Origin of the sequence: Pseudoalteromonas sp. SA25, assembly GCF_011378705.1 — a bacterium.
GTDB classification, from domain to species: Bacteria; Pseudomonadota; Gammaproteobacteria; order Enterobacterales; family Alteromonadaceae; genus Pseudoalteromonas; species Pseudoalteromonas arctica.
In genome coordinates, this window is the sequence record NZ_WTKV01000016.1 from 57,672 (window position 1) to 115,342 (window position 57,671).

At 40.5% G+C, this 57,671-nt stretch carries 43 protein-coding genes (2 of these 43 cut by a window edge); 22 read left to right on the top strand and 21 right to left on the bottom strand.

Annotation, left to right across the window (positions count from 1 at the left end; all coding sequences use genetic code 11):
- The 4 genes from GQR45_RS13885 to GQR45_RS13900 form a co-directional block, all read left to right on the top strand.
- Nucleotides 1-604, top strand: the 3' portion of a protein-coding gene (locus GQR45_RS13885; protein WP_165726249.1) for a spondin domain-containing protein. 98 nt of this gene lie to the left of the window's left edge; the window shows 604 of its 702 coding nt (coding positions 99-702); its start codon lies off the left edge, out of view; its stop codon occupies nt 602-604.
- 10 nt (nt 605-614) lie between these two features.
- Complete coding sequence (locus GQR45_RS13890) at nt 615-1,349, top strand: spondin domain-containing protein (protein ID WP_024607274.1); 735 nt, start codon at nt 615-617, stop codon at nt 1,347-1,349.
- 62 nt (nt 1,350-1,411) lie between these two features.
- A complete protein-coding gene (locus GQR45_RS13895; RefSeq protein WP_007580488.1) occupies nt 1,412-2,137 on the top strand; it encodes a response regulator transcription factor in 726 nt (241 codons plus the stop codon).
- Between the two features lie 10 nt (nt 2,138-2,147).
- On the top strand, nt 2,148-3,635 hold the full coding sequence (locus tag GQR45_RS13900) for a HAMP domain-containing sensor histidine kinase (RefSeq protein WP_010554544.1): 1,488 nt from the start codon (nt 2,148-2,150) through the stop codon (nt 3,633-3,635).
- A 37-nt stretch (nt 3,636-3,672) separates the two neighbouring features.
- Here the strand turns inward: GQR45_RS13900 and GQR45_RS13905 are convergent, their stop codons facing one another.
- Nucleotides 3,673-5,847: a S9 family peptidase gene (locus GQR45_RS13905; RefSeq protein WP_165726250.1), complete on the bottom strand. Its 2,175-nt coding sequence runs from the start codon at nt 5,845-5,847 to the stop codon at nt 3,673-3,675.
- Between the two features lie 192 nt (nt 5,848-6,039).
- Here GQR45_RS13905 and GQR45_RS13910 point away from each other — a divergent pair, with 192 nt between their 5' ends.
- Nucleotides 6,040-6,510 (top strand): DUF2721 domain-containing protein, encoded by a 471-nt coding sequence (locus GQR45_RS13910; RefSeq protein WP_165726251.1) that lies wholly within the window; start codon nt 6,040-6,042, stop codon nt 6,508-6,510.
- A gap of 73 nt (nt 6,511-6,583) precedes the next feature.
- Here the strand turns inward: GQR45_RS13910 and GQR45_RS13915 are convergent, their stop codons facing one another.
- Both GQR45_RS13915 and GQR45_RS13920 read right to left on the bottom strand, forming a co-directional pair.
- A complete protein-coding gene (locus GQR45_RS13915) occupies nt 6,584-7,117 on the bottom strand; it encodes a hypothetical protein (protein ID WP_165726252.1) in 534 nt (177 codons plus the stop codon).
- 11 nt (nt 7,118-7,128) lie between these two features.
- Nucleotides 7,129-9,462: a S8 family serine peptidase gene (locus GQR45_RS13920; protein WP_165726253.1), complete on the bottom strand. Its 2,334-nt coding sequence runs from the start codon at nt 9,460-9,462 to the stop codon at nt 7,129-7,131.
- 225 nt (nt 9,463-9,687) lie between these two features.
- On the opposite strand from GQR45_RS13920, the gene GQR45_RS13925 reads away from it, so the two are divergent.
- Nucleotides 9,688-10,140, top strand: coding sequence for a cytochrome c (locus GQR45_RS13925; RefSeq protein ID WP_007580483.1), 453 nt, complete (start codon nt 9,688-9,690; stop codon nt 10,138-10,140).
- Between the two features lie 88 nt (nt 10,141-10,228).
- On the opposite strand, the gene GQR45_RS13930 is transcribed toward GQR45_RS13925, so the two are convergent.
- Both GQR45_RS13930 and GQR45_RS13935 read right to left on the bottom strand, forming a co-directional pair.
- Nucleotides 10,229-13,351, bottom strand: coding sequence for an efflux RND transporter permease subunit (locus GQR45_RS13930; RefSeq protein ID WP_024592632.1), 3,123 nt, complete (start codon nt 13,349-13,351; stop codon nt 10,229-10,231).
- Between the two features lie 12 nt (nt 13,352-13,363).
- Nucleotides 13,364-14,542 carry an efflux RND transporter periplasmic adaptor subunit gene (locus GQR45_RS13935; RefSeq protein WP_007580481.1) on the bottom strand — a complete coding sequence of 393 codons (1,179 nt, stop codon included), beginning with the start codon at nt 14,540-14,542 and terminating at the stop codon, nt 13,364-13,366.
- A 287-nt stretch (nt 14,543-14,829) separates the two neighbouring features.
- Here GQR45_RS13935 and GQR45_RS13940 point away from each other — a divergent pair, with 287 nt between their 5' ends.
- Nucleotides 14,830-17,337 carry a zinc-dependent metalloprotease gene (locus GQR45_RS13940; RefSeq protein ID WP_165726254.1) on the top strand — a complete coding sequence of 836 codons (2,508 nt, stop codon included), beginning with the start codon at nt 14,830-14,832 and terminating at the stop codon, nt 17,335-17,337.
- A gap of 69 nt (nt 17,338-17,406) precedes the next feature.
- Here the strand turns inward: GQR45_RS13940 and GQR45_RS13945 are convergent, their stop codons facing one another.
- Together GQR45_RS13945 and GQR45_RS13950 are read right to left on the bottom strand one after the other, a co-directional pair.
- A complete protein-coding gene (locus GQR45_RS13945; RefSeq protein ID WP_165726255.1) occupies nt 17,407-18,195 on the bottom strand; it encodes a PhzF family phenazine biosynthesis protein in 789 nt (262 codons plus the stop codon).
- A 72-nt stretch (nt 18,196-18,267) separates the two neighbouring features.
- Nucleotides 18,268-18,882: a PQ-loop repeat-containing protein gene (locus GQR45_RS13950; RefSeq protein ID WP_033012533.1), complete on the bottom strand. Its 615-nt coding sequence runs from the start codon at nt 18,880-18,882 to the stop codon at nt 18,268-18,270.
- A 290-nt stretch (nt 18,883-19,172) separates the two neighbouring features.
- Here GQR45_RS13950 and GQR45_RS13955 point away from each other — a divergent pair, with 290 nt between their 5' ends.
- Nucleotides 19,173-20,306: a PepSY-associated TM helix domain-containing protein gene (locus GQR45_RS13955; protein WP_165726256.1), complete on the top strand. Its 1,134-nt coding sequence runs from the start codon at nt 19,173-19,175 to the stop codon at nt 20,304-20,306.
- Between the two features lie 220 nt (nt 20,307-20,526).
- On the opposite strand, the gene GQR45_RS13960 is transcribed toward GQR45_RS13955, so the two are convergent.
- Nucleotides 20,527-21,246 (bottom strand): DUF6445 family protein, encoded by a 720-nt coding sequence (locus tag GQR45_RS13960; protein WP_007580474.1) that lies wholly within the window; start codon nt 21,244-21,246, stop codon nt 20,527-20,529.
- Between the two features lie 316 nt (nt 21,247-21,562).
- On the opposite strand from GQR45_RS13960, the gene GQR45_RS13965 reads away from it, so the two are divergent.
- Nucleotides 21,563-22,723, top strand: a complete 1,161-nt coding sequence (locus GQR45_RS13965) for a tetratricopeptide repeat protein (protein ID WP_165726257.1) — start codon at nt 21,563-21,565, stop codon at nt 22,721-22,723.
- Nucleotides 22,724-22,739: 16 nt separating this feature from the next.
- Here the strand turns inward: GQR45_RS13965 and GQR45_RS13970 are convergent, their stop codons facing one another.
- The 4 genes from GQR45_RS13970 to GQR45_RS13985 form a co-directional block, all read right to left on the bottom strand.
- Nucleotides 22,740-25,556, bottom strand: coding sequence for a PD40 domain-containing protein (locus tag GQR45_RS13970; protein WP_165726258.1), 2,817 nt, complete (start codon nt 25,554-25,556; stop codon nt 22,740-22,742).
- A 131-nt stretch (nt 25,557-25,687) separates the two neighbouring features.
- Nucleotides 25,688-27,235, bottom strand: a complete 1,548-nt coding sequence (locus tag GQR45_RS13975; RefSeq protein ID WP_165726259.1) for a PH domain-containing protein — start codon at nt 27,233-27,235, stop codon at nt 25,688-25,690.
- Entirely contained in the window at nt 27,228-27,761 is a 534-nt protein-coding gene (locus GQR45_RS13980) for a PH domain-containing protein (protein ID WP_007580462.1), read from the bottom strand. The genes GQR45_RS13975 and GQR45_RS13980 overlap by 8 nt, the downstream gene beginning before the upstream one ends.
- A gap of 36 nt (nt 27,762-27,797) precedes the next feature.
- Nucleotides 27,798-28,646: a D-hexose-6-phosphate mutarotase gene (locus GQR45_RS13985; protein WP_165726260.1), complete on the bottom strand. Its 849-nt coding sequence runs from the start codon at nt 28,644-28,646 to the stop codon at nt 27,798-27,800.
- Nucleotides 28,647-29,073: 427 nt separating this feature from the next.
- Here GQR45_RS13985 and GQR45_RS13990 point away from each other — a divergent pair, with 427 nt between their 5' ends.
- From GQR45_RS13990 to GQR45_RS14030, 9 genes are all read left to right on the top strand, one after another.
- A complete protein-coding gene (locus GQR45_RS13990) occupies nt 29,074-29,556 on the top strand; it encodes a MarR family transcriptional regulator (RefSeq protein ID WP_007580457.1) in 483 nt (160 codons plus the stop codon).
- Nucleotides 29,557-29,655: 99 nt separating this feature from the next.
- Entirely contained in the window at nt 29,656-30,981 is a 1,326-nt protein-coding gene (locus tag GQR45_RS13995) for a hypothetical protein (protein ID WP_007580455.1), read from the top strand.
- A 127-nt stretch (nt 30,982-31,108) separates the two neighbouring features.
- Nucleotides 31,109-31,504: a YbaN family protein gene (locus tag GQR45_RS14000; protein WP_007580453.1), complete on the top strand. Its 396-nt coding sequence runs from the start codon at nt 31,109-31,111 to the stop codon at nt 31,502-31,504.
- Between the two features lie 124 nt (nt 31,505-31,628).
- Nucleotides 31,629-32,261, top strand: coding sequence for a PepSY-associated TM helix domain-containing protein (locus tag GQR45_RS14005; RefSeq protein WP_007580451.1), 633 nt, complete (start codon nt 31,629-31,631; stop codon nt 32,259-32,261).
- Nucleotides 32,261-32,770: a DUF2271 domain-containing protein gene (locus GQR45_RS14010; protein ID WP_007580449.1), complete on the top strand. Its 510-nt coding sequence runs from the start codon at nt 32,261-32,263 to the stop codon at nt 32,768-32,770. The genes GQR45_RS14005 and GQR45_RS14010 overlap by 1 nt, the downstream gene beginning before the upstream one ends.
- A gap of 38 nt (nt 32,771-32,808) precedes the next feature.
- Nucleotides 32,809-33,654: a DUF4198 domain-containing protein gene (locus GQR45_RS14015; RefSeq protein ID WP_165726261.1), complete on the top strand. Its 846-nt coding sequence runs from the start codon at nt 32,809-32,811 to the stop codon at nt 33,652-33,654.
- A 268-nt stretch (nt 33,655-33,922) separates the two neighbouring features.
- The gene (locus GQR45_RS14020) at nt 33,923-36,454 is read left to right on the top strand and encodes a TonB-dependent receptor (RefSeq protein ID WP_165726262.1); all 2,532 of its coding nucleotides are present in this window, start codon (nt 33,923-33,925) and stop codon (nt 36,452-36,454) included.
- A 206-nt stretch (nt 36,455-36,660) separates the two neighbouring features.
- Entirely contained in the window at nt 36,661-37,554 is an 894-nt protein-coding gene (locus GQR45_RS14025) for a DUF4097 domain-containing protein (RefSeq protein ID WP_165726263.1), read from the top strand.
- Between the two features lie 435 nt (nt 37,555-37,989).
- Nucleotides 37,990-39,879, top strand: a complete 1,890-nt coding sequence (locus GQR45_RS14030; RefSeq protein ID WP_165726264.1) for a monovalent cation:proton antiporter-2 (CPA2) family protein — start codon at nt 37,990-37,992, stop codon at nt 39,877-39,879.
- 127 nt (nt 39,880-40,006) lie between these two features.
- On the opposite strand, the gene GQR45_RS14035 is transcribed toward GQR45_RS14030, so the two are convergent.
- The 9 genes from GQR45_RS14035 to GQR45_RS14075 all read right to left on the bottom strand — a co-directional run bounded on the left by GQR45_RS14035 (nt 40,007) and on the right by GQR45_RS14075 (nt 53,812).
- Entirely contained in the window at nt 40,007-40,501 is a 495-nt protein-coding gene (locus GQR45_RS14035; RefSeq protein ID WP_165726265.1) for a hypothetical protein, read from the bottom strand.
- Nucleotides 40,502-40,681: 180 nt separating this feature from the next.
- Nucleotides 40,682-41,623: an SEC-C metal-binding domain-containing protein gene (locus tag GQR45_RS21580; protein ID WP_206008651.1), complete on the bottom strand. Its 942-nt coding sequence runs from the start codon at nt 41,621-41,623 to the stop codon at nt 40,682-40,684.
- 316 nt (nt 41,624-41,939) lie between these two features.
- Nucleotides 41,940-42,653 carry a hypothetical protein gene (locus tag GQR45_RS14045; RefSeq protein ID WP_165726266.1) on the bottom strand — a complete coding sequence of 238 codons (714 nt, stop codon included), beginning with the start codon at nt 42,651-42,653 and terminating at the stop codon, nt 41,940-41,942.
- 139 nt (nt 42,654-42,792) lie between these two features.
- Nucleotides 42,793-44,583 carry an alkaline phosphatase gene (locus GQR45_RS14050; protein WP_007580435.1) on the bottom strand — a complete coding sequence of 597 codons (1,791 nt, stop codon included), beginning with the start codon at nt 44,581-44,583 and terminating at the stop codon, nt 42,793-42,795.
- Between the two features lie 11 nt (nt 44,584-44,594).
- Nucleotides 44,595-46,184, bottom strand: coding sequence for an alkaline phosphatase (locus tag GQR45_RS14055; RefSeq protein WP_165726267.1), 1,590 nt, complete (start codon nt 46,182-46,184; stop codon nt 44,595-44,597).
- A 207-nt stretch (nt 46,185-46,391) separates the two neighbouring features.
- The gene (locus GQR45_RS14060) at nt 46,392-48,827 is read right to left on the bottom strand and encodes a TonB-dependent receptor (protein WP_101217640.1); all 2,436 of its coding nucleotides are present in this window, start codon (nt 48,825-48,827) and stop codon (nt 46,392-46,394) included.
- A gap of 207 nt (nt 48,828-49,034) precedes the next feature.
- Entirely contained in the window at nt 49,035-50,774 is a 1,740-nt protein-coding gene (locus tag GQR45_RS14065) for a solute:sodium symporter family transporter (RefSeq protein WP_180961364.1), read from the bottom strand.
- Between the two features lie 102 nt (nt 50,775-50,876).
- The gene (locus GQR45_RS14070; RefSeq protein WP_165726268.1) at nt 50,877-52,937 is read right to left on the bottom strand and encodes an alpha-xylosidase; all 2,061 of its coding nucleotides are present in this window, start codon (nt 52,935-52,937) and stop codon (nt 50,877-50,879) included.
- Nucleotides 52,938-53,044: 107 nt separating this feature from the next.
- Nucleotides 53,045-53,812 carry a sulfite exporter TauE/SafE family protein gene (locus GQR45_RS14075; RefSeq protein WP_232783811.1) on the bottom strand — a complete coding sequence of 256 codons (768 nt, stop codon included), beginning with the start codon at nt 53,810-53,812 and terminating at the stop codon, nt 53,045-53,047.
- 180 nt (nt 53,813-53,992) lie between these two features.
- Between GQR45_RS14075 and GQR45_RS14080 the strand changes: the two genes are divergently transcribed.
- The 4 genes from GQR45_RS14080 to GQR45_RS14095 form a co-directional block, all read left to right on the top strand.
- Complete coding sequence (locus tag GQR45_RS14080; RefSeq protein WP_165726269.1) at nt 53,993-54,742, top strand: GntR family transcriptional regulator; 750 nt, start codon at nt 53,993-53,995, stop codon at nt 54,740-54,742.
- 215 nt (nt 54,743-54,957) lie between these two features.
- On the top strand, nt 54,958-55,920 hold the full coding sequence (locus GQR45_RS14085) for an aldo/keto reductase (RefSeq protein WP_165726270.1): 963 nt from the start codon (nt 54,958-54,960) through the stop codon (nt 55,918-55,920).
- A gap of 9 nt (nt 55,921-55,929) precedes the next feature.
- On the top strand, nt 55,930-56,925 hold the full coding sequence (locus GQR45_RS14090; RefSeq protein ID WP_165726271.1) for a TauD/TfdA family dioxygenase: 996 nt from the start codon (nt 55,930-55,932) through the stop codon (nt 56,923-56,925).
- Nucleotides 56,925-57,671 carry the 5' portion of a YeiH family protein gene (locus GQR45_RS14095; RefSeq protein WP_197118323.1) on the top strand. The gene runs 258 nt beyond the window's last position, so 747 of the gene's 1,005 nt are visible here — the first part of the coding sequence; the start codon lies at nt 56,925-56,927; its stop codon lies beyond the right edge, outside the window. Before GQR45_RS14090 ends, GQR45_RS14095 begins: the two co-directional genes overlap by 1 nt.

Genomic DNA, 57,671 nt, shown 5'->3' on the forward strand with positions numbered 1-57,671 from the left:
GGGTATTCACTTTACTCCACTGTTAATTACAGCACACAACAGCGAAGACACACTATTTGAAGTCGCAACGCAAGCATCTACAGCATTACAAACAATGGCTGAAGGCGGCAATATTGCAGAGCTAGTTGCACAAGCAGCTGCAGCGGGCAGTGATATGGCTGCAAATCCAGCTGAAGGTTTACTTGCACCAGCCGCATCTACAACGGCAACACTAACAACTACTGACGGTAACGAGTACCTATCTTTAACTGCAATGATGCTACCAACTAATGATGGCTTTGTAGGCTTAAACAGCTGGAAAATCCCAACAGAAGCGGGTACTTACACAATTAATTTAAATGCTTACGATGCAGGCACAGAACAAAACAATGAGCTTGTAGTTGAAGGCTCTGGCGCTCCAGGTACTCCGGGGATTCCTGCGGCTCCAGGTGGCGACGCTGGCACTGGCGGTACAGGTATATTAAGTGGTGATACAAATACAAGCATCCATATTCACCCAGGTAGCTTAGGTGATGACGATTTAGAAGCGGGTAATAGCGATTTAAGTAATACAGTACACAGATGGTTAAACCCAGTGGCGCAATTAACCGTTACAGTTAAGTAGGAGCATGATTATGTCATCTGCTAACAACCTTAAAAAAAGTCTACTAGTGCTTGCACTTGCAACCACACTTGCAGCGTGTAGTGATAATGATAACGACCCAGTGGTTGAAGAGCCGGTCGTTGTTGAGCCAATTGTTGTAGAACCTGTGATCAGTGAGTTTACTATTACTTTTAGTAACTTAACTGCAGGACAGCCTTTGTCACCACTCTCTGTCATTGCTTTTGAAGATGAAGCACCTTGGACATTCGGTACAACAGCTTCTGTTGGTTTAGAAATGCTTGCAGAAAGCGGTGCAAATGAAGAATACCTCAGCTACGAAAGTGCACTTGCTGCAGTTTCAGCTGAAGGCGCTATTGGCCCTGGTGAAACCACCACAGTAATCATTACTGTTGAAGAGCAAGAAACGCTTAATTTGTCATTTGCTGCCATGCTTGGGAATACAAATGATGCTTTTACCGGTCTTAGTTCTTTAGATGTATCAACATTAGAAGTTGGCGGTTCGTTATCACGCACTACGACTGCTTATGATGCGGGTACGGAAGCAAATACAGAAACAGCTGAAACTGTGCCAGGTCCTGCCGCTAGCGGTGAAGGGTTTAACGAAATACGTGACGATACAGCCGATATAATAACAATGCATCCAGGCATTGTTTCAAATCAAGATGGATTATCTACATCAGCACTTGGTGTTGAACATAAGTTTGATAACCCAGTATCGAAAATAGTAATTACGCGCACGCAGTAACGTTCCAGCTTGTAATGGGGAAGTAAGGGAGCACGGATGCCCCCCTTTTTACGAGGTAATACATGCGTCACGAAAAAATATTAGTAGTAGAAGATGACAGAGAAATAGGTAAGTTAATTACCACGCAGCTAACGTCGCTTAACTTACATGTTGATCATGTTGTAAGCGCAGAACTTGCCTTAAAAAAAATAGCTAAGCATCCCTACGGACTTATTTTACTCGATATAAACTTACCCCAAATGGATGGTTTGAGCTTATGCCGAAAAATAAAAGAGCATTACCCAACTACCTCCGTAATTTTACTCACCGCGCTGAGTAGCGATATGGACAGAGTTATTGGCCTTGAAATGGGCGCCGATGATTATATTTGTAAACCCTTTTTTGCACGCGAATTACAAGCCAGAGTAAAAACCCAATTACGCCACAGAGCACAGCTACTCGCTAGCCAAAATAACGACAACTCCCCCGTTGATAGCGAACAAACACTAAATGTAGGCTCACTCAATATAGAATTTAGTTCGCACCAAGTGTATTTAGGCAAGCAAGCCCTTAACCTTACCGCCACCGAATTTGATTTACTCGTTTACTTTGCACGCCATCCTAATCATGTTTTTAGCCGCCAGCAGTTACTCGATAAAGTATGGGGTTACCAACACAGTGGGTACGAGCATACGGTTAATTCACATATAAACCGCTTACGTGCCAAGCTAGAAGAACACCAACAAGCGCCTATCATCGAAACAGTTTGGGGTGTTGGTTACAAACTAAACCCTAGCCAACTCAATTAAGACACCTATTATGAAATTATCTTTGTATCAAAAATTAGCTATATCGCTAGTCGTGATTTTTTGTTTTATTTGCGCCCTAGTTTACGGCTGGAGCAAGCAATTAGAACTGACTTCAAAACACCACGCCGAACAAAATCTGCACTTAGCGTTAGCGGAACATTTAGTACAAGATAACCCATTAATAAAAGAAGGTGTTTACGACTATAAAGCGCTTGAAAACCTCTTCCATACCTTAATGTTATTAGGTCCTGCGTTTGAATTTTATTTTGTAGACGAAACCGGAAAAATTCTTACTTACTCAGCAAAGCCGGGTAAAGTTAAACGCACGCATATTAGTTTAACGCCTTTAAAAAGGCTGATTAACGACCCAAGCGCTGCACCTATTTATGGTGATAATCCTCGTAATAAAGAGCAACAAAAAATATTTTCAGCCGCGCCAGTATTTAATCAAGATAAGCTACAAGGTTATTTATATGTAATTATTGGTGGTGAGGCTTACGATACCTCACTAAGCACTGTAAAAAATAATGATAAGTTATGGCTAGCTGCTTTATGGCTTGGCTCTGCACTCGCATTTTTATTTATTGCGATGCTAATTTTACTACGTTTTTTTACCAACCCAATTCAGCGCTTAGCACGCGATGTTAGTAATATTGAAGCCGCTAACTACAGCCTTACCGACACCAAGCTAAGTAACTATTCAACGCAAAAAAGTAACGAAGTGCATAGTTTAGGGCGAAGTATTCAAGCCATGCTAACGCGCATTAATGAGCAGTTTAAAGCGCTTGAACAAGGCGATAAACAACGCAAAGAGTTGCTGACCCATCTATCGCACGACCTACGTACACCACTTGCTTCACTGCAGGGGTTTTTAGAAGTATTAAATCAGTCGGGCGAGCAGCTAAGTAAACAAGAGCAGCAAGAATACTTGCAGGTATCGCTTAATAATTGTGGGCAATTAAAGCTACTCATAGAGCAAATATTTGAGCTTGCTCACTTAGAAAATGGCGAAATAAGTATAAATAAAGAAACCTTTAATTTAGGTGAACTCATTTACGATTGCATGGCAAAATTTAGTTTAGCCGTTGACAAAAAAGGCATTAGTTTGTCGGTAGAACCTGCGATTTGTGATTTTCCTGTGGTTGCCGATATAGCTAAATTAGAGCGCGTGTTAAGTAACTTAATTGATAATGCAATTAGGCATACCCCTCGCGGCGGCAGCATTGCAGTACATGTAAAACGCAGTGACGATAATCAACTATTTGTGCATGTATCAGACACGGGCGTAGGCATAAAAGAAGATGAGCTGAATGCTATTTTTGATCCGCACTACCAAGCAAGTAATTCTAATAAAGAAGGGCGCCAGCAAGGTGGTTTAGGATTGGCTATTTGCAGAGGGTTATTAAAACTGATGGATAGCGAAATTTACGTACAAAGTGAAATTGGTAAAGGCACTATGTTTAGCTTTAACTTGCCACAAAAAAAGGTGCTTTCTTAAAAAGCACCTTATTGAGTTAAATCTATTTAAATATTAATTACTTTTTAATACCCGCTAAATCAAGCATAAATGCATAGTTTAGCGCGGTATCTTCTAAGCGTTTAAAGCGACCCGATGCACCACCGTGCCCTGCTTCCATATCTATTTTAAACAATAACTTATTGTCATCAGTTTTATAGTCACGCAGCTTAGCAACCCATTTTGCAGGCTCAAAGTATTGAACTTGTGAATCGTGCAAGCCAGTCGTTACTAACATATTAGGATATGCTTGCTTAGATACTTGGTCGTATGGCGAGTACGACAGCATGTAATCGTAATACGCTTTTTCGTTCGGATTACCCCATTCGCCGTATTCATTTGTTGTAAGCGGAATACTCGCATCAAGCATCGTTGTCACTACATCTACAAACGGTACCGCAGCAACCATGCCTTTATAAAGCTCAGGCGCTTGGTTTGCTACTGCGCCCATTAATAAGCCACCAGCACTGCCACCTAACGCAAATATTTCATCTTTTGCGCCATACTTTTGAGAAACCAGTGCTTTAGTTACGTCAACAAAGTCGTTAAATGTATTCTTTTTAGTTAGTAGCTTGCCGTCTTCGTACCAAGGACGACCTAGCATTTGCGATCCACGTACATGGGCAATTGCAAATACAAAGCCACGGTCTAACAAGCTCAAACGTGAGCTTGAGAACGTTGGATCCATGGTTGCGCCGTACGACCCATAACCATATTGCAGTAGCGGGTTAGTGCCATCTTTTTTAAACGCATCTTTACGGTAAACTAAACTTACCGGTACTTTTATGCCATCGCGTGCTGTTACAAAAATGCGCTCTGAAGCGTAATTGTCAGCATCAAAATCACCTAACACAACCTGTTGCTTAAGAAGCGTTTTATCGCCAGTCGCTAAATTTACATCGTACGATGAGCTTGGAGTGGTCATGCTTGTGTAGTAAACACGTAACGTGCTGCTATCTATATCGTTATTGCCATAAGTACCAATTGTATAAGCGCTATCGTTAAAGCTCAGTGGTAACTCTTTACCTGTTTTTAAATCACGCGCAATCAACTTTGATTGGCCCATTTCACGTTCTTGGTAAACTAAGTAGTCATTAAATAAATCAATGCCTTCGAGTTTAATATCATCGCGCGCAGGGATCACACTTTGCCAATTAGCCTTGTCGCCTGCTTTATCAATATCAACTTTCATCAGCTGAAAATTTACAGCATCTAAGTTAGTTACAATGTAGTAAGTATTCCCTAGCTTCGAAATATCATATTCAAGCCCTGCTTCACGCTCAATTAAGCGTTTAGGCATTGCCTTAGTATCATCAGCACTTAATACAGATACGCCTGATGCAGCCGTGCTACTGTGCCAAATATAAATCTCTGACTCATCTTTGCTTTTACTCATACCCATGTAGTAACTGGTATCAGTTTCTTCGTAAATTAGCTCATCATCAGCTTGCGATGTACCTAATGTATGACGATACACTTGGTAACCTAGTAGAGTTTGTAAATCTTTTTTAATGTAGTAAACCGTTTTATTATCGTTTGCCCACACAATGCCACCGTTGGTACCTTCAAGTGTGTCTTCGAGTAATTTACCGGTAGTTAAATCTTTTATTTTTACGCTATAAATACGACGGCTAACAGTATCTTCGCCATAAGCCATTAAATTGCCATTTGGGCTTACATCTAAACCACTTACTGCATAATAATCATGACCTTTAGCAAGCTCATTTACATCTAAAATAACTTGCTGATCGGTACCTGCAAAATCGCTGCTGCGTAAGTAAGTAGTGTACTCGTTATCGCCACGTGTTTGTGTTGAGTAAAAATAATCACCATTTTTAACTGGGACTGAATCATCGTCTTTTTGAATACGCCCTTTTAGCTCTTCAAACAATTCGCTTTGCAGCGTTTTAGTATGTGCGAGCATTGCATCAGTGTATGTGTTTTCAGCCTCTAAGTAGGTAATCACTTCAGGTGCTTTACGCTCGTCATCACGTAGCCAATAGTAATCATCAATGCGTGTATCACCATGAATAGTCATTTCATGCGGTACTTTTTTAGCAATAGGCGCAACAGCTTGTGCAACTTGAGTTGCTTTAACCTGCGTATTATTTTTTTGAGTTACTTCTGGGGCTTGATTACAGCCACTTAAAATAGCTAGCGACAATGCAGCAAGTGCAAATGGAGTATGTTTCATCAGTCAAAATCCTTATTGTATTTTTATTTTTTATTAAGTAGTTAAATATACCTATAAATGACCTTTATTGTGATTTAGTTTGTGAAGCTATGTAAAGTAAATCAACGTAATTCCTTTTTACTTAACAAGCCTACATCAGGTACTCTGTAAATATAATAAGTCACTTTTAAGCTCAACTGATTAAGGGTAGTAATGAATAGCGAAGTAATAAATATTTTAACCATGGCTAAAGTAATTCAAACGGCCGTTGCTCCCGTATTTTTAATCACAGGTATAGCAGCAACTTTAGGTGTTTTATCTAATCGCTTAGCACGAATTACCGACAGAGCGCGCCTATTGGAGCGAAGATTAAAAATAAATACAGATGACGATTTTAATAAGTCGCTAGCAACAGAACTCCGCGCTTTATTAAAAAGATCTCGATGTATACATATTGCTTTTAGTTTAAGTGTATTAAGTGCCTTACTTGTATGTGCTGTGGTTATGTTTTTATTCTTGTCGCACATTCAATCAATTAACTTAAGCGTGACCATTGCTTGTTGTTTTGTAGCTGCAATGGCATTACTTATATGTGCATTTATGTCGTTATTAGGCGAAGTATTTTTAGCAACGCGCAGCATGCGTCGCGGGATGATATTTGCAGATATTGATATAAACGATTAATTTTTTATAAAAAACCCCGAGCAACTAATGTTGCTCGGGGTTTTTATTAACTAAGCTTATTTAATAAAATAACTTATTGTGCAGTATAAATCGTCTCTAGCACTTCAATTCTAGCTTCTTTAGCATAACCTGAAGCATTTAACTGCTCTGCTGCAACTAAAATATCTTGTCCATCATTCACTGCTAAAACAGCAATCTTAGTACCAGGAAATACAGACACCACTTTTAATCCAGCCGCTGCAGCAATGTCGCTAGCAGTAATACCATCTTTTAAAAGTACCGTAATATTACCTGATAAAGAACTTAAGTTATTAGTAAGAATATTACGAACTAATGACCCTTTAGTTACTACATCAGATGTACTTGCAACATTAACAACCGCCATGTCGCCTTTTTGCATAACTACATGCTCATCGGCAGCAACACTTGATGGCACTAAGCTTAAATTTTTCTCTACTTTATAAGAGCCAAAATCAGCTTTAGTATACTTTAAGCTAGATGCTTGCTTCTTTGGTAGTTGAAGCTCTTTATCAAAGCTTGTGTTTGCCGTAGCGCTTAAAGAAATACACGCAGCAGCACTTAATACGATTAATTTATTAACTTTCATTTTCATAATCCTTACTCTTGACCTGCGTGACCGAATGCGCGTAAAGACACACCCTCTAAAACACTTGCTGAACTATTATTGCTAATACCTACTACACCTAAACCATTGTCATCACCTTTACTAAGTGCATAGCTATCTGCGCTCGTATCTAGTAAACGAACTGTCCAAGTGCCTTTAGTTGACTCACCATAAAACGCATTTGAAAGCATTACTGCATCTTTTAGTATATAGCCAACACTCCAACTGCTAGTGAAACTATATGCTGGGTAGAATAAAGCTTGCTTAGATGACAGTAATACACTTCTTGTACCCGCTGGCGATGTAACTTCTATAGCTAAATCTGTTCCGGCTGAAGTTTGTGTACCATCGCTTAAGCCAAAGCCCATTTCAGCATTACTTACATCAAACTTAAACTGCATTGCTTCAATGCTTAGCTCTTCAGTCACTTCAATTTCTTGTGTAAGACCCGTTGCATTGTTATCTGGAATTTCTAGTGCAAGTGCGTCTTCAGCAATTACTGAACCAACACCGCTCCACTGAGTAATAACTTGTTCACCTAAAGCAACATCGTAAGCCTTTGCCATAGAAACCGCAGCTCCAGCATCAGCACGACCAAAACCATATAAGTTATTGAAGTTATAACCGGCAGAGTTTTCAATCCAACCGTCGTGAGCAACAAATTCGCCTTCACCAACTGTTAATTTAACAGCAGCATTATCTGCATCAATTAAAGTGCTAGTTGATGCAAGGATATGGCGAACGTCACGCCATGTTAAATCTGGATTAGCCGAAAGAATTAACGATACCACACCCGATGCATTTGGCGCAGCAGATGATGTACCATTAAACGTTGAAGTATAGTTACAGCTTGCATTGTCTGCATGGCCTGGGTAGTTAAATGGATATTGACTTGCAGCAAACTCTTCACCATAAGCAGCAGCCCATGCTGCAATAGAGCCACCATTGAAACCTGAATAACCATTAATACAAGTCATTTGATCTGTTGTTACCATTGCAGGTGCAAAACGACCATATTCACCCGCTGGAGCCGACACCATTACGTTAGCACCCGCTGTAGAATAGCTAGTATGTTTACCATTAGCATTTACTGCAGCAACACTTAAATAATAAGGGTGGCCTTGGCTTGGCTCAAAAGCGCCATTATAACAAGTTAAACCTAAGTCATTTGCACCATTGTCAGCACATAAAGAACCTTCATCGCCACCATCTTCAAATGAGTTACCGCTAGATTTCATATTTAGCGCACCTTTACCGTCACGAAGGTTAAGGTTAGGGTAAGACTCAATTGCCTCATCTAGCTCTGAATAACCGATAAACGTAGGGAACGTAATACCGTAACTACGGTTAAAGGCTGAAATATTTTCAGACGTACTAATACCACTACCAGGGAAGCCATGAGCAAGTAAATCAGTTTGTGCTACTTTATCTCCACCAATGTAGTTCATACCGATTAAGCCTGCATCAGGTGCAACACCACGGCCGCCTTTGCCATTCCAACCTTTTGCTGCAATTAAGCCGGCAACACTTGTTCCGTGGTCACCACTGTTTGATGTACTTGTAGGGTCTGTACGATCTAGCGCCTCAGCGTTAAGGTTTAAAGAACGATTTGGTAATACGTTATCTACTAAATCTTCGTGGCGAATTTCCATACCTGAGTCAACAACAACAGCAGTTACACCAGCACCTGTAACGCCTTGAGCATAAGCGGCTGTTACATTCATATCTTCACCAGCAACCAAACCTGTAGCTTCTGCATTAGCAAAACTAGCATCAACACTTGCTTGCGCTTCTTCTTCGGTATCGCCAAATAGATTTACATATAAATTGGCTAAGCCCTGCTTCATTTCATCGCTTAATGAGTATGCTTTTTGGCCTGTATTATTTAAATGCCATTGTTGATTTGCTAATGGATCACCAACAACTCCTGAAATGTTTATTTGCGCAGAAGCCGTTTTACCATTTGCGTTTACAGTGTAATCAATAACTGCATCATCATCCGTCATTGGAACATAAGTAAATGATGTTCCCTCTACAGTTAGAGTACCGTGACTAAATGTGAATACGCCATCTTCTGCAACCACTTCTTCACCATTTTCAGTGAAGCTAAATGTAAGTGCATCGCCATCGTTATCGCTGGCTTTAAATTCTGCAGTAACAGGGATCCATTGTTTTAAATCTACAACAACTACATCGCTCGCTTTAGGAGCTACGTCAGTAACTAATGGTACGCTGTTTTTATTATCGTCATCACTACTTCCACAACCAGAAAGTGATACCACTATCGCAGCAGACAATGCTGACATTTTAAAAATATTATTTTTCATAAACTCTCTTTGTTAGTTATTTTTATGATGGTGCGACGTTACACAACAACAATCAAAATAACAACGAGGCGTTTACAGTCATTAACAATAAATACAATAGATGTAACGATAGGGTAATCATTGTATGCTTAGTTAAAGAAACAATTATTAAGCACATATATTAACTTGAACATTCAAAGAAGCTAATATAGAACAGGATTAACAATTACTTTAAAAGGGGCAAACATGAAATTAAAAAAAGTATTAGCAACAATAGCACTGGCAACGTGTGCATTTAGCGTATCGGCAAATTCTGCATTTAAAGAACCAAGTGACGCGATTGAATACCGCCAAGCTGCGTTTTCAATGATTTCAGTGCAAATTGGTGACATGGGCGCAATGCTAAAAGGTAAAGTACCTTTTGACGCAGAGCAATTTAAAATGCGTGCTAACAACGCTGCTGCACTTTCAAAAATGCCATGGGAAGCGTTTTACGAAGGGACAGATAAAGGCGATACAGCTGCACTTGCTGCTGTTTGGGCCGAAAATGCAACCTTTGTTGAAAAAGCGAATGCTTTTGCAGCAAATGCAGATAAGCTAGCGTTAGCTGCTCAATCGGGCGATAAAGCCGTAATTGGTAAAGCTTTTGGCGCATGGGCTAAAGGCTGTAAAGATTGCCATAAGCAATTTAAAGATTAATTATTGTTGTAGCCAGTTTAACAACAATAAATAGATAATAAAAAGCACTGAGCGTTAATAACGGTCAGTGCTTTTTTATGTTTTATATTTACGAGACTTTAGCAGCTCGGCTTTTAAAAGGGCGCTTAAATAACGCACCAATATCGCCTAGAATAATATATAAACACGGTACTAATATAAGCGTTATTAACGTTGCAAACATAACAGCAAAGCCAAGTGCTACTGCCATAGGTATTACAAACTTAGCCTGCAGGCTTGTTTCAAACATAATAGGTAATACACCAGCAAAGGTTGTTATAGACGTTAATAGTATTGCTCTAAAGCGGGCACAACCAGCTTCTATTACTGCATTTTTAACGCTAACACCTTCGCGGCGAACTTGGTTTACATAATCTGTCATTACAAGTGAATCATTTATAACAACACCTGCTGCGGCAATTAAGCCAAATCCCGACATTAAGCTCATATCTAAATCAAACCAGTAATGACCCCAAATAGCCCCGGTTAAACTAAACGGAATAACCGACATTACAATAAGCGGTTGTGAATAGCTTTTAAGCGGCACAGCTAGCAGTATGTATACTAAAATCATTCCGCCAATAAAAAACATTATTTGCTCATTAGCTTGAGCTTGCTGCTCTTCTATTGCACCACCAAGCTCTGATTTAACACTTGGGAATTCTTCTATTAGCTGTGGCAGTAGATTTTCTTTTACTTGCTTAACCACTTCGCCTGGCTCAATTTGCTCTTCATCAATATTGCCATAAACATACACGGTACGGTAACCACCTTCGCGGCGTATATAGCTAATACCAGGCGTTTCTGTTAGCTCTACTACATCACCAAGAAGTACTTCTCGCCCTTGTGGGGTAGTAACAACGGTGTGTTTAAGCGATGAAAATGCCTCACGAGTCAGCTTAGGGTAACGTACCATTACGCGTACTTCTTCGCCGTTTCGGATTACGCGCTGCGCTTCGCCACCATAAAAACTGGCTCCCACTTGATTTGCAATACCTGCCAAATCTAAGCCTAAATCGTAAGCAACAGGTTTAAGGCTCATTTGCACTTCTTTGCTCGCAGGATCTATGGTTGAGCTAATATCAAACAATCCTTTTTGCTGTTGAAGTAATTGAATAAAACGACGACCCGCTTGATTTAAAGTATCTATGTCTGAGCCATACAGTAAATAGCCAAACTCGCCGCCGCCATTACCACCGCCGCCACCAACATCGTCTTGAATAGTTAACGACTTAATACCAGCAATAGTCGGCATAGCCTCACGCCACCGTCGAGAAAGCTCAAATGCATTGTATGGACGTGAATCTTCGTCAACTAATGGAGCTAGTAACTGCGACTCGGTTCTGCCTTGATTAAATACCAATACATCACGAATAATTTTTTGACCAAACTCACGTTCTGTTTCTTCATCGACTCTAAGTACCATAGCTTCTATTTCACGAATAGCCGCAATGGTTTGTAAGTCAGAAACGTTGTCGTTCATTTCTACTTGAATTTGTGGAAAGTCGTGCGGCACTTTAGGAGTTGGAACTGTACGTACTTTATTAGACGTAATAAGTGCAATACTGATTATAAACATTGCAATAAAAGCAAACAAAACAGTCCAGCGCCAATCAACACACTTAGCAATAAAACGTTTATATGGGCCATTTACGAAACCAAAAAAGCGTGTATTGAAGCGATCGCGCCAACCACCTTTTTTAATCGGCGAAAAGTGCGTATGAGCAATGTGAGCTGGCAGTATCAGCTTTGATTCAATCAAACTAAATACTAAACACAGCATTACTACAACGGCTATACCATAAAAGAAGGCACTTTCTGGCCCGCTCGACATTGTGAATGGTGCAAATACAGCAATTGTTGTTAACACACCAAAGGTTGCTGGGGTCGCGACTCGGTTAGCGCCACGCACAACATTTTCTACACCACCGCCGCTTTTTTCAACTTCGGTGTAGGCAGCTTCCCCTATCACTATGGCATCATCCACCACTATGCCGAGCACCATTATAAAAGCGAATAACGAAATAATGTTAATGCTAATGCCAAATAGTGGCATCATCATCATGGCCCCTAAAAAACAAACAGGTAAGCCAATCATTACCCAAAGCGCTAGTTTAAAACGTAAGAATAACGACAACATAATTGCCACCAAAATTGCACCTTGAAACAGGTTAGCTTTCATCATATCAAGGCGAGCATTTAGGTAGTAGGTCATATCCATTAATGGCTCTAATCGAATACCCGGCGGTAGTTGCTTATTTTTTTGATCAATAAACGCTTTAACCGAATCCGCAACGGGAATCATGTTTTGCTCTTGCGTTGCTTTTACCGATAAATACACCGCGTTTTCGCCATTAAACTTAAAGTAGCGCTCACCTTCGGTAAATTGATCTTTAATAACTGCAATATCTTGCAGTAAAACTTTAGCGCCATACTCGCCAATTTTTACCGGAATTTGCCTAAACTCTTCACCTGAGTAAAACTGATTCTCGACGCGAACAGAAATAACACCTGCGTCTGTTTTTAGCTGCCCCGCCGAAAAGTTAGCTGAATAACGACGCACTGCATTCATTACATCACTAAGGGTTAGGTTATATTGACGCAGCGTATCAGGTTCTATTTCAATTGCTATTTCATCAAGAGGAACATCGTTTACCACTAACGACACGTTAGATAACTGTAGTAACTCATCCTCTATTTGGTTTGCTATAGGCTTAAGCTCTGTAAGTGGTAAATCAGCAACGAGCGTCATACCTATTACGTCTTGCCTAAACTCAACCTGACTTATGGTGACCGGTTCCATACCCGCCGGAAAAGTCGCAATGCCATCAACACGCAACTTTACTTTATCAAGCACATCGGTAAGTTTTGCATCGGTGTTTATTTCCAGGCTTGCTGTACCGCCATTTCTAAATGCGCGATATACGCCTTTTTTAATTTCGGTTATATCTTTAAGTGACTCTTCAACTTTTATAAGAATACTTTCTTCTATTTCCTGAGGAGAGGCACCTGGGTAATTAGCCTCAATATTAATGTAGTTAATCTCTACATTAGGAAACATTTGACGCTGAATCGTAAAGTAACTTATAGCCCCCATAATAATGATAAAAAACATCATTAAATTAGCGGCTACTGAATTATTAGCAAAGTAGGCAATTAGCCCTGTTTGTTTTTGTTGTATTGACTCGCTCATAACTATTACACCCTACAGCTGTTGCGTGTTTGAAGTGCTCGTTTCTGAGCTTTCAGGTTTTGCAGCTACACCTGCAATTTTAACCTGCATTCCTTTTTGCGGGTATTCAGGTAAAGTAATAACGAGTTTGTCATCGGCATTTAAACCGCTGCTAATATAAAAATACTCACCCTCTTCACGAATAACCGTTACTTTACGTGGCTCTAGCTCTTGGTTTTCGTTTACTACCCACACAGTTTGGTTGTTAACCAAAGCTTGCGGTAAACGGTAAATATTATTAAGCATTGCACCTGCAAAATTTACCTGTACGTAGCTGCCAAACTTAATGGCTGGTTGTATGTTTTTAAGACCGTATGGGTCTTCTATACGCACTACCAAACTGCTCATACGCGTAGCGTTATCAACAATCCCTAGGTCGCGGTCAATTACACCTTCTCGGGTAAAGCTGTTTAGGCCTTTTTGAATAATCGTTGCGGTAATACCTTTAATACGCTCTGGCAAAAAAACGCTATCGAACCCTGCGATAGGAATAATCACTTCAGCAGTTTCAATATTATTGAGCTCAGCAACTTGCGAACCCATAGTGACAAATTGACCAACACCTACATTTCGGCTAATAACCAATGCATCGTAAGGGGCTGTTACTTCACAATTATCTAAGTCACGTTGTGCACGTTTTAATGCAGCTTGCGCCGACTTTACAGATGCCTGCGCACTTAACACTTGAGGCTTACGTAAAAATAAGTCGGTACGCGCTTTACTTGGAAAACGCTTTGCTTCATCTGCGGCTACTTGAGCTTGGGCCTGCTCTTCAATTAAGCCTGCTTGTGCACGAGCAATTTCTGCCTCTGCAACAAGTACTGCTGCTTCGTAGTTGTCTTTTTCGATAGTGAATAACGTTTCACCGCGAGCAACGATGCCGCCGGCTACAAAATTAGGATGCCAACTTAACACTTCACCCGACACCTGCGCCGAAAGCTGTGTACTTTCAAGAGGCTTTACTTCACCGTAGCTATTAATAATAACTTGATGATCGTTTGCAGCCACTGGCTCAACTTGCACTGTTGGACGAGTATCAATTACTTCTTTTTTTTCTGGCTCTTGTGCAATGGCATTTATTCCCATAAAGCCAACAACACCAACAATTAGCGCTACAAATGGAAAAACCCATCTAAGTGAATTTGTTTGCATATCCTATTATCCCCAAAATTCTATTAACGTCATAATACCAGAGCCATATGAAACATTAAGGTGACATTTGTAAGCAACTGTTGCAAATACATATAAACCACTGCTATTTAGGGCTATAAAAATAACTTTGCATGCAGCTCACCTCATTCGTTATATTTTGTTACAAACTTTTGTTTATTAATATCAGTTAATTAGCGTTGTACACTTAAATTTCATCGCGAAGATGTGCGAAATTAAATTAATTTACGTACAGTCCAATTAAATTAACAAATATTAAAAGTCTCAAAATGAAATTAACGACCATCACCCTTGCGCTTAGCTTAGCGTTTGGCAGCCATGCATTTGCAGCCGATAAAAAAGACGAAAAAGAGCCAAAAACACTTAGCGAAATGATCAAAGGACAAACCGAATTTGCCGGTATATTTAGCCTTTATCAAGACGAAAAAACCGGTAAGCACCTTATGGTGATTAACGAGTCCCAACTTAATACGCCGTTTGTATATTTTGCGCACACTGTCGATGGCGTTACAGATGCAGGCCATTATCGTGGTTCGTACCGTGAAACGAAGTTAATTGAATTTAGAAAATACTTTGATCGTATCGATATCATTAGCAAAACACCTCGCTACAAATTTGACGAAAACAGTGCAATTTCAAAAGCGAGTGATGCCAATATTAGTGAAGCGGTACTTGCGAGCATTAAAATAGAAAAAGAAGAAGACGGTAAAATAGCATTTAACGTAAATAAGTTATTTTTAAGCGAAGCACTTCATAAAGTATCACCTACACCAAATCCAGCAGATAAAAACGCTAAAAAACGCTTTAAAGTAGGTAAACTAGACGATAAAAAATCACGCATTATTAAACAGCGTCCATACCCTAATAACTTAGACGTAGTTGTTGATTACGTATTTACTAACCCAAGCCCAACGGTACGTGGCTCAAATGCAGTAAGCGACCCACGTAGCGTATCGGTAAAAGTTCAGCACTCGTTTGTTGCTTTACCTAGCAATAACTACGCACCACGTATGGATGATGCGCGCATTGGTTATTTTACAAATCAATTTGATCAAATGACATCTGCCGATTGGGCACCTTATGAAGATGTTATAAAACGTTGGGATCTACAAAAGAAAGACCCTAGTGCAGCACTTTCAGAGCCAGTAAAACCAATTACTTGGTGGATAGAAAACACCACACCTATCCAATGGCGCGATACTATTCGTGACGCTGTTTTAACGTGGAATACTTCTTTTGAAAAAGCCGGTTTTAAAAATGCCTTAGAGGTAAAAGTACAACCAGATGATGCAGACTGGGATGCGGGCGATATTAATTACAACGTACTGCGTTGGACTTCGTCACCTAAGCCTCCATTTGGCGGATACGGACCAGCACTTGCTAACCCATTAACAGGCGAAATACTGGGCTCAGACATTATGCTTGAGTTTGTATTTATGAAAAACCGTTGGATTTACGACACACTTTTCACTCAAGGAACAATGAGCCACGGTGAAGCAACAAATACCGGTGAGCTAAATTGCTCGCTAGGGCATGAGATTCAACAAAATCTAATGCTTGCCAAAGGTCTTGCTAGCGGCGACAAAATTGAAGATAAAGAAATGCTTCGCCAAGGTCTAACGCAATTGGTACTTCACGAAGTTGGCCATACTTTAGGTCTTAACCACAATATGAAATCATCTATTTTGTGGGATGAAAAAGAAGTACACGACAAAAACAAAACCCAAGGCATAGTAACCGGTTCTGTTATGGATTATGCACCAGCTAACATTGCCCCAATTGGTATGCAGCAAGGTGATATTTTTCAAACAAAACCAGGCCCTTATGATGATTGGGCTATTAACTATGGCTACAGCGAAGCACTTGCAGATGAAACTGCTGAGCAAGCTAGACTTGAAAAAATACTTGCTCGTTCAAGTGAACATGCCCTTGCCTTTGGTAACGATGCAGACGATATGCGCGCACCAGGTCGCCATATCGATCCACGTGTCATGATTGGTGATTTGTCGTCAAATCCTGCGGCCTATGGCGCAGATCGTATGGCGTTAATTAATAAATTATTTACTGAGCTAAAAGATAAAGCAACGGTTAAAGGTGAGTCTTACCAACAGCTTGTTACCTCTGCTAATAGCTTATTTGGTCAATACCGAGCTCAAGCAGGTGTTGTTTCTCGCCAAATTGGTGGTGTGTACGTTGAGCGTGCTGTAGTGGGTGATGCAAACGCAGATAAACCATTTACACCGGTATCTCTTGAACGTCAAACACAAGCGATGGATATATTAGCCAAGTTTGTATTTGCACCAGACGTACTACAAAACATGCAACCTCTATATAGCTACTTGCAACTGCAACGTCGTGGCTTTAATCACTTTGGTAAAAATGAAGACCCTAAAGCACACAAAATGATTTTAGGTATGCAAAAGTCTGTACTTGCGCAGCTATTACACCCAGCCGTATTACTGCGTATTTCTGATACTGCTTTGTACGGCAATGAATATAGCCTAACTCAGTTTATGCAAGATTTAACCGCTAATATTTTTGTGAAAAGCAAAGACGCAAATTCTATTAGTCACAACTTACAAATTGAGTATGTTAATCAGCTAATCGCAATTGCAGGTCTTGGCAAAGCAAGTAAGTACGATAACTTAGCTAAAACAGCTGCGTTATATCAGCTAACTCAAATAGCCGATACCAGCACTGCTTGGGGTGCAGATACAGCAACTAAAGCGCATAAAAAATATATTGATCGCTTAATTGCAAAGGCACTAGAAGCGTAAAATATCTCTACTAATTGAGTAAACCAAGGCCACGTTTAACGTGGCCTTTTTTATCACTTAATTCACAGATCAAATATAGATAGTCCCTTTTAAATACCTTACAGCATGCCCCGTTAAGGTGACGGTTGTATCACCCACTTCACATAGTAAATACCCGCCTCTGCTTGAAGCCTGATAAGCGCTTAACGTAGTTTTACCCAATTGCTGCGCCCAGTAAGGTGCCAAGCCAGTATGAATAGAGCCTGTTACATAATCTTCGTCGCCACCGCTTGCAGGCCAAAAATAACGAGATATAAAATCATATTCAGCACTTGGAGCAGTGGCCACTACATCAAGTGGATAAAGCGTTTTTAAAAGCTCTGAGCTAGTTTTTAATTCAAGTATTTGATCGGCGTTTTCATAAATAACAAAGTAGGCTTGGCGATTTTTAAGCACTTTACTCGGTTGTATAGACAGGCCATCAAGCAGTTGCTGAGGCACATTTTGCACTTCAACCGGTGCTTGTATTGGAAAGGTCATTGCAAAGCTACCATCAGCGTTTTTATTAACGATTAGATCGCCCACCGCATCAGCAATAAAGCGAATTTGCGATATGTTATGCTCTTCACATAAAACATAGGCAGCCGCAAGTGTGGCGTGACCACAAAAATCGATTTCCATTAACGGCGAAAACCAACGAATAACAAAACTTCCATCGTCTTGCAGGCAGGTAAAAGCAGTTTCAGATACGTTATTCTCAGCGCCAATCTTTAGCAATAAATCGTCACTTAACCACGATTCTAGTGGGATCACTGCCGCATAGTTACCTTTGAATAACTCATTCGTAAACGCATCAATTTGATGAATAGCTAATTGCATTGTTTAAACTTTGTAATGATTAATAGCTTAAAACTGCCATACCTAAACTAAATTAGCACTTTTATTTTGGCTTTAAGCCATTACAGGCCGCATTCTATAATATTGCATACAACCAAATTGCACAGCATTGGTAAGCAACAGCATAATAAACATAAGTAAGTGCGCCGTGCTTGGAGCCGCTGTTGTAAGCTCAACAACTAAGCCGCAAATACCAGCAATAAACTGCAAGCTAAAGTAGCGTGCGCTTAAATTACTTACATTACCCGTACGCAATGTTTTATAAGTTTGCGGCATAACACGTACCGAACTCATCACAAGGCCAACATACGTTAAAGCGCTTAATACCGTTGCAGTATCGAGGCTTGAATTCAAAAGCAGTGAAAAAGGCAGTAACGAAAAACCTAGCATAGTAAACAACTGTACCCGTTCTCGTTTAGCTGCGTTATAACGTGCAAAAAAATACAAAATAAGTCCGCTTAACGCACCAGTTACAATAAATGGTAACGCAATATAAAAACGCTCAAAATAAATATTGTAGGTTATAAAATAAAGGCTTTGTGCTAACCCAAACGTCATCATCAATAGTGATAAACCTGAGACACTACGATTTTTTCGAATTTTGTTTAGTAATGGTAAAAAACTAAAAACCAAAATAAATGAAGACAATATAGGCAAATAATGCGCCAAAGCAACCTCGCTCGTTACATAAATGTTAATTAAACACAGAAATAAAAACATTTAATAAACATTTGTTTTAAAAGGCTTTTACTATGAGCGCGGCATTGTAGAGCCGCGTAAATTTAACTCAACTAAATAAGAAATTCTTGTTTTAGGTACTGGCAAGCTAGGTATACAAAAACCGTAGAATTAAGTTCACGGTTTACCGGTTTAATAGAAAGCCTCACCGCCTAACTATTAAATAAAAATGATAGTTGTTATCATGCGCAAGTCATTAACTGCTGTATATAAAACTACCTATGAGAAAAACTCTTTTTAAAATTCACAGTTGGATCGCTCTAATAGCTATCATTCCATTGATTGTTATTAGTATTACAGGGAGCGTATTAGTTTTTAAAAGTGAAATAGATGGCTTACTTATGCCAAGCAGCCACTTTGTTGTAAATGCACTGCCAGAGCGCATGCCAATCGACACGTTAATTGCAAAAACAGAGCATGCTTACCCTGAATATGTAGTAGGTAGTTGGGAAATATTTAACGATGATACAGCTGATCGGGTTTACTTAGTCAAACGCGGCACAGAGCAATGGTATAAGTTTCATTTAAACCAGTATACGGGTGACATTTTGTCTGAACCTGTTGGTACCAGCCATTATTTTACCGATTGGTTTTTAGAACTACATTACACTTTTTTACTGAACGACTTTAAAAACCTGCCAGGGCAAACAGGCACTGTACTAGGCTTCTTTTTTGCTCTGTTTTTATTGGTATTAGGTATTACTGGGCTTATTATTTATCGTAAATTTTGGCAGCGTCTATTTAGTGTGCGCTGGCGTTCAACACTGCAAATTGTACTTAGCGACATTCATAAAATGACGGGGGTTATAGGATCTCCCATCATTATTATTTTAGCTATCACAGGTGGCTACTTTAACTGGGCGGTGTGGTATCACGAAGTTATTGAACACGCAGAGGAAGAGCACTTTGTACTAACCAAAAACCTACACAGTAGCGAGATTTCGTTCCAACACATACTTGATGACAGTAAAAAGCAAATCCCCACTTTTAACGGTACGTTTTTAGTTATGCCACTCGAACCTGACGAAAACATTACCTTATTCGGCGAAGTCGATACCGCCAACCCACTTGCTAGTGAGTATGCCAATACGGTTAGCTATAACAAGCTAACAGGCGAGCACATAGCTAACTGGGATATTCGCGAAGTAGGCGTTGGCTGGCAGGTAATTGATAGCTTTAGAAAGCTTCATTTTGGCTACTTTGCAGGGCTAATAAGTAAAATACTGTGGTGCGTAATTGGTTTAAGCCCAGTGTGGCTAGCAGGTACTGGTTTTTACTTATGGTTTACTCGCCGAAAACGTAAAAAACAATCACAAAAAAACCGTTTAAATAAACGCCAAGCCACTAACGTTTAAAAATAATAGCTTATGATTCATTTAATAATAAGCTATTTATAAATTATAAAAACAGCACTCTACATATTATTTATAGAAGAGAGTGCGCAATAATACTTAGTCATTTTGAGGGAGTAAACCTAACGCTAGTTGCATTAAAAGCGTCTCATTTAGAACAACTAAATAACGGAATTTTTGCCTTACTATCGACAAGATTTTTCTGCCTAAAAAGAATTATTAATTAATCTTCGCACATCCAAAAAAATGTTATCGCCAGCCTTTTAGTATTTAAATCATCTCCAAAATACTCAGATGCACTGTGAACAATACTACCTTTAAATATAATTAAACGATTAAAGCGATTCTCAATATCTATGTCTTTATACCATGCGCTATATGGAAGGCTACTTACATTAAGTGCATCAACAAGGTTAGCATAAGGAGGATCGACAATATTTCCTCCTGCCGCTTCATTTGCATACTTTAAACGATAAAAAGAGGTACCGGCAGAGGTAATTGGATCAGGGTTTAAATACAAAACAGCAGCGTATCTACATAAATAACGATTATCTACATGAGGCCTAGAAGCCCCTTCTTCAGCCCCCACTAAAATTGCAGTATTGGTATCAACTACAACCTTATTGGAATCAGCAACCCATAATTTATTTTTTTTGATAACTGACTTAACATATTTTTCTATTTTTTTAAGCTGTTTACTATTTAGAGCATTAGGAGTGCGCATTCCAGGCCAAAGTTCTTTGGTATACGGTTTACCGTACTTCCAAACCTCTTTTTTTAAACATGAAGAACGAATAGCCATTGCTTCTTCATGTTTAAAAAACTCATCAACAACCCAATAGTTACTACCTAGTTCTGGCTTTTCATACCTTAAACCAGGTGCGTCGGAGGGGACGCTTGGAAGTACAACGCTCTTGGGAACTTTCTGATGCTTAAATGACATTGTCAAAATACTTATTTTATTAAAACAGCTCAGAATATAACATTTACTTAACAGTCATTTAAAGTGAATAATAAAACTCTACTTAGCGCATACCCAAAGCTACTACCGTTATTTTGCCTACAGCTCTGTATTAGGGCTGAAGGCATAGTTTATTAGTGTTTCATTATAGAACTATGGTCACATTAGTATTTAAGCCAAAATTTTATACATCGTAAATTTAGCATTAGTCTATTTATAAAATTTTTAGAAAAAACATCTATAACATTGATTAAAAACCCACCACATTGTAATGTAAAAATTAACAAAGGAGTGGGTTATGATATTTATCAAAATAGTTATTAGTATTACCTTTTTATTTTTAGTTGGATGTAACACAACCAAGGTTCAGCAAGTAGAACAACAAGTAGGGCTTGAACAACTATTAAACCATTCTTTGTTTAATAAACTCGACACACCTTCTGAGCACAGTATTTTTGAGTTACCGGATGCTGAAAAAGAAATGTTTTTAGCTTACGCCGAAAACCAAAAGCTATCCCAAATCCGTGATGACCGCATAATTTACAACTACCTCGAAAGCCAGATAGCTAACTTTAAATACCATGGCGATACACTTACTTCAGCTCAAACCTTAAAGCGTTCGCAAGGTAATTGCATTAGTTTAGCCATTTTAACGCAAAGCTACGCACAAGCCCTTGGGTTAGAAACAAGCTTTCAAGAAGTTACAAGTAAGCCCATATACGCAAAAGAAAATAATGTTGTTTATGTCGCTAATCACTTTAGAACAAAAGTATATGCTCCAAAAGTAGAGAAAAAAGATGATAATATAATTGAGTTTTTCAGAGCGGGCACCTTAATTGATTACTTCCCTACCCGTCGCAGTTTTTATTCAAGCAGCGCAGACTATAACGATTTAGTTTCTAAGTTTTACAGTAATTTAGCTGCAACAGCGCTAGCAGACAAACAGCTGGATATTGCTTACTCACTTATTTTACAAGCAAACAAATACACCCCCAATGATCCTGAATTATTTAATATAGCGGGCATTTTGCATCGCCGAGCTGGTGATTTACAAAGCGCTAAAAACATCTATCAAACAGCACTTAGTAATAACGAAATAAGCATTAATTTAATCAGCAACTATCAGCTTTTAGCTAAAAAGTTAGGCGACAAAGAGCTTGTTAAAGAGCTCACCTCACAATTAGTTAATAAAGAAAAAGACCCATACGAATTGCTAGTGATCGCTAAAAACAACTTACAAGCTGGCCACGCTCATCAGGCTAAAGCACACCTTGAGCAAGCGATTACTAAAGCGCCTTACATTGCTGAGCTATACTTGGAACTCGCAAAAGTTCGCTATCAACAAGGTAATATTAAACAAACACAAACCTTACTTGAGAAAGCAATTGAACTAGAACGTGATAATCAAAAACTCGATGTATATCAAGCTAAGTTACTATCCTTGCAGATGGATAAGTAACTTAGCCAATTAATATTTATAACGAATAATAAAAGCTCAGCCACGCTCGCATTTCATCTTCAAAACTGTCGCCTTCTACTCGCGACAGTCCCATATTAAACGTTAAATCGTTTACACCTGCTGGCCCCATTCCAAAACTAAAGTCACCTTGGTATTTTAAGCCGTAGCTTTGTGCGTATACGGTGTCGTCGAGTTGATGTTGCTTATAATAAAGCCACGGCATGCCTTCTTTAAAGCTAAAGCCGCCACCGTAGCCTTGATAGCGCTTTGCAGTTGCACTGTAAAAAGGCAGCTCAGATGAAAGTACATATTCACTATTTTGCTGCTGATTAATAAGATTTGAGCTAAAGCCACCTAATGCAAGGCTCCTGTCGTCACGTTGCTTTTGAGAAAAGTTTGCATAAAGGGGAATACCAAACGCTTTACCAAAAATTTTGGCGGCTAAATCATAACCTTGCCAATTATTACTTTTGCTACTGCCATCGTACCAACTCGCATAAATACTTTGGCCTATAGCAAAGTCTTGACGATCATATTGCCAATTTTGAGCAATACCTAAACGCGTCCAACTTTTATGGCTTTGCTTATAATCAGTGTAATTGTAGGCAAGCTCTGGCGTTAAACTTAACTGCCCAAATATAACGGGGTAACTTATTGCGGCAAAACCACCACGGGCATCCATGTCTGCACTTAGACTTTGCTGATACTGGCGCGATGTATCTAAATTGTAGTCAAACAGTGCAAGTTTCAGTTTTACATCAAGCGCATTATATTTTGCCTGCACATAACCACCGTGCAATGCCCCATCGTGTAAATCAGTGCTATAACCCGCTTGTAAGTCGAGCTGCTTTAATAAGTCGCTACTTTTAATGCTTAAATCTAACAAACTGGTAGAAGCCGAATAATATTGAGAGCCAATCGCGAAAGTAGCGTGCTGGTCGAGCACGTTGTAATTTTTTTGCTCTGTAGTTTCGTGCTTATATATTTTAGCTTTTGGAAGTGTATGTTCGTTTACTATTAGCAGCGGTGCTTTTTTGTTAGCTGCAAACTCAGTAACTACAGTGCTTTTTATAGCTTTTGGCAGTGTTTTTACATTTGGCCCATCTGCAGTTATCGAAAAATAGAGTAACGAGCCATCAGCCATTTCAATTGGGTGGGCAACGGCCTCTTGCCCTTGGGTTAACTTGGTGAGTGTTTTACTCTCTATGTTGTAGTTATAAATATCAGTAGCGCTATTTAAACCTGCAACAAAATAAAGTGACTCGCCATTATGGCTAAAGCTTGGCTGACTTATATATTGATACCCTTTTGGCATAGGTACTAATTGCTGTTGATTGTCGCCTACATCTTGTATATACAATTGCCAGTTTTCATTTAATGACGTTGATAAGTAAGCTAATTTAGTTTCATCAGGACTGAGTATTGGGTAATCGTAAGTTGTCTCAAGGCTTTTTGTAAATAATGGTGTGATGGTTTGCGTATTGAGATCAACCTTTACTAATTCAGAGTAGCCATCTCTTATTTGCTCGCCATACAAGGTTTCGCCGTTACTGGTTACGCTAAATCGTCGTATACCAGCAAGCTCGGTAAGCTGTTTAATATTTCCAGTGTCAGTGTTATAGCTAAATATGTCAGACACTTTGTTATAAACACCCGACTCTTCATTGCTGTACGCATTGAAATACAACGTTGTGCTATTTACCCATTGAGGGTTTGCAATACCGGCTTGGTTAATTTGATTAAGTACTTGTTTTTGTTCACGCTTAAATACACTGGGCGCTGTATCGGGAATGTCTTGTGCATCGTTTTCGAGTAGCTCTTTTTGCGCTTTAGTAAACTCTTCTTGCGCTTCAATGTTGTCATCAGTGCTATAAATTATAAGCTTGGTATTACTCTCTTTATCTCGCTCAACAATCGCAATTTTACTACCATCATTTGAAAGGGCGGGATTGCTTGCATATAAGTTAAGCTCAAGCCAAAGCTCACTATTAAGTAACGGCTCCCCTTGCTCTATTTGCATTGCTTTATAGGTATATTCAGCTATAAATCGGCGATATAGCTTGGCTGCACTTTGCCTAAACACACCGCTAAATGCTTCATCAAAATCACGCGTTTTTACGCCTTGCATTCGCGTCCAAACACTATCGAGTGTTTGTTCTGAATAGTTTTTCTCTAACCAATTTAAAAAGCGACTACCCATTAAATACGCCATTGAGCCGCCCATAAAGCCCTGCTCGCCATTTAACTGCCCATAGGTTGGCAGTGCGCCCTGTTGAGCAAATTCTCTCAGTATTGACTCTGAGTAGTTATCAAACAAACGTCCACGACCCGTCATTTTAGACTCAATCAATGTGGCATAACCTTCGGCTACCCAGCGCGGCGTATCACTGTAGGTTAAGTCGTATAAATCCCATATACCACGTACTTTCTGCTGCCAGTCATTGCGTGTAGGCTGTGCTAAGTGCACTAAGTGAATATATTCATGCAACACAAGCAACTGCTGCCAGCCAGAGCTGTTTGATATAACTGTGTCGGATTGTGGTGGGGTTGTAAAAAGTGCCATTACAGGGTTACTTGAGGTAGGTAGCGCAAAGCCGTTTGCTGCATTTAGGGGATCAAACACCACTACATCAACTGTTTTATCAAGTGCTCTGTTTTGCTGCTCAAGCACTTTGGTGCGTACTATTTCAAGCTCTGTTGCAGTTGATTTAGCAAAATCAGCATGCTCAACACTGTAGTGAATGTTGAAATGTTCAGTATGAATAGTTTGCCAATCGGCTGCAAAGCTTGGTGCTGCTAGTAATAAAGCTGATGCGATAAGTGTTTTTTTCATGAGCGTCCCTAAAAGAATTCCTTAATACCATCTAGGGTATTATTAAATGTCTTTCATGGGCAGTAAGAAAGTGTAATAAAGCATGTGCAAATGTGTATTTACACATGCCTTATTTTTTTAATGAAGAGGTATTACATCCAGCTGCGAGTATCGGACTCAATCTGCTTAATTGTAAAATCAATAATAAAGTCAGCATCTTGCTGCTTTATGTAGGGCATAAATGCAAAGCCTGAAGCAAGTTGTATATACAGGCTTTTTAAGCCTGATTTTCTCATTAAGTACGTACTTATACTGCGCGCACTTTGCGCTTTATAAAGCTCAAAAACACGGTAATGAACGCCAATCATACCTTTGCGTACAACCATGTAAAATCGACCATTATCCTCATGCATGTAATAACCATAACGCTGATACGATAAAGTTACCAAGCCAGAAAACACCACCAAAACACCAAGGCTTATCAAAGCATTAATATCAGCAATAAAACAAAAGCCAAACACTAATGCACTGGGTAACAATGAATAAAAGCCTAAATTTTTATACAAAAGAGCGCGTTCTGCGCGCTTAAAAGCGAGTTTTTTACTATTAAACCACGGGTAAATCCACTGGCATACACCATCAACTTGTTCGCTATTTAATACAGGTAATACTAAGGTTTGTTTATTTTTTTTAGCCGCAACACCGGCTGCTATTCCGCCGCTACTTGCTTGCAAGCACTCAACAGTAAATCGCTTTAGCAATCGCCCCATTAGGTTTTGCTTAATAATAATAGATTGCACTTTATCCATGCTCATTGAAAGCTGATGGCGCTCTAACAAGCCAGCAATACGTTTAAACTTTTGACCTTTAAAATAAAGCTCAAAGTTATAAAAACGAATAAGCGACATAGTCACCGATAGCATCACCGCTACCAAAACTAGCAAAACAATTAAGGTGATCATCGCAAAAGTAGCAGCGCTGGCCAGCATACCAAGCTCTTGTTGATAAAAGCCTTCTACTTTCGCAATAATTTGCTTCTCTAAAAAATCAACAATCAGGTTTATAAAAGGGGCCAAAGCAGCGATTGCTAAAATAGCCATATTCGACATCAAACCAAATTTGGCTATTTCTTTATTGCTAATGCTTAGGCTGTTTTCGATAGTGTCTGTTTCGCTTTGTTCAGTATTTTGTATTTCTTGCTGTTGCTGCGCTTTAAAATCAAATATTTGTTTACGCATTTGCTGTGCGTAATCTTTTGTGACGCCAGGTAAAACAACTTCTTGCGACACACTGCCAGCTGCATCAAAAATACAATTAACTAAGTTTACGGGGATAAAATAAAATGGCTCGGCAATATTAACGTTTTGCACACGGCCAAATTTAAGCGTAAGTCGCTCTTTTTTAAATACACCTTTGTTAAGCAATATTTCGTTGTCGCTACTAATACAAAACTTAAAATTTAAATAATATAAAAATGAGTAAATAAGCAACGAAATTAGCGCAATCCCACCTGCAACTTGCGCCCAAAACAACTTATTTTCTACTTGAGTAACAAACACGACAAGCATAGGCAGTAAGTTTAAAAGGCCATCTTTTACAAAGCGCACACTAAAGTGCACAACAAAGTATAAAAGCGCCCAGGGCGATACTTTTTGCCAGTAAATAGGGCTCGCTTTATCTTCGATAGTTGCATTACTCATCGACTAAAGTTGCCTGAGTAGTTGCGTCGTCTTGGCGGTAGTTTTGTACAAATTGGCGCATATTTTTACAATCATCATGGGTTAGCCCACTAATTTGTAAATCGGCACTTACACCGCCAGCGCTAAATAATTTAATACTCGCAAGGCTAAGTTTTCGCTCTATTGGCCCTTGGTGTATTTCCATATGCTGTACACGCGCTAAAGGTAATACCGTCACTTGTTGCCAAATAACGCCTTTTTTAAAAGCAATGTCATGATTTCGCACTGCAAAACCTCGCAGCCTCACACTTATCATGTTGTACGCCATAGATACGGCCACCAAAATAGGCATACCAATTAGCAAATACGTTTGTGCATTATTAGCAAAGGCTTCATTAAAATAACAAACAGCAATAAGCGCTCCAATTAGCGGTATATAAAACAGAAGCGAGCTAAGCTGTGTATGTAATAAGGCTTTATCAGCCAATGGCTTAAAGCTAATATCACTATGCTTTGGTAAATCCATTATTTGTTGATTGTTAAACACTATTTGTCCCTATTCCTGCTTTTAATTATGGCTAGCTTACCAACTAATGGTGGTTATTAAGGTGTGGCTTTGTTTTGGCTCAAGCGTTACTTTATCTGTCAGTACATTAGCAGCCTCTAAGCAGAGCATTGTTTTATACTCATCGTCAGCAAAGTTAGATAAGCGTTTTGATTTTTCTATCCATGGGTTCCACAGTACACACGAACTTGAGTTTTCGCGGCTCACATTAATAACACCTTCTGGCATATTAATGGTTTGCACTGTACTTGCTTGTGTGTAAACCATATCGGTTTCGCGATTAAAGCTTACAACATCATTTTGTACAAATGGCCCTTCACTAAACTCAATATATTGCGCACCTTGCAAACCATCTACATGGGTCTTTGTAATGTCTGATGTAGGAAAATAGGTATGCAGCGCTTGAGTAAAGCTAAATGGCGCACTCCCTAAGTTAGCGGTCGTTAAGCTAACCTGTAATTTATCGCTTAATACAAACTCAACTTTTAATGCTGACTGATGTGGCCAATACGTCGTATTAACAAGCTTCATGGGTAGCTTTAAACTAACTGTAATTTGCTCATCAGATTCGTGTACTTCATCAGCTTGCCACACACTTGTGCGCGCAAAACCATGGGCAGGCCAGCCATCATTAGCGTGTATACCAAACCACGGCCAACAAATAGGAATACCACCTCGAATACTTGCCCCTTCTTGATAAGTTTCGTCTTGTGATACCCATATAAGTGGCTTGTTATTTTTAGGGATAAACTCGGTAATTTGCCCACCTTGCAAAAATATTTTTGCATCGCACTTTGAGCTAGCTATTTTAATAAACTCAAGACCGGTTTCGCTTTGCTCAATGCTAACTGATGGCGATAATTTCATACCTTCCCCTATAATACTGATACTAAAGATTTTTAATATTTGTGCAGAAACAATAATGCATGCTTAAAGTATACGCTATTGATATTAAATATTGATTGCTGAATTTGTTCATTGCCGATTAATACATATACAGTAAACTCACAAACAATTACTTTGTACTAACAGCTGTAAATGAATAATACTAAAGTCTATACAATAAGACTTGCCAATTATTCACAACATACGTACTGTGCGCAACTTAATGCACACAAGATGCTAAGAAAATTTACTATAATTTAAACAATATAATTTTACATTAGTTACTGCTCTAACTATTAAAAACCAACAAAAGCGGCCTAATGTGCAATATATTGTTTGAATTCAATTTATTTGATGTGTAACATTTCGCGATTACGGCAAACTACCGCCCCATCGATGAGATAAGCAAATGCAAAAATATGACGAGTTATTGGTTTCTTTACGTAAAGTGATCCGCGCGATTGACTTACATTCTAAGCAGCTAAATAAAACTTCGGGTTTAACTGGCCCACAATTGCTTATAATGCAAGAAGTTAAAAAAACCGATGGAATAACGGCGAGCCGTATTGCTCAAAACGTAAATTTAAGCCCAGCAACGGTCACCAATATTCTCGACAGAATAGAAAGCAGAAACTTAGTAACACGCGTACGCAGTCAAATGGATAAACGCAGAGTGAGCTTATACCTCACCGATAAAGGAAAAGAGTTACTTGATAAAGCACCTCAGCCATTGCAAGAACACTTTATTGAAAAGTTTTCTGCGCTTGCTGAGTGGGAACAGAGCCTTTTACTCTCATCAATGCAGCGTGTAGCCGCGATGATGGATGCAGATAAATTAGATGCATCGCCCCTTCTAGAAGTTGGTGCACTTACTCAAGCTCCTAAAGAATAAACAATAAAAAAAATACATAGTTTTGTACTTACTCTAAACGTAAGGCGTTTTTTGACGTCTTGAATTTTTTATTTTTTAATCACAAGCAGAGCGGCTATTATGACTAAACTCTCAAAATTAACACTAGCACTAGTCCTAGGTGGTGTTACAAGCACTTCTTATGCGTCTGATGATCTAGACACACTACAAAGCCAACTTAAACAGCTAAAGCAACAAATGCAATTGCTTGAAAATAAGTTAGCTGATGAAAAAACAAAACAACAGCAAATTAATAAGCAGCACGAACAACAAGTTGCAAACATCAGTAAAAAATCTGATCAAAAAGTAGTTGAAGTTGCCGCAGCTGAACCTGAGAAAAAAGATGAAGGCATTAAAGTTGGTGGAGCAATACGCTTTAATTACAGCACCAACACATACGATGAAGATACCCAAGATCGCGGTGGCGATTTTGATTTTGATATTTTCCGTATAAATGTATCTGGTGAGATTAACGATATTTCACTTAACGGCGAAATACGTTTTTACGATTACATGACCGTTGTTAAGTATGCTTACTTAGGTTACGAGTTTGCAGATGGCTGGGAAGGACAAGCAGGTATTGCACCCGTGCCTTTTGGTAATGGCCCATACAACTCACACAGCTACTTTTTCAGTACTAATTATTACGTAGGTCTAGAAGACGATTTTGATTTAGGTGTAGTAGTAAAACGTAAACTTAAAGATAACTGGAAACTAGACCTAGGCTTTTTCAAAAATGATGAGCTAGGTGGTATAGACGGTGGCTCTTCAGATATTAACCATCGTTACTCTTACGACATTATTGGTAGTCGCTCAGCAGAGGAAGGTACATACGATGCACCAGGCTCTCGCATAGGCGAATACAATACGTTTGCCGGGCGTGCAACATACCAAATTGAGCACAGCAAAAATATAACTACCGATGTGGGTGTATCATTATTAAGTGGTGGTTTACATGACGGTAACGATCGTGCAGGTAACTACGGTGCATGGGCATTTCATGTTGATAGCACAATTAACAACTGGAATATCCAATTTCAACACGGTGAATACGACTACGATCTAGACGACAGCAGCGACCGCTTTGTTGTTGGTGCGTATGCGTATTATGACACTGTATCTAGCGAAGCAACTATGACTAACTTTAACGTTGCTTATAATTACTCGCTTGATTGGGGCCCAGTTACCGACATTCAATTTTACAACGATTACGGCATTATTTATGACAAGTCTGACGATAGCGCAGATACATGGATGAACGTAACGGGTATGAGTGTTGCTGCAGGTGGTTTCTTTAGTTACTTCGACTTTATTCAAGCACGTAACCAGCCATTTATTGGCGGAACAATTATTGGTGATGGCGATACAGAACGTCGCTTCAACATAAATATTGGTTACTACTTCTAAACTGTTAACCGCATTTATTTTTAAAAGGGCAAACTTAGTTTGCCCTTTTTTATTGATTTTAAGCTTCGAATTAATAGCTATTTAGCCTACAATTAGAGATACCATAACACGCCTAAAAAGAGCCTAAGTGAATATAAAAGCAGTGTTTATTTGTTATAAAAACTTATGGTTTAAAGCGCTTGGCTTAATACTTGTAGCCTTGGGTATTATTGGCATTGTGTTACCGGTCATGCCTACCACTATATTTTTTATTTTAGCGCTCACCTGCTTTACTCGCTCATCACCCGCGCTTGAACAATGGCTGTTAAACCACCCTCGTTACGGTGTAACTTTGCAGCAATGGCAAGCCCATAAAGTAGTGCCTGTTAAAGCCAAATGCTACGCCGCCATTGGCATGTTAATTGGATTTATATTTTTACTGTATTCAGCCGCCCCTATTTGGGTTATTTATCTCGTTGCAGTAATAGAAGTATCGGTAATGATTTACCTTATTTTAAGACCCTCCAGCCCCCCTAAGCATTAAATATTCATTTTTTACCTGCATACCACCTTTGTTTTAAAGTTTTTATGTAAAGATAAGTAAGTAAATTTGTAATAGCTAATGCAAATCATTATCATGTTGTAAATTTAATTTATTTACTGTTTTTATGTCGTTTATTAATAAGCGGGCTTTGTATAGTACAAGCCGTGCTCTACATATTTATATTTCTACAGCTTTGTTTTTTTTGCTTATTTTATTTTGCGTTAGCGGCATAGTGCTCAACCATATTGATTGGCTTAAAAACGATAAAAATAACGGTCAAGTAACGGCGGTAATTCCAGCTGAGCTAGTTACCAAAGCAAATGAGCAGCTAAATACCTTGCCAACGCTTTACCCAGAAATAGAAGCTTACTTAGCCGAGCAATATGCACTTACAAAAGTAAAAAGCATTGAGTGGGAAAAAGAAGACGCGCTTGTCATGCTCGACTACCCACTGCCTGCAGGGTTTGCCTACGCAGAGCTTGATTTTACAACTGGCGAGTTAAACCTTGATTACCAAACAGGTGGCTTTTTAAGCCTCATTGGCGACTTACATAAAGGCCGCCACAGCGGTGAAGTATGGAGTTGGGTGATTGATATATCTGCCGTACTAATGATTTTATTTGCCATCACCGGCATGATTATTTTGTTTCAAAATAGAAAAAAACGCTTAGCAGGAATATGGATAACCTTACTAGGAGTCGCAACTCCACTGGTTATTTATTTATGTTGGGTTCCACAAATAAAAGGAGTGTCTTAATGGTTAAATTTAAATTATTTATAAGCGCCGCATTACTGCTAGTAGCTGCGTTTTTTCAAACAACAGCGCATGCACAAACACCACAGCTAGAGGTTGAATTAACGCTTCCCGACTTAGAAGTACAACCGTATCACCGTCCATACGTTGCAGTTTGGCTTGAAACACCAGAGCGCAAACACGTTACAACGCTTGCACTTTGGGTACAAAAAGCAGAATGGTTTAAAGACTTACGCCAATGGTGGCGTAAAGCCGGTAAAAGCGATGCCAACTTTGACGGCATTAGCGGCGCAACAAAACGCGCGGGTACTTACACTATAAATTGGCAAGGTAACGATTTAGACGGTAACCCAGTAAAACCAGGTAAATACTTACTAAATATTGAAGTTGTACGCGAAGAAGGCGGTAGAGATTACGCCCGTGTTGAGCTTGATTTAACAAAGTCGGGAAAAATTACAATTGATGGTAAAAACGAGTTTTCACAAAGTTTCGTCACTGTAAGCACTAAGTAGCACCTATTTATTACTAGAATTTAAGCAAAGGAAAAATAATGAAAATTAATTTATTAAAAACTGCATTAATCGGCGCATTGAGCCTATCTGCTTTAGTGTCAACTTCGGCAAGTGCACACGGACGTTGGTTACTACCTTCGCATACATCTTTATCAGGCGATAAAGCGCATTACGTAATGATTGACGCAAGTATCTCTAACGAAATTTTTGCACCTGACAAAGCCTTTAAACCTAAAGAAAAAGGCGCCGAGTACGACGACACATTATTAATGGCACTTGCGCCTAATGGTGAGCCAGTATCTGAAACCATTCGTGCTTATTACTTAAAACGTAAAAGCTCAGCTGCGGTAAGCTTAACAGAGCAAGGCACTTACCACATTGCAATGACCCAAAAGCCAATGTACATGACCTTCTATAAAAACGAAGAAGGTAAGCGCAAGCGTGTATTTGGTAAGAAAACAGACGCCGAGTTACCTAGCAATGCAAAAGATGTAACTACAACGAAGGTTGTTTCAACAGTAGACACATTTGTAAGCCGAAATGGCACCTCAAAGCCTGCCCTGTTAGGTTTAGGCTTAGAGCTTAGCGGTCCAACGCATCCAAACGATTTATTTGTAGGTGAGCAAGCACGTTTTCAATTACTACAAGATGGTAAATCTGCTGGTGAAGGCATTGAAGTAAGTATTTTAAAAGGCGACACACGCTACCGTAACGACCGTGGCGAAGTAAAAGTAACGACCGATAAAGAAGGTATGTTTACAATTACATGGAAAGAACCAGGCCTATACCTAATCGAAACTTCTAACAAGGTTACCGTAAATGAAGAAGGCGTAGATGCAGGACGTTATGCATTATTTACAACGCTTGAAGTTGCCCCTGAATAATTTAAATTACTAAATTTAAAAAATTGAAAGGCCAAGCATTTGCTTGGCCTTTTTACGTCTTACTAACTTTTATCTAAAATTCCCTTGAATTCGCAACCATTCGACACAAGATTGCAACTACAACGATCCAAACGCCGATATCGTGCGTAAACAGTGACCTTATATGTTAACAACTTAGAATATCTTAGATAGTTTTTATCTTTGCACTAGGGTAGTCGCTTCTATATGATGCGCTCCTTTTCGACTAGCAGCTCTTGGGGAACAATTAATGACTTTTAAGCGTTTATCTGCAAATAAACTAGCACTTAGCTTGGCCGTTACCACTGCACTTAGCACACCTTACTCTATGGCCGTTGCCGCAGAGCAAGATAATCAAGCAGAAAAGAATATCGAAGTAATTTCGGTTACCGGTACTCGCAGAAGCTTACGCAGTATTGCCGAAAGTACGGTACCCGTAGACATTATTACCAGCGGTGATATGCAAAGTACGGGTCAGCTAGAAATAAGCCAAATACTAGCAAACCAAGTACCTAGCTTTAACTACCCAAGTGCCACTATGGGTGATGGTACTGACCATGCAAAACCAGCTGTTTTACGTGGATTAGCACCCGATCACACATTAGTACTTATAAACGGCAAACGCCGCCATGCCGGTGCGCTATTAAACTTAGCAGGTGTTGTTGGCCGAGGATCTACAGCTGTTGATTTGAACATGATTCCAACCTCTGCAATTAAGCGTGTTGAAGTACTACGTGACGGCGCAGCCGCACAGTACGGTTCTGATGCAATTGCTGGCGTAATTAACATTGTACTTAAAGATGCCTCAGAAGGCGGTAGCGTAAGCGTAACGTACGGTAAATACGATACTCAAATGGCTGGTGTATCTCAGCTAGACAGCACCTATGCAGACGCAAACGGCGACTTAGCGTTTAATACCGGTGGCGACAGAGAAGTAAACGACGGTGCAACACGCACTGTTAGTGCAAACTCTGGTTTTGCGTTATCTGATAACGGCTTTGTAAACGTATCCATTGAGTACCGTGATAACGACTCAACGCAACGCTCAGGCTTTGACCCACGCGAACAATACAGTCGCCTTGATGATGGCAGCCTAGACCCACGTGAATTTACTATCGATCGTTACAACCACCGCTTTGGTAAAGCAGACCTTGAAGATTACGCGTTGTTTTACAACATGGGTTACGATTTAGATAACGGCTTAAACCTTTATTCATTTGGTAGCTACTCAAAGCGTGAAGGTAATTCAGGTGGTTTTTACCGCCGAGCAAAAGACAGCCGTAACGTTTTAGAAGTGTACCCAGATGGCTTTTTACCGCAAATTGAAACAGACGTACAAGACTACTCATTTGCATTGGGCTTACAAGGCGAAACTAACGACTGGACATGGGATGTAAGTACCAACTACGGCCGCAACGACTTTGGTTTCGGTGTTGTAAATAGTATTAATACATCACTAGGTGCCGACAGCCCAACCGAATTTGACAACGGTGCATTGGTTTACGATCAGTTTTTAGTAAACGCAACAGTCAATACCACACTCGATTTAGGCTTACCTGATGACGTATTTTTTACCGTAGGTACTGAATACCGCCACGAAAGCTACAAAATAGAAGAAGGCGAAGAAGCGTCTTACATCACCGCACTTGATAGCGATGGTAACCCAATTGCAGCCGGTGGCGCGCAAGTACTTGCTGGTTTTGGACCAGAAAGTGCGACTGACGAAAGCCGTCATAACATCGCTTTATTTGTTGAGTTTGATACCTACTTAACAGAAAACTGGAACGTAGTTTTAGCGGGTCGTTATGAAGATTACAGCGACTTTGGTGACACATTTACTTCTAAGCTTGCTTCGCGTTACAGCATTACTGAAAACCTATCGCTGCGCGGTGCAATTAGCACAGGTTTCCGTGCGCCATCTTTAGCGCAAAGCTCGTACCGCCAAATATCAACCGTACTTGAAAACAACCAACCATTTGAAGTTGGTCTATTCCCAACTGATTCTGCAGCCGCGCAAGCGCTAGGTGCACAGCCGTTAGATGCTGAAGAGTCAGTAAACGTTACTGCGGGCTTTATTTACACTCAAGGCAGCTTTAGCTTAACTGTTGATGCGTACCGTATTGATATTGATGACCGTATTGTATTGTCTGAAAACTTAGAAGGCGATGCAGTTGTTGAAATACTACAAAATGCCGGTGAGCTAAACACCGAAAGCGTACGTTACTTTACCAACGCTATCGACTCACGCACGCAAGGTGTAGATATAGTTGCCACTTATAACCTAGATTTAGACAACTTAGGTGATTTACGTTTAAACGTAGCAGCTAACTTTAACGATACCGAAGTAACACACGTAAACGACAACCCTGCACAGCTTAACTCACTAGGTGACGACTACGTAGTGTTTGCGCGTCGTGAAGTAGGTCGCTTTGAAGAAGGCACGCCAGATAGCAAATGGAACCTATCTGCAGTGTGGAACTTTAACGAATGGCAAACAACGCTTCGTGCCACACGTTATGGTGAAGTCGCTGATATATCAACTACAGCTGATCGCGATGAATACTTAGACCCTAAATGGATCACCGACCTAGAAGTGGCATACCGTCCAGACGAATATTGGAAATTTGCCGTTGGTGCAAACAACTTGTTCGATCAGTACCCACAAGCCACCGTGGATAACATTGGTTACTCTGACTTTGGCCAAATATTCCCGTACACACCGTATGCGCCTTACGGATTAGACGGGCGTTTTTTATACGGTAATATTACTTACAGCTTTTAATTAGTTCCCTAATAAAAGCAGAGCAATTATAAAAGGATGCATCGCGCATCCTTTTATATTAATAATTAGTTATTTTAACCACTTATTAGTATTTCAACTTTCATAAAAAACCACCACCCTATATAAAACAACAGCTTACATTTCGGCCTCATTTTTGCTCTATATTGTTTATATAAATACAAACAATAAATACCAAAGGACTAAACATGAGCTCATCAACACAATTAAGCATTGCAAAACCATTTTCACTTATTGGCGGCATTTTATTATTAAGTGGCTGTGTATTTCATATATCGCCAAGCGTTGCCTCAGTAAAGCAAACTCAGCAGCTATCACTGCCAAGCAATAATCTTGAATATTTAAATGTGTTAAGCGGCGCAGGTAGCCTTGAAATAAAAGGCTCAAAAACGGCCACCAGCATTAGTGTGGATGCCACTATTTACACAGCCGACATTGAAGACGAGTACGAACTAACGCTCGAGCAAGACGGTAAACAGGCAAAGCTTGTTGCCCAAAATAAAAGCCGTAATGGTATTAGCTTTTACAGTGGCCAATCTCCAAGTATTAATTTAGTGGTTACTGTGCCAAGTAATCTAAATTTAGATATTGATGATGGCTCTGGCGACATTTTAATAAGTGCTATGCAAAGCAATATTGATGTAAAAGACGGCTCAGGAGATTTAACGATAAGCGGTGCTAAAAACCTAACTATTGACGATGGCTCAGGTGAAGTAAACCTTGAAAACATCGCAGGTAATTTAGAATTAACCGACGGCTCTGGCAGTATTCATATAAACAACGTAAGCGGCAATGCAACTATTGACGATGGTTCTGGCGAAATGCACGTGAGCAACATAAACGGTTCGCTAAACGTTGAAGATGGATCGGGTGATTTAGTGATAAGCCATATAAGCGGTACTGTTAATGTTGATGATAACTCTGGCGACATGATCATTGAGCATATTGGCTCAAGCGTAACAATTGAAGACGGTTCGGGTGATATTCGCGTTAACCATGCAAAGGGGCTGACTATTACTGAGTCGGGCTCGGGCGATGTAAGTATCGATAATATTAGCGGTTCAGTAAAAGTAGCTAACTAGGGCGTGTTGATCTTTGTGGATAGAAATTTGTTCAATCTAGGGGCGATTAAATCGCGGCGCGAGGTTTGTAACCTAGTGGGCTCGGTAACTGCTCCTGCGTTACCCTAATGGCTTACATCCATGTAAGAATAAGTAAAAACCGAGCAACAAAGAGTTAATCGTCCCTAGAAAGAACCCAAAGGGCAGCGCATGTTTGGTATTTATGCTGCGTTATCGCCTATTCATGGGGAATAACCACACTACATAGGCTCCGCCTTGTCTAAAAACCAAACATACTGCTGTAAATTCACTCACCAATGATCAACACGCCCTAACAGTATGAGCTAAAAATAACGTATTTTCAGCCACATGAATTATTGTATTTTATAAGAACCTAAGTCATTCTATTTATGCTCAAATACCTTGAGCATAAATAGAATGACTTAGGATAAACGCGTGTTAGAAATTGCTTTAATTTATTTAGCAGCAGCCATTGTAGCTGTCCCTATTGCAAAACGAGTCGGACTTGGCTCTGTGTTAGGTTATTTAATTGCCGGAATACTCATTGGCCCTTATGCGCTGGGTGTTGTGGGCGATCAAACCGATGTAATGCACTTCGCTGAATTTGGCGTAGTGATGATGCTGTTTTTAGTGGGCCTTGAACTACAACCTTCGCGTTTATGGACATTACGCCACTCTATTTTAGGGCTTGGCGGCTTACAGGTTGTGTTATCGGCAGCGGCTATATTTGCATTTTGTTATTGGTTTTTTGCCATGCATTGGCAAACTGCACTCGCCATTGGTTTAATGCTCGCGCTCTCCTCTACGGCTATTGTGCTGCAAAGCCTTGAAGAAAAAGGCTGGCTAAAGCAAGAAGCCGGACAAAACGCTTTTTCGGTATTGCTGTTTCAAGACATCGCAATTATTCCTATTTTAGCCCTATTGCCACTGCTTGCATTTGCCCCGCAAACTAGCACAAAAGAAATCAGCGATTCGATTATTGCAAGCTGGCCTGTATGGCAACAAGTATGTGTTTCGGTTGCGGTTATTGCCGCTATTATTGCCGGTGGTAAATATGTATCGGCCCCGTTATTTAGATACATTGCCCAAACGCACATGCGTGAAATATTTACTATTTTTGCACTGTTTTTAGTGGGCGCTATTGCGCTAGTTATGCAAAGTATTGGTTTATCGCCTGCTTTGGGGACTTTTTTAGCAGGCGTTGTACTTGCCGAGAGCGAATTTAGACACGAATTAGAAGCCGATATAGAACCCTTTAAAGGCTTACTGTTAGGATTGTTTTTTATAACGGTTGGCGCATCAATTAACTTTGAGCTGCTATTTAACGAGTTTAGTACTGTTATTGGCTTAGTAGTTTTACTTATTGTAGTTAAAGCCTGCATTTTATTTGCCCTTGCCGTTACCTTTAAAATTAACAGTAAACAGCAGTTATTATTTGCCTTAGCGCTTGCCCAAGGGGGTGAATTTGCCTTTGTACTTTTAAGCGTAACCACCACCTTAAGTATTTTAACGCCCGAGCAAACCAGCCTTGTTACCTTAGTTGTAGCGGTATCAATGCTAATAGCGCCGTTACTACTTATGGTTTATGAGCAAATACAAAAACGCAGCAGCAGTGCTCTGCCTGAGTTTGATAAGCCAGAGCAAATTAGCACCGCTAAGCACGTAATTATTGCGGGCTACGGACGTTTTGGTCAAATTATGGGGCGTTTACTGCACGCGCAAGGCTACGAAATTACCGTACTTGATCACAGCCCTAGCCAAATAGAATTACTACGCCGTTTTGGTAATACCGTATTTTATGGCGATGCCGCACGCCAAGAACTCCTTGAAGCAGCAGGCGCACACACCGCGCAAATGCTAGTAATTGCAATTGATAACCCCGATAAAACCATTGAGATAATTAAGCTCGCGCATAAAAACTACCCGCAGCTTAAAATAGTTGCTCGCGCAATCGACCGCCGCCATGCGTATCAGTTACTTAATTTAAAAGTAGATGCGTTTAACCGCGAAACAGTCGACTCGGCTATTAACCTTGCCGTAGAAGCACTCGAGTTACTAGGTAACACTAAGCAAGATGCAGAGCGCGCCGGTAAATTATTTAGAGACCACGACCGCGCTGCAGTACTGCAACTTGCTGCATTATGGGGAGACGACGCCAGCTACGGCGTAGCCGTGCGCCAACGTATGGAAGATTTAAAACAAGTGCTGCAACAAGATAAACAAGCACAAAGCGATTTAAATACCTGCGACAGCGGCGACTGCGAAGACGGCTTAACAGAAGTAGCGAGTAAACCTAAAAAGCCTGATGATGCTCATTTGGAGTAGTATTAGGCAATCGCGTTATAAGCGGGTGATAGTAGCATTTTAATACAAACAATAAATAGTTGGTTTAAATCAGCATCGCTTGAGTATAACCAACTGTTTCATTTCTTTTAAACAACTCGTATGACGCTTATAACTGTACTGATACTTGCCAAGTAGATGATTTAGCCCTATTAATGATTTCCACTACACTAGTCATCAATACTTCAGATGTTTTTTTATTATATAAAGCAACCTGATGTCTATCTCCTAATGCTTCTGCAGCTTTAATTTCATTCTCAGTTAATGCAAAGAAAAAGCCCGAAAAATCTTTTTTAACGCGATCTTGATTAGCCGACTTGATTTCAATAAAGGTTATGTTTGAGAGTGAAGCTTTAATAGATACAAGATCATTAAAATCTATCGAAATTCCTTTTGGAATAGACAACGCATCGAAACTTGAACGTTTAATAATAATCCCTACTTCTTTAAGGGCTAATAACAAAAGTTTTAGTTCATTTCCTTTTGGTCTGGGGATCCAATTTTCATTTAATTCAATGGTTACTAACTCACCATTTGAACCATTTTCATTAGCATACCTAGCCAAATGCTGCTTTTTAGAATTAATAACATCTATCGGATTCAACTGAATATCCTCTTAGTAATTAACACCCGACTAACATGCGATGTATTAGGGTAGCTTTTTATTGTTTTAATGCAGCGGTCGACTAATATCTAATCCACGTATCGCCTAGCATGTGCTCACCAAGCGCAACAAACGCTATACAAGAATCGCCAAGTATAACGCGTCACCTTAATGCTTTTGTTAGCACACTAACCCACAGCACTTTTTGAATTTCTTTCCACTACGGCACGGGCATATTTCATTGCGACCAATTTTTCTACTTTCTCGTCTAGGTCCTACGAACATTTGCCGAGTGTGCCTTTGCGGTATATAAGTACTATCTAATGTCATACTTCCTATATGGACACAACCACCACCAACACCTATAGACATAGAATCATTATTAATATCAAACCCGACTTTACTGCCTTCAATATCCATTGAGTTAGACGTTAATATTTGCCCTGACGGTGTAATCACTTTCAAATTTTTATTTTCACGACAAGATAGTTCTATACCTAAATGTTCCATCTCTAGACGTTCAATCACTAAATTGTGCGGAGGCTCTGAACGTAGAGAAAGAACAATATCACCAAGAGCTTTCCTTATTGTTATTCTGGTACCAACAACTTCTACATCCCAATTATTTGTAGTTGTAATCCACTCATTATCGACAATTTTTAATATCTCACGCCCATCCCTATCAGCCAAATATGCATTTATTTGAAATGGTGCGCCTTCGGATTCGGGAGGCTTAATGGAAAGTACATTATCTCCATTTATCCTAATTAAGGATTCAACGCCTTTACAATTTAATGTGCCAATTGTAATTTTTGGTTCAACCATACCTAAGTCAAAAGGACCAAAAGAAAATCCTTTTTGTTTACAAACAGGGCTATCAGATCTGATTTTTATCGTTTCTTTTGATAATATTTTTCGAGTAACACGGTCATGGCAACCGCCGCATAGGAGCACTATATGATCTGGGTTATGTTCCGTTGCTTCCGCAAATGTAGGATCAACATGCTCATATTGATAAACTGCACTCCCACAGTTTACACAACCAAAACCGCAGCGTTGTCTAATCTCACGCTTAATACCAGCTTCAATTGTATCTTTTAAGCCATACTTGTTTATTCTCACCAAAAGCTTCCATTAAGTGTGCTAACAACTTTATCAGAGGACATTTCCCTCATTATTACGAGAAAAGTACCTATAATGTGAACTTCTATTAATATCAAATAGTGTGAATTTTTACCAGTTAAGAATATCATGCGGTGAGTGGTTATTTTGGGAACAAAAGTAAGATGACTTGATGATAAGATTTTGGTGGTTGTGACTTCTATTAACGAATTGAATACCAGCTTGTAGCTCACAGTCGCCTATCTGCTGAAGTATAAGCTTAATCTTCAAAACATTAAGACCAACTATGAGCTACTACATTTAAAAACGCTAAAATCTAGTGGTGGTGCCCGCCTTGAATAGCCTCGCCCTGCTGGTTATAAAAGCCAGTTGCGCTGTGCTCAATAAAACCAAGGTTTATCATTTTAGCTAAAAACGGGTCGCCTTCGTTATCGCCAATGTCGGCGTAATCGGTGGTTTGAAAACGGTCCCACTGTGCAAATTGAGCAGTAATTAATGGCACATCAGTGTTTATATTGTTAAGGCTTAGCAATGTACTTGTTTGGCTTTTTTTATTACTAATGCTAAATGTTTTAACTAATTTTGAATGCGTATAAAAGGCAAGGTTAAAGTCGTTGTCATTTTCGCTCAGTGTATAGTTTTTTACTTCATCGCAGCCTTTGCCTTGTGTGCTTACTAGGGTCATTTTTTCGATTAAGTGGTTATCCACCAGCTGACTTTTAGCACTCCAGTTTTGTACGCCGCGTACCTCAGATGGTTGATATTCAATGCCGCGTTGCTGGGCATTAAAGTAACGTATTGGTCGTATTTGATTATTAGCTAAGTGCTGCCAAAGCTCGGTTATTACTTCACTTTGGTGCGCTACTTGCTGATTGTTTCGCCAAAGGGTAAGTGACTCGCTGCTTTGCTGCGTTTTATGGCTGTTGGTAATTTTATAATCCGCTTTTAAATGCTTGGCATCAATATCACATTGCGAGGCAAAGCTACTTGTACTTACAAGCGTGGCAATTATTAATAACGCTTTTTTCATTTAGCTATCTCTTATTTATATTTCAAGTTTATGGCAATAACATAACGATTATAAATGTCAGTTTAATGACAAAAACCCCGCAAAGTAGGCGGGGTTTTTTATTTAGATATATTTAACTAAATTTATAGCTAGCCGGTATTTATTGCGCTAGTTTTTCGTCTGCGGTTTTTACAAAGTCAGCGGCAAAGTCCATTACATGGAATAAAAAGCTTTGCTCGTTTGTGCCTGTTACCAAGTGTGCACCTGGCCCCATTGCATAAACGCCTACGTCTTCACCGGCATGTGTTTCTGAGCCCATTGGTACCAATGCTTCTTGATGAAAACCAGGTGTTGTTGTATCAACATCTGTTAAATCAACACGCCCTGTTACTGGTGCAAAGGCGTAACCTGCATCGGCATCGGTCTCGCTACCTAGGTTTCTAAAGCCACCACCATTGGTGTAACCAACCGTTGTGTAAGGCATATCGTCGGCAGCTAAGCTTGGCTCAGTAGCGCCTACTGCAACCACTTTACCTAAAATTGGGTTACCGCGTTTAGGGTAACCAGCAATGGTAAATACATGGCTGTGATCGGCAGTTACAACTATTAATGTTTCTTCTGGGTTGGTGTTTTCCATCGCCACTTTAACGGCTTTAGCAAGCTCAATAGTGTCGTTTAACGCGTTATAAGCGTTACCCGCATGATGCGCGTGGTCAATTCGACCCGACTCAACCGTTAAGAAAAAACCTTGCTCGTTGTTATCAAGTACGTTTATTGCTTTTTCGGTCATTTGCGAAAGCGAAGGCTCGCCTGCAACATCGTTTGCGCGGTCAGCTTCGTACTGCATGTGGGACTCGTTAAATAAGCCAAACACTTTAGTGGCGTCGTCACTTATTGCATCAAAACCGGTTTGATCCATTACGTACGTGCCATTTGGATATTGCGTTTTCCACTCTGCGGTTAAGTCGCGGTTATCGGTTCGATCCCCTTCAACAGCACTTACTGCATCGGCTGAATTAAACGCGGCATCTTTTGGTAAAAAGTGACGACGACCGCCGCCCATTACCACGTCAATACCGTCTACATCAACACCACTGAAGCGTGCCTCTAAGTTGGCTTCAAAGTTAACCAGTTGCGATGCAATATCTTCACACGTTGCGGCACTTTCTGGCATATCGGAGATATCTTCCCAGTTACGCTCTGCCGATTTAGCATACGTTGCAGCTGGTGTTGCGTGAGTAATACGCGCTGTAGAAATAATCCCTGTTGCTTTGCCTGCAATTTCAGCAAGCTCTAACGAGGTAACAAGTTCGTGCCCTTTGCCTGATGCACAATTACCACGTTCAACCGCTTCATCAATACCAATAACGCCTGCGTCGGTTTTAACACCCGATGCCATTGCGGTCATAGTGCCTGCCGAATCTGGCGTTTGCGCATCTACGTTGTATGTTTTTACAAAGCCTGAAAAAGGCATAGTTTCAAAGCTTAACTGGTGGTCTTCACCCATTTCGCCCTCTAACTGACCCGCTAAAATACGTGCTGCGGTTATGGTAGAAATACCCATACCATCGCCAACAAATAAAATAACGTTTTTAGCTTTGCCTGATTCTGTAACAATGTTGCTACTGGCTGTTTGTGCAGCGCCTAATTTTGTTTGCGCTTCACTAAACCAAGTATTACTAGTGAGCGATGCCAGCTGCTCGCTTGTTAACGACGTTGCAGGTGCATTACACACTAAATTAGTTGAGTTAACTTCATCGCTATCTAGCACATCGTTATTATTGGTATCTGCGCCTACTTGCGTCTCTACACCGCCATTAATGCACTGCTCAGAGCCCACTGCAATAGCGTTATCTACTGCGATAATATTGTTTTCATTTTTGTTATCGTCACTCGAGCAACCTGCTAGCGCGACCATTACTGCCAAAGAAAGTACCGTTAATTTGTTCATGTTAGCCGCCATTATTGCTGAGTTAGTTCAAGAGCTTGATTAATTAGATGAAACACTACGTTTTGTTCAATTACGCCTTGTGCTAGCTGAGCACCAGGACCTTTTGCATGCAAAGAGATGTCTTCACCTGCGTGTGTTTCTGAGCCCATTGGTACAGTTGCTTCTTGGTGAAAACCTGGGATTGTTGTATCAACGCCATTTAGCTCAACACGCCCTGCTACAGCAGCACTTGTGTAACTTGCATCAGCATCAGTCTCGTCGCCTAGATTTCTAAAACCTAAGCCATTTGCGTAACCTACTGTGGTGTACGGCATATCGTCGGCGGCTAGGCTTGGTGTTGTTGCACCTACTGCAACTACTTGACCTAAAATTGGATTACCACGCTTAGGGTAGCCTGCAATAGTAAATACATGGCTGTGATCGGCGGTTACTAAAATAAGGGTTTCTTCTGGGTTGGTGTTATCTACCGCAGCTTGTACGGCTTTAGCAAACTCAATGGTGTCGTTAAGCGCATTGTATGCATTACCCGCGTGGTGCGCGTGGTCAATTCGACCCGACTCAACCGTTAAGAAAAATCCGTTATCGTTTTTACCAAGCACTTCAATTGCTTTAGTGGTCATATCGGTAAGTGAAGGCTCGCCCGCTACATCATTTGCGCGGTCAGCTTCGTACTGCATGTGGGATTCGTTAAATAAACCAAATACTTTAGTGGCGTCATCTGCTATTGCATCAAAGCCCGTTTGATCCATTACGTATGTGGCATCTGGGTATTGTGTTTGCCACTCAGTTACTAAGTTGCGCTCGTCAGTGCGGTCGCCTTCTATAGCACTTACTGCATCTATTGAGTTAGCTGTTTCGTCTTTTGGTAAAAAGTGACGACGACCGCCACCCATTACAAAATCAAGACCGTCTACGTCGGTCCCTACAAATCGTGCTTCTAGGTTTTTTTCAAAGTTAACAAGTTGCGATGCAATGTCTTCACAGCCACCTGTTACGGCATCTTCTGGCATATCTGATACGTCTTCCCAGTTACGGTCAGCCGATTTAGCATACGTTGCAGCAGGGGTTGCATGAGTAATACGTGCTGTAGAAATAATACCGGTAGATAGCCCTTTAATTTCAGCCAATTCAGTTGCGGTAATTAGCTCGTTACCTGCCACTGTTGAACACACGCCGCGTTCAATATCTTCGTCTACACCAATAACGCCCACATCGGTTTTTACACCGGAAATAATAGCCGTCATCGTGCCTGCTGAGTCGGGAGTTTGAGCATCTACGTTATACGTTTTAACTTGTGCAGAGTATGGGAACTCTTCAAAGCTTAAATAACCTTCTTCGCCAGATTGGTTATTACGCTGCCCTTGTAAAATGCGCGCGGCGGTAAGTGTAGAAATACCCATGCCATCGCCCACAAATAAAATAACGTTTTTAGCTTTAGTGGCTTGTGTAGCCTGCGCTTGTGCTGTTTTTGTTGTTAGTTTAGTTTGCGCAGCGCTATACCAGCTGCTGTCTTTTTGGCTTTGCGGTAGTACATCAGCATGGCTAACTGCGCTAAACGCAAATGTTAGCGCGATTGCCGCAGCGACTTTTTTAATTTTCATCCGTAATTCCCATTGTTTAGTGGTTATTTTTAAATGTGTGACCACAAAAAAGATCAACCGCTGCACTATAGAAAACAGATGTGACTGATAAAGGTAATTTTGATGAAAGTAAGATGACTAAACTATTACAAAAATAAGTCACAAAAAAAGCGCAACGTATTAAACGTTGCGCTTTTAAGGGAAATTATTGAGGGAATTATTTAAATATTAAAAACGTGCTTTAAACGATACCCCAAAGTAGCGTTCTGCATCGCGCGGTATTTGGTAACGGAAGTTATCGCCACTGTAGGTAGTTACGTAGCTTTCGTCGGTTAAGTTTTTAGCAATAAGCGATACCCTAAACGCGTCATCTTTAAACGACAAACCCACACTTGCATTTAAAATACCGTAATCTGGTAATAAAGCAGCTGGATTGAATTCGCCTACGTTGTCTGGTAGGTCTGAGTATTGCTCATCGGTGTAAATGTATGAGCTGTTTATGTGTACGTTAAAACCATGATCGGTTTCAATAAAGTAATCAGCCGTTAGTGAATATTTAAGATCTGGCGAAAATGGGACATCTAAACCTGAGCGGTCAGTACACGAGCCAGCGGCTACCTCTGCCGGACAATTAAACTCGTCAATTTCGGCTTTAATGTAAGCAACACCACCGGTAAGCGTTAGCGACTCTGTTGCAGCCCACATAAAGTCAACTTCAACACCTTGTGTACTTACGTCGCCCGCATTGGTTAAGCGGGTAATACAGGTGCCGTCTGAACAGTCAAAGTTGTTAGCTTGAAAGCCTTCAATTTCGGTTCTGAAAAGAGCCATGTTAAATACAAATTCGCGGCTTGCGTATTTGTAGCCTATTTCATAAGCGTCTGACTCTTCAGGTGCTATTTCACGGCTGTCGTTGTCTGGATTAAAGTTATAATAAATATTAAAACCAGGGCCTTTGTAACCTTGCGAGTAAGTACCGTATACCATTTGGCCATCGCCTAAATCGTATTGCATACCTAGACGACCCGATACGTTGGTTTCTTCGGCTTTGCCTTCATCATCTGTATTAAGTGTTGCTGGGCGCACGCCTACACCGGTGCGGCCATATACATCATTACTTACACGGCGATGCGTGTAAGACACTTCATCGTCGGTGTAACGAATACCAAATAAAACGCGTAAATCTTCAGATAAATCGTAGGTACCATCGGCAAAGGCTGCCCAGTTATTAAATTCTGTGCTCATAAAAGCAGTGGCCGATACAATATCGTTTGCGTTACAGCTAACACCTAGGCCTTGTGTGTAACCTTCTAAGTCAGCAAGTGCTGTATCAAGCTCAGCGCCCGATAAGTTATTTTGCGCGTAAAAAGCCATTGCGCTATCAAGCTGGCCACCATTATTTTGGCAACTTGCATCGCGAGTAAAGTTACGTTGTGAATCCATGTTCCAATAAAATAAGCCGGCAACATAATTAAATGGCCCAGCTAGGTTTGATGTAACTCTAAACTCTTGTGAAAACTGATCCCATTGCTGTGCACCAATATCATGTAACTGAAACGGCGCGCCAAATACCGGCTCACTGCTGTCGCCAGCAATAGAGGTAAAGTCGCCTTCGCGGTATTCTGTGTTATCCCATGAACGCTGTGCAGTAATTGAAGTATACGTATAGTCGCCAATTGTTTTATCAACTTGCACCGAAAATGCGCTATGTTCGTCAATTGTGCGCGACTCGTAGTCATGGTCAACTTTGCGCTGGTCTAGGTCAATATCGGCTACACCATCCACAATGCCGTTACTGTTTGGCGCTGCTTTTGAATCAGGATTACGACCACTTGGCAGAGCTTCTAAGTCGGCACAACAGTCGTCATCTGCGTTATAAAACTCAGCTATAAATTTTACGCTTAAGTCGTCCTCTGGCTCGTATTTAAATACAGCACGTGCACCTTCGCGGTCATAACCGTTTACTTTTTCGTTGTTGTAAACGTTATCAATGTAACCGTCAAACTTGCCTTTAAATACTGTTAAGCTAGCGGCTAAATCGTCGGTTAAACCGCCGCTTATAACACCTTTAAAACGGTATTCGTTATCTTGATAAAACGAGGTTTCTACGCTGCCGGTTGTGTCGTACGACGGATCTTTAGTGGTAATATTTACCACACCTGCTGAGGCGTTTTTGCCAAATAACGTACCTTGTGGCCCGCGTAATACTTCAATGCGGTCTACGTCGTATAAATCGGCAAATGCTTGACCCGAGCGGCCAAGTACCACGCCATCAACAACAGTTGCCACACTTGGTTCGGCAGCAATACTAAATGAAATAGTACCAATACCGCGCACTGTTAGCGCTGAGTTACGTGTTGTGGTGCCTTTTCTAAAGCTAACCGAAGGAACAAGTGACTGTAAGCCTTCCATGTTATTAGCAAAAGCTGAATTAATTTGATCGCTATTAAGTACCGATACCGCAACAGGTACTTCGTTTAAACTTTGCGTTCTTTTTTGTGAAGTAACGACTATTTTTTCAAATGTATCGTTTTTAGCTGTTTCTGTTTTTTGTTGTTCTTGTTCGGTTTGCTCTTGCTGTGCATGTACCTGCGCGCTAAGCGCTAAACCGGTTGTCATTGCTAACGTGACTGCCAAGCTTAAGACGGACTTTTTAGCTCTCATGTCATTCTCCATATTGTGCGTGTGCTGTGTGGTACCGCGCTAGCAATTGTGTGAGTTGCTAAAAAGCGGTGTCAGTGTGTGTGATACTTTCCTTAAAGCTCTTATATCTTATATAAGAGCTTTAAATTTAAACAAACTATCTTACTAATGCAAACATTATGTGAATTAAATGTGATTTAAGTTTGGTGTGTAGAATATGGTCGCACGTTATGCGGCGTTTTTAGCCCCAATACGCGCTAAGCTATTTTCGTAACGAACCTGCCAACGACGTACACTCCACCAGCTAAGCACTAAAACAGTAGACCAAACAGCAACTAAACTTGGTACAAAGTACACACTGGTTCCACCCACTAATCCGAGCGGCGAAAACAATATATACAAGCTAACAATCAAGCCTACTAATACAATTGCGCAAGGTAATGCGTATTTCCAAGGATTAAGGTCTACCTCAGCTTTGCGTGTAAATTGCCATGGTGTTTTAAGTGGTTTGTAGTAACCAATACCCAGCATTATTGCCAATTCAATTATGAACAAAATGGCGTAAATATGAATAAAGTTAATGTCTACATCCCATACAAATTTAAGCAAGGTGTAGGCAATAATATGGAATATAATCGCGACTTTAGCGCCTAGTGCAGGCACTTTTCGAGTAAACAAACCAACCAATACAATTGTGATGACCGGAATGTTGTAGAAGCCTGTAAACACACGAATAATGTGCCATAAACCTTCAGGTGCAAACATCAATAATGGCGCAGTTATAAACGACAATATGGCAATAACAATACTGGTAATTTTGGCTACTTTTATAAGTTGGCTGTCTGTTACCTTATTTTTTTTCATTGGCTTATAAACATCTAAGCAAAATAAGGTCGCCGCGCTGTTGAGCAATGAATTAAATGAGCTAAATACAGCACCTAGCAATACGGCCAAAAAGAAGCCAGATAAATACTGTGGAAGTACTTCTTTTACCAAATGTGGGTAAGCTAAGTCGATAGTTGGCAGGCTTTCGTGTTTATAAAGATGGTAAGCAATAACGCCTGGGATCATCATCATAAACGGTACTAGCACTTTAAAGTACCCTGAAAACAACACCCCTTTTTGACCTTCAACTAAGTTTTTAGCGCCCAATGTACGCTGGATCACATACTGATTAGTGCCCCAATAAAACAAATTAGCTAAGATCATCCCCGTAAAAATAGTGCCAAATGGCACGGGATCATCGCTACTACCAATAGCATTGAGCTTTTCTGTGTCTGTGTTTACTAGGGTGCTTAACCCTTCTGAAAAACTACCATCACCCAATGCAATTAAGCCCAGTGTTGGCACTAAAATACCAATAATTAATAACCCAACACCGTTAATGGTATCTGATACCGCAACCGCCTTTAAACCACCAAATACAGCATAAATAGCCCCAACTGAACCCACTGTAATAATGGTCACAATTAGGCTTGCTTGGTAGCTCATATTTAATAAGGTGGGTACATCAAAAAGTCTAAGTACGGCAATTGATCCTGAGTACAAAACAGAAGGGATCGTTATAAAACAATACCCTACCATAAATAAGATCACTGTCATGCGTCGTACGGTATCGTCAAAACGATCCCGTAAAAATTCAGGTAAGGTAGAAAACGCGCCCGCTAAATAACGAGGCAAAAAGATCAACGCCATAATAATGGTTGAGATCCCTGCGGTTACTTCCCACGCCATTGAGCTTAGGTTGTAACCATAAGCTGAGCCATTAAGGCCAATTAGTTGCTCGGCCGATAAGTTAGTGAGGATCATCGACCCTGCTATAAATGTACCTGTTAACCCACGACCCGCTAAAAAGTAGCCATCTTGGGTGTTAACTTCCCCTTTGGTTTTTTGGTACGAGATATATCCCACCAGCGCCATAAACGCCAAGCACGATAGCAGTGTCATGGTAATGTTCATACCTTCCATCTTGCGCCCCTTTTAGCTTACTTTACTCGGTAAAAAGTAAGCTAATATCTTTATTATTGTGTGTTGTATGTGTGTTGTGTGTGTTTTTTATTAAGCCGAGTTTTATTTAGGCCATGCTGTTAATTGGCTCATGTCTTGTTCTGTGTGTTGAACCTCTGGGCCAAGCATTAGGCTGTCGCCTTCGCGTACAAATACTGCCATTTCTTCAAGTGCGAGTGTGTGTTCGTAGTACTTACTCCCTTCGTAAACTTGTTTATCGGGGAAGCGAATCCAATTGCCTTGCGGTAAATAAAACTTAACTTTACCGTTTGGTACTACACACGGCACAACCAGTAATTTTTCACCGCACATAAATTGCTGATCAAAACTATGTGCCAGTACATCATCAGGAAATGCCAATACCATGGCACGCTGAATCGGCAAGCCTGTTTGCTGCGCTTGCTCTGCACATGTTTGTAAGTACGGAATTAACTGGTAGCGTAATTTAAGTGCTGCAAATACCGCATCACTTGCTTGCTCGGTGTAAGACCACGGTTCGCGAGGACCAATACCGTGTAAGCGCATATGTGCGCTAAATACCGACGCTTGTGCCCAGCGCACGTAAAGTTCTGCGTCGCGGGTGTCTTTGTAAAAACCACCAATGTCAGTTGCAAAAAATGGCCCACCCGACATACCCCACGCTAAACTGCCACGAATGCTTGCCGCTAAACCCTGCCAATCGGCTTGCGGATCGCCGCCCCACTGTGCAGGAAAACGTTGGCTGCCCGTCCATGCTGAACGGCTAAACAAAAATGGCCCTGTTTTACAGTATTTTTCGGCGGCCTCAAAAACGCAGCGGTTGTACAACATGCTGTAAACGTTGTGCAGCCTAATACCGCTATCACCACTGTGAGATATCATATTGTCGTCTTCTAGCTGCTCGCCAAAATCCGCTTTTATCATATCTACGCCAAGCTCAAACAAAGGCTTATGCGATTCGAGCCAATATTCGTAAGCATCAGGGTGCGTAAAATCTAAAATACCCGACTCAGGTAGTGGCGTAAGTACTTCGCCAAATGGGCTTAAATCCCACTCGTATTGATACGCTTTACCTGTGCGTTTGTCTTTTATTAGCCAACCGTTTTCAGCCGCTTTAGCAAATAATGGGTTATTTACCGAGATCATCGGGTATTCCCACACACAAATTTTAAAATCCATCGCTTTTAATTCATCAAGCACAGGTTTTGGGTCGGCGTAGCGTGTTGGGTCCCATTCAAATGCAAAGCGGGTGTCGGTGTCTTGCCATGCACGGCCATCAAGAGTAATTACGTCGCACGGCATATTTTTAGCGCGCACTTCGCGGGCAACACTGAGTAATTCGTCAGCATCTTTGTAATACGCTTTTGATAAAATAACACCAAAGCTCCACTGCGGTGGTACCGGTGCAAAACCTGTTAGCTCGCAGTAACGGTTGATGCTTTGGGCAGGTGTTTGTTCTTGATATAAAAATACATCTAGCACGTCATCTTCAACTAAACATACATATGCACGTTGCGACCAAAGTGCATAACCTACGCCATGAGTTACCGGTGCGGGTGTATGTACAAACAAATTCCAGCCTTCTGGGCTCCATGCATACGGGGTATTTTTATAAGATTTTTCGGCGTTAACGCCTAGCGCATCGTGGTTGTATGAACGAATAAGTTGGCCGCGTTTATCAAGCTTGCCCCATTTTTCGCCAAGACCATACACGGCTTCGTCGTAGTTAAGCTCTAGGCTTAATATCCAGCCGTTATCTGTTTTAGCTAGTGGCGGTAAACGGTGCTGGCGTACAAAGTGACCATCAGTTGCTGATTGCTGTACTAGCTCATCTTTTTTATAAAGTTTGAAATGAAAAGGGTCGCTGTAAAATTCTAGGCGGTATTCGCCACCACTTACGCTGTAATCATTATTGTTTTTGCTAAGCGTGAGGGGGTATTCTGATGGGGTTGTGGTTAATATTTTAAATTGCTCGTCATGCGTAGTGCCTGCATTTAAACGTAAGCCAAACTGGCTTATCGTTACGCTAATATCACCAAACTGAGTGGGCAAAACCAGCACATTACCTTGCAACTTTGGCTGTGCGGTTAAGCGTGCTGGCTCTATTGCGTTCCAGTCTGGCTCACGTAATTCAAATGCATTCATGGGAGTTCCTTAACCAATTATTAGTCTTGTATAAGACACAAGTTAAATAATTGTAATCCCCATGTCAACGTAAATAAACTCAAGATGAATTATTTACATCGCGATTTTTAAAATATACCCGGCGCCGATGTTGCCACCAGCGATACACCACTTAGGCCAAGCAATGCAATTGCTATAATACGTACCCATTTAGCGTCAACGTAGGGCGTTAATTTACGAGCAAAATGCGTAACTAGCAACACTAAAGGAATAGCCGCTGCAATTAAAAACATAATGTCGAGCCCAGGTAAAGTACCAAATAAAGCGATACCTACACGTACTAGTCCACCGATAGTAAATACCGCTAATAACGTACTGCGAATAGCTTCAATGGACCAACTTTGCTTATAACACTGAAACACAAGCGGCGGCCCTGAGGTTGAAAACAACCCACCAAGTAACCCACTTACTCCACCGGCTATTAAAAATGAACGAGGATTACTTTGTTTATTTGTACGCTCGCGGCCAATCAGCATTAAAGCGCAGCAAAGCAAAATGCTTACACCTAAAGCAAAGTTTAAATAGTGTGTTAAATGCGACGACATATATTCAAGTAGCACAAAACCTAACAGCATTAGCGGAATACCGGTATACAACATAAGTTTTAGCTCGGGTACTTTTACCGAACTGCGGTTTTTAACGACCACGGTTGTTGAATTAACTAACCCCAGCAAACTCACCAAAAATGTAGTTGCCGTAAGTGGCAATACATCAAGCAACGTAAAGCTTGCAACCACCAGCAACCCAAAGCCAAACCCGCTAAGAGTTTGCATTACGGTGGCAAGGCTTAGGCACAGCGCCATAAGCAAAATGAGTTCAAAAGAAATACTGAGCACTTTTAATTTCCTAAGGGTGAGCTATTGTAGTGTAACGATTTGTTTTTAGGCATAATGTATATTTTGCGCCTATTAAACATTACAGCAGTAGTTCACGTTTAATTGAGCTAGCGCAAATATGCGTAAAAGGTTTCACCTATGCTATAACTACAGGTGGATTAAATTTAATGGTAAATAATAATGAGTAACTCTATGTTTGATCACAAATTAAGTGGCCCAAGCTTGGCTTTTCAACCACTTTACTTACAAGTGGCTGATTATATTAAACAGCTCATTGTTGAAAGACGTTGGGTACCTGGCGAAGCACTACCAAGCGAATTTCGCCTTGCTGAAGAATTTAACGTAAGCCAAGGTACAGTTCGTAAAGCACTAAACTTATTAACCGACAATAAAATAGTAACTCGTCGCCAAGGCGTTGGTACGTTTGTATCGCAACATACTGCGCAAGATGCCTTATTTAGGTTTTTTCCGTTACAAGCAGACGGTAAAGGTGCCGATTTGCCAAAGGCTGAACTGCTATCGGTTGAGCTTTGTGCAGCGCCAGTTGAAGTAATAGAAGCGTTACAACTCAATAAAAAAGACAAAGTTACCAAGCTTGTTCGTAGGCGTATTCTTGATAACGAATTTTGCATGAGCGAAACTATATACCTACCACAAAGCTATTTTCCTGATATACATCAAAGTAGTGATATTCCGCATACATTGTACCATTACTATCAGACCAAATTTAACCAAACTGTACACAAAACCCAAGACAGTATTAAAGCCGTACTTGCTACAGTGGATGATGCCAAAATGCTTGCTATAAAAGCTGGCGATCCACTGCTGTTGGTATCACGCATTACCGAATCAATCGAAGGTAAACGTATTGAATACCGCCAAAGTAAATGCCGTAGCGATCATTACCACTATCAAATTGAACTTGATTAATTAAAAGCGTGTTTAGTGCTAAAAACCCACTTTAGCGCATAATAATTAAATATTTTTTAAAGGCAGCAAACGCTGCCTTTTTGCTGCCTGTAGGTTTTTTAACTGAACCATTTACTGCTTTGCTATTAACACAGTATTGACACTGTTTGATTCGTATAATAACTTATGTCTTATACAAGACCTAAGTCATTATGCATTTTTAACAGGAATTCCCAATGAGTTCATTAAATAATATCCCTCCAGTAGGGTTCGGTTTATGGAAAGTCGCGCAAGAAGATTGTGCACAAACGGTATACCAAGCCATTAAGGCAGGTTACCGCCATCTTGATTGCGCATCAGACTACGGTAACGAAGAACAAGTAGGCGATGGCATCGCCCAAGCAATAAACGATGGCTTATGTACCCGTGAAGAATTATGGGTAACATCAAAACTGTGGAATACCTTTCATGCACCAGAGCATGTTGGCCTCGCGATTGATAAAACACTGAGTGATTTAAAGCTAGATTACCTAGACTTATACCTAATTCATTTTCCGATTGCGCAAACATTTGTGCCAATAGAAACCCGCTATCCACCAGAGTGGTTTGTTGACCCTACGGCGCAAAACCCACAAATGGAGCTTGCAAAAGTACCACTGTATTTAACGTGGCAAGCAATGGAAGAACAAGTACACAGCAACAAAGCAAAACGCATTGGGGTATGTAATTACTCAAGCGCACTGCTTCACGATTTAATGAACTACGCGAATATCAAACCCGCTATGTTGCAAATTGAGTCGCACCCTTATTTAACGCAAGAGCGATTAGTAAGACTCGCAAAGCAGTACGATATTCCGGTTACTGCGTTTTCACCACTGGGTGCGCTTTCATACCTTGAGCTAGAAATGGCTGATAAAACTGAATCAGTTCTTGAGCAAAGCGTTGTTAAAGCGGCCGCAGACAATCATGGCAAAACGCCAGCACAAGTAGTTCTTCGCTGGGGCGTGCAACGCGGCACTGCCATTATTCCTAAAACCTCAAAACTTGAACGCATGAAAGAAAATCTCACACTGTTTGATTTTAAATTAACAGAGCAAGAAATGGCGCAAATTTCTGCGCTTAACAGTAATCGCCGATTCAACGACCCTGGGCACTTTTGTGAAGCTGCCTTTAACCGTTTTCACCCAATTTACGATTAGGAACATACAATGTCAGCTACCGAAATTAACTACGCCTCAGTGCCAACTCAATTAACATTCGATGATTCGGTTTTTCCGTGCATTGTTGTTAATAACAATAACGCCAGCACCGTTGAAGAAGCGGTAGCTTTCATTCGCGCAAATAAAAGTGAATTGGCTACAAAACTTCGCAGCTCAGGTGCTGTGTTGTTTCGTGGCTTTCCTGTAAATAGCGCCGAAACATTTGATACTTTTTCAGCCGGGTTTGATTATGACAATTTTACTTATAAAGAGTCACTGTCTAACGCGGTACGTATTAATTTTACCGAACGTGTATTTACAGCTAACGAAGCGCCAAAAGATGTAGAAATATACTTACATCACGAAATGGCGCAAACGCCTATTTCGCCAAGTAAATTATTCTTCTTTTGTAAATCGGCCGCAGAAGAAGGCGGTGCAACACCTCTTTGCCGATCAGATAAATTATTTAGTGCATTAAAAGAATACGACAGCAAGCTTGCCCATGACTTTGAACACAAAGGCCTAAAATATACCACCTATATGCCAGCCGCTGACGACGCAACATCAGGCCAAGGCCGAAGCTGGAAAAGTACGCTAAGTGTAGAAACCAAAGACGAAGCACATAATAAATTAACCGAACTTGGTTACCAGTGGGAATGGCTTGAAGACGGCTCACTAAAAGCAGTTACACCAGTACTGCCTGCTGTAGTAACTCTTGAAAACAACGTACAGGTTTTTTATAACCAACTGATTGCCGCTTACATGGGCTGGAAAGGTGTACGCGATAATCCATCAATTGCCATTACCTTTGGTGATGGTAGTGCAATTCCTAAAGTTGGACTTGATAAAATTGTGGAGCTTTCTAAAGTATTTACCTTTGATCTTGCATGGCAAGACGGTGACGTTGCTTTAGTTGATAACGAAATGGCTATGCATGGTCGTCGCCCTTTTACAGGTGAACGTAAGCGCCAAGTATTAGTAGCACTTACCGCAGCTAAAGCGTAATGCAGCGCTTAAGTAGTAAATTAAGCTGTAAAATATCACCTTTATGGCAAGGTGCCAGCATTGCTGCAATGACTGGCCTTGCCGCCTTATTTTTAAGCGAACATTATGGTGCGCCAGCCATGTTGTTTGCTTTGTTACTGGGTATGGCAGTCTCATTTTTGTATCAAAGCGATAGCCCTTGCGCCAAAGGTATCGATTTTACTGGCACCACGATTTTGCGTGTAGGTATAGTACTGCTAGGCACACGCATTGCGCTGGGAGATTTAGTAACACTGGGTTGGCAAACAGCACTTATGTTAGCGGGCGCCATATTTACCACTATTATTTTAGGTGTAGTGCTAGCGCGCGCATTTGGCTTACAAAAACGCTTTGGTGCACTAACAGGTGGCTCGGTTGCTATTTGTGGAGCGTCTGCTGCGCTGGCTATCTCGTCTATTATGCCAAACAGCGAACATAAAGAGCGCGACACCTTATTAACCGTTATTGGCGTAACAGCTATGTCGACCCTTGCTATGATTCTCTACCCTATTGTGGTTAATTATCTTGAGTTTGACGCCCATAATGCAGGCGTATTCTTAGGTGGCACAATACATGATGTAGCCCAGGTAGTGGGTGCAGGTTATTCGGTATCACCAGAGACAGGCGATATCGCAACTCTAACTAAACTTGTACGTGTTGCCATGCTACTACCTGTTGTACTTATTATGATGGTCGTTATTAATCGCTCAAACAAAGAAAAACACGGA

What these genes read in the sequence shown, in the direction of transcription:
- GQR45_RS14010 (WP_007580449.1), top strand. Translation starts at nt 32,261, where the DNA reads ATGGTTAAATTTAAATTATTTATAAGCGCCGCATTACTGCTAGTAGCT.
- GQR45_RS13915 (WP_165726252.1), bottom strand. Translation starts at nt 7,117, where the DNA reads ATGAAAGTTAATAAATTAATCGTATTAAGTGCTGCTGCGTGTATTTCT.
- GQR45_RS14015 (WP_165726261.1), top strand. Translation starts at nt 32,809, where the DNA reads ATGAAAATTAATTTATTAAAAACTGCATTAATCGGCGCATTGAGCCTA.
- GQR45_RS13895 (WP_007580488.1), top strand. Translation starts at nt 1,412, where the DNA reads ATGCGTCACGAAAAAATATTAGTAGTAGAAGATGACAGAGAAATAGGT.
- GQR45_RS14020 (WP_165726262.1), top strand. Translation starts at nt 33,923, where the DNA reads ATGACTTTTAAGCGTTTATCTGCAAATAAACTAGCACTTAGCTTGGCC.
- GQR45_RS14070 (WP_165726268.1), bottom strand. Translation starts at nt 52,937, where the DNA reads ATGAATGCATTTGAATTACGTGAGCCAGACTGGAACGCAATAGAGCCA.
- GQR45_RS13920 (WP_165726253.1), bottom strand. Translation starts at nt 9,462, where the DNA reads ATGAAAAATAATATTTTTAAAATGTCAGCATTGTCTGCTGCGATAGTG.
- GQR45_RS14060 (WP_101217640.1), bottom strand. Translation starts at nt 48,827, where the DNA reads ATGAGAGCTAAAAAGTCCGTCTTAAGCTTGGCAGTCACGTTAGCAATG.
- GQR45_RS13985 (WP_165726260.1), bottom strand. Translation starts at nt 28,646, where the DNA reads ATGAAATTATCGCCATCAGTTAGCATTGAGCAAAGCGAAACCGGTCTT.
- GQR45_RS14025 (WP_165726263.1), top strand. Translation starts at nt 36,661, where the DNA reads ATGAGCTCATCAACACAATTAAGCATTGCAAAACCATTTTCACTTATT.
- GQR45_RS13970 (WP_165726258.1), bottom strand. Translation starts at nt 25,556, where the DNA reads ATGAAAAAAACACTTATCGCATCAGCTTTATTACTAGCAGCACCAAGC.
- GQR45_RS13940 (WP_165726254.1), top strand. Translation starts at nt 14,830, where the DNA reads ATGAAATTAACGACCATCACCCTTGCGCTTAGCTTAGCGTTTGGCAGC.
- GQR45_RS13905 (WP_165726250.1), bottom strand. Translation starts at nt 5,847, where the DNA reads ATGAAACATACTCCATTTGCACTTGCTGCATTGTCGCTAGCTATTTTA.
- GQR45_RS13935 (WP_007580481.1), bottom strand. Translation starts at nt 14,542, where the DNA reads ATGCAAACAAATTCACTTAGATGGGTTTTTCCATTTGTAGCGCTAATT.
- GQR45_RS13910 (WP_165726251.1), top strand. Translation starts at nt 6,040, where the DNA reads ATGAATAGCGAAGTAATAAATATTTTAACCATGGCTAAAGTAATTCAA.
- GQR45_RS14085 (WP_165726270.1), top strand. Translation starts at nt 54,958, where the DNA reads ATGAGTTCATTAAATAATATCCCTCCAGTAGGGTTCGGTTTATGGAAA.
- GQR45_RS13975 (WP_165726259.1), bottom strand. Translation starts at nt 27,235, where the DNA reads ATGAGTAATGCAACTATCGAAGATAAAGCGAGCCCTATTTACTGGCAA.
- GQR45_RS13930 (WP_024592632.1), bottom strand. Translation starts at nt 13,351, where the DNA reads ATGAGCGAGTCAATACAACAAAAACAAACAGGGCTAATTGCCTACTTT.
- GQR45_RS13945 (WP_165726255.1), bottom strand. Translation starts at nt 18,195, where the DNA reads ATGCAATTAGCTATTCATCAAATTGATGCGTTTACGAATGAGTTATTC.
- GQR45_RS13990 (WP_007580457.1), top strand. Translation starts at nt 29,074, where the DNA reads ATGCAAAAATATGACGAGTTATTGGTTTCTTTACGTAAAGTGATCCGC.
- GQR45_RS14050 (WP_007580435.1), bottom strand. Translation starts at nt 44,583, where the DNA reads ATGAACAAATTAACGGTACTTTCTTTGGCAGTAATGGTCGCGCTAGCA.
- GQR45_RS14005 (WP_007580451.1), top strand. Translation starts at nt 31,629, where the DNA reads ATGTCGTTTATTAATAAGCGGGCTTTGTATAGTACAAGCCGTGCTCTA.
- GQR45_RS13890 (WP_024607274.1), top strand. Translation starts at nt 615, where the DNA reads ATGTCATCTGCTAACAACCTTAAAAAAAGTCTACTAGTGCTTGCACTT.
- GQR45_RS13960 (WP_007580474.1), bottom strand. Translation starts at nt 21,246, where the DNA reads ATGTCATTTAAGCATCAGAAAGTTCCCAAGAGCGTTGTACTTCCAAGC.
- GQR45_RS13900 (WP_010554544.1), top strand. Translation starts at nt 2,148, where the DNA reads ATGAAATTATCTTTGTATCAAAAATTAGCTATATCGCTAGTCGTGATT.
- GQR45_RS14065 (WP_180961364.1), bottom strand. Translation starts at nt 50,774, where the DNA reads ATGGAAGGTATGAACATTACCATGACACTGCTATCGTGCTTGGCGTTT.
- GQR45_RS13925 (WP_007580483.1), top strand. Translation starts at nt 9,688, where the DNA reads ATGAAATTAAAAAAAGTATTAGCAACAATAGCACTGGCAACGTGTGCA.
- GQR45_RS14090 (WP_165726271.1), top strand. Translation starts at nt 55,930, where the DNA reads ATGTCAGCTACCGAAATTAACTACGCCTCAGTGCCAACTCAATTAACA.
- GQR45_RS13955 (WP_165726256.1), top strand. Translation starts at nt 19,173, where the DNA reads ATGAGAAAAACTCTTTTTAAAATTCACAGTTGGATCGCTCTAATAGCT.
- GQR45_RS14055 (WP_165726267.1), bottom strand. Translation starts at nt 46,184, where the DNA reads ATGAAAATTAAAAAAGTCGCTGCGGCAATCGCGCTAACATTTGCGTTT.
- GQR45_RS13965 (WP_165726257.1), top strand. Translation starts at nt 21,563, where the DNA reads ATGATATTTATCAAAATAGTTATTAGTATTACCTTTTTATTTTTAGTT.
- GQR45_RS13995 (WP_007580455.1), top strand. Translation starts at nt 29,656, where the DNA reads ATGACTAAACTCTCAAAATTAACACTAGCACTAGTCCTAGGTGGTGTT.
- GQR45_RS14045 (WP_165726266.1), bottom strand. Translation starts at nt 42,653, where the DNA reads ATGAAAAAAGCGTTATTAATAATTGCCACGCTTGTAAGTACAAGTAGC.
- GQR45_RS14080 (WP_165726269.1), top strand. Translation starts at nt 53,993, where the DNA reads ATGAGTAACTCTATGTTTGATCACAAATTAAGTGGCCCAAGCTTGGCT.